The organism is Subtercola vilae (genome assembly GCF_004923255.1).
Classification (GTDB): domain Bacteria; phylum Actinomycetota; class Actinomycetes; order Actinomycetales; family Microbacteriaceae; genus Subtercola; species Subtercola vilae.
In genome coordinates this window covers 1-55,117 of the sequence record NZ_QYRT01000024.1, presented here as the reverse complement: position 1 = coordinate 55,117, position 55,117 = coordinate 1, and the positions used below count along the sequence as shown (strand labels likewise).

Sequence of the window (55,117 nt, the reverse complement as noted above, 5' to 3'; positions counted from 1 at the left end):
CTCAGTCCCAGTGTGGCCGGTCACCCTCTCAGGCCGGCTACCCGTCGTAGGCTTGGTGAGCCATTACCTCACCAACAACCTGATAGGCCGCGAGTCCATCCTTGACCAAAAAATCTTTCCACCCCCACACCATGCGGTAAGAGGTCGTATCCGGTATTAGACGTCGTTTCCAACGCTTATCCCAGAGTCAAGGGCAGGTTACTCACGTGTTACTCACCCGTTCGCCACTAATCCGCTAAGCAAGCTCAGCATCATCGTTCGACTTGCATGTGTTAAGCACGCCGCCAGCGTTCGTCCTGAGCCAGGATCAAACTCTCCGTAAATGCTTACGCGCCACACCAACAACGGGAATCGAAGCCGGCATGACAAGTTTGATGCTGACAGAACAAATCATTACTGACTTGCTTGTCCGTGAAACACCCCAAAAAGATGCCCCACTAATTGTTTTTCCCAAAGGAACCCGAACACCAAAAAAGGTGTCACGGGGATTTGGCATTTGACAATGTGCACGCTGTTGAGTTCTCAAAGATCGGACGCACCCACACCAGAAACCCAGTCACAACAACCAGACCCGACACGAGGCAACTTCACAACCATAAACCATCGCCCACCACACAAAGCCCAAACACAACAAACACCAAACGGCATCCGCGGTTTTCTTCACATGGGAAACGGCCCCACTTGAGGCCAGAAAACAGAACCGCTTTCCGAACCTTTGGGGTGACAAGAAGAAACATTACGGGTATGTTTCGTGGCTGGCAAATAGACCGCGACACCCGGGCGTGTCGCCCCGGAAACGCGCGGAACTAGACGACGACAGCGCCCGCGAGGGTTTTCTTGCCGCGACGCAGAACCACGACGCCACCGGTAAGGGCAACGTCACCTGCGGTGAGCTGGTCGTTGTCGATCTTCACGTTGTTGGCATAGAGGCCACCCTGGGCGAGGGCACGCCGAGCCTCGCTGATCGTTGCGACGAGTTTGGTGTCGACAACGAGCTGCAGCAGTAGAGCATCCGGAGTCGTCTCGACGGTAGGGAGTTCGGCTAGAGCCTGGCGAAGAGCCTGCTCGGGGAGATCGGCGAGATCGCCCTGCCCGAAGAGTGCCGCGGCGGCGGCGATGGCGGCGTCGGTAGCGTCGGTTCCGTGAACGAGGGAGGTGACCTCGTAGGCGAGGGTGCGCTGCGCTTCGCGCCGGAACGGTTCGGTCGCAACGGCCTCCGCGAGCCGGTTCAGCTCGTCGCGAGTCAGGAACGTGAAGATCTTCAACCGTTCGAGGGCATCGGCATCGTCGGTGTTGAGCCAGAACTGGTAGAACGCGTACGGACTGGTGAGGGCGGGGTCGAGCCAGATGGCGTTGCCCTCGCTCTTACCGAACTTGGTGCCGTCGGAGTTCGTGATGAGGGGCGTGCCGATGGCGTGCACGCTCTGTTGCTCTGCGCGACGGATGAGGTCGGTGCCGCTGGTGAGGTTGCCCCACTGGTCGCTGCCACCCGTCTGCAGGCGGCAGCCGTAGGTGCGGTAGAGCTCGAGGTAGTCGAGGCCCTGCAGAATCTGGTAGCTGAACTCGGTGTAGCTGATGCCGGCGTCGGAGTTGAGACGGGCGCTCACCGCGTCTTTCTTCAGCATGGTGCCCACGCGAAAGTACTTGCCGATGTCGCGGAGGAAGTCGATGGCGCTGAGCGGGGCCGTCCAGTCGAGGTTGTTCACGAGCCGTGCTCTGCTGTCACCTTCGAAACTCAGAAACCTCGACACCTGAGCTTGCAGGTACCCAACCCATTCGGCGACGGTGTCGCGCGCGGTCAACGTGCGTTCGGCGGTCGGGCGTGGGTCTCCGATGAGACCGGTCGAGCCGCCCACGAGTGCCAACGGCTTGTGCCCGGCAAGTTGAAGGCGGCGCATAACGAGGATCTGCACAAGATTGCCGAGGTGAAGACTCGGGGCCGTCGGGTCGAACCCGCAGTAGAAGGTGATGGGCGCGCCGTCGAGCAGCGTCTTCAGCTCGGCTTCGTCTGTCGAGACGTGCACCAGGCCGCGCCACTTCAGCTCATCCCACACAGAGGAGAACGACGGGTCATTTTTCTGGGTAGACAGAGCTACCAACACTGGCTGAGGCACGGTTCACAGAGTACCAGTGGCACGCGTGATCAGTTATGATTAATTCTCAACTATGACTAAGGCTGAGCCGCGATGAAACAACACCACCCGTATGCCGTCATTCCCGTGGGGCTGGTCGGGGTGTTGACCGAGGGCGAGAACGAGGGCCAGAACGTGCTGGTGCTCGACGATCAGGAGGTGAGCGGTGGGTTTCTGGTGGAGCAGTGGGGTGGGCAGTGGGGTGGGCAGTCAGGCGGCCGGTCAGGTGGGCGCCGCACGACGTGGCTGTGCTGCCGGGCGCGTCTCGCCGAGTTCTTCGAGCGCGACGAATTCGATTCGCTCGAGTGGGAGACCTGACCCGACATCGAATGGGCGGAGAGCTATGCCGTCGGGGTGAAGGGGGCGAGCTTGGGGTGACGTTTGTAGGGCGAGACGGTGGGGTCGGAGGGGATGAAGAAGCGCCAGGGGTACGCGGGGGTGCCGCCCAGGCCGCCGAGACCCGTGCGGGCAGACGTCTCGAAGCGCGAGGGGTGGTCGGGCATCCGGAGACCGTATGGGGAAGCGAGAAGGGAGGCTCCCCCATCGGAGAGAGGGATGCCGAGGGCGCGGGTGAGGCGAGCGGGGCCGCGGGCGAGGTCACGAAGAGGTATCGCGTGGCCGCGGCGCTCGCGCGCGAGATCGAGGCCGTCGACGATCTCGCCGGCGCGGATCAGAACACCGCTCGCGATGCCGGCTGGCGAGCAGACGATGTTGGCGCAGGTGTGCATGCCGTAGGTGAAGTACGTGTAGAGGTGCAGGGGTTCGCCGAACATGACCGAGTTGGCGGGGGTCTGGCCGCGAAAGGAGTGTGAGCCCGGATCGGCGCCCACGCCGAGGTACGCCTCGACCTCAGTGATGCGGAGGGTCGTGGTGCCCTCAGCTGAGGTACGACTGAGCAGCGCTCCGAGCAGAAGGGGCGCCACCTCGACGGCGGGCCGGAGGAACAGGTCGGGGTCGGGAATCGAGGTGCCCGGCACGACTTCGGCAGACGCCATAGGGTCAGAAGAGCTTGATGCCCAGCGAGATGCAGACGATGACAGCCGCGACGAGAATGGCGACGAGAACGCTGGCGAGGGTCCAGAACATCCACGGCTTCAGCGGCTTGCGCCACCAGGGTGTCTTGTAGAGCGGGTGGTTTCGAATGTCTTGGTCGACTTTGGGCTTCTTGCCGCCCGATGTCTCGGGGCCGAGGCCGTCGGGCGAGCCGGAGCTGCTGCTGAGTGTCATGCTGTCGCCTTCGGGTGGTAGAGGAGGGGTTCATCGAGTGTGGGTGCGCCATCGGCAGCTGTGCCGGCCCCGGCACCGGCCACTGACTTCTGCAGGACGCGCACTTGGGCAGTGAGCGACGCGAGCTGTTCGGCAACACGCACACCGGCCGTGCCGCCGATGCCGTTGCGGCTCGCGATCGAGCCGGTGACGGTGACCACGTCGCGAACGGCGGGAGTGAGATGCACCGACACCGTTGTGAGCTGTTCGTCGGTGGGTTCGTGCAGTTCGAGCCCGTTCTGCTCACAGAACCGCACCAGATCTCCGCTGATCTCGTGCGCGTCACGGAAGGGCACGCCCTGCCTGACAAGCCATTCGGCCACGTCGGTCGCGAGCGAGAACCCCTGCGGTGCAAGCTCGGCCAGCCGGTCGGTGTTGAAGGTGAGCGACGCGACCATGCCGGTGAAAGCGGGCAGCAGCACCTCGAGTTGCTCGACCGAGTCGAAAACGGGCTCTTTGTCTTCCTGCAGATCACGGTTGTACGCCAGCGGCAGGCCCTTGAGGGTGGCGAGCAGGCCGGCGAGGTTGCCGATGAGGCGCCCCGACTTGCCCCGCGCCAACTCGGCGATGTCGGGGTTCTTTTTCTGCGGCATGATCGACGAGCCGGTGGAGTAGCCGTCGTGCAGCTTCACGAAGCCGAACTCGCGGGTGGCCCACACAATGATCTCCTCGGCGAAGCGCGAGAGATTGATGCCGATGAGGCTGGTGATGAAGGCGAACTCGGCGACCACGTCGCGACTCGCGGTGGCATCGATGGAGTTCAGCATGGGGCCGGCGGTGAGGCCGAGCTCTGACGCCACGAGAGCGGGGTCGAGGCCGAGCGAACTACCGGCCAGCGCGCCTGCACCGTAGGGCGAGGCGGATGCCCGGGCACTCCAGTCGCGCAGGCGTTCGAGATCGCGAACCAGCGGCCAGGCGTGCGCGAGCAGGTGGTGCGAGAGAAGCACCGGCTGCGCGTGCTGCAGGTGCGTGCGGCCCGGCATGGGGGCATCCGGATGCGCCGCGGCCTGCGAGGCGATGGCGTCGATGAGCTGAACGACGAGGTGGCCGAGCTCGCGGCCGTGGTCGAGGAGGTACAGCCGGATGAGCGTGGCGATCTGGTCGTTGCGGCTGCGACCCGCGCGCAGTTTGCCACCGAGCTCGGCGCCAGCTTCGGCGATGAGACCGCGTTCGAGGGCCGAGTGCACGTCTTCGTCGGATTCTGCCGCCGTGAAGTCGCCCACTTCGATCGACGCGGCCAGGCGGTCGAGCGCCGCTGTCATAGCCCCCAGCTCGTCGGGCGTCAGGTAGCCGGCCGCCGCCAACGCCGTGGCGTGCGCGCGGGAGCCGCTGATATCGTAGGGCCAGAGCTGCCAGTCGAAGTGGGTCGACTTGCTGAGGGCCAGCAGTTCTGGTGAGGGCCCGCTGGCGAACCGCCCACCCCAGAGGGCGCCCGCTTCACTCGCTCGATTGTCTGCCACGCTGTGCCTCGTGTGTTTCTTCAGTTGATGCAGTTACAGAGAAGTCGTGCCGCGAACCGGCGGGCCTGAAGACCCGTGGGTCTGTTGGCGGCGAAGTCGCGGCGTGGGTCTGAGTTTAGCGCCGCGACCCCGTGGGCCAGGAAGCACGCACGCCGCCGCCGCTCGTGTTGGCGCTGCCGCCAGCGCTACTGCTGGCGCAGGAGCCAGACGAGCAGCGCTTTCTGCGCGTGCAGGCGGTTCTCCGCCTCATCCCACACCACGCTCTGCGGGCCGTCGATGACGTCGGCCGCCACCTCGTACCCGCGGTCGGCCGGCAGGCAGTGCAGAAAGAGCGCATCGCTTTTGGCGTGCGCCATGAGTGCCTGGTCGACCTGGTAGCCACCGAACGTCTTCACGCGGGCGGCCTTCTCGTCTTCTTTGCCCATCGAAACCCAGGTGTCGGTGACCACGATGTCGGCGCCGGTGACGGCTTCGACGGGGTCGATGTAGGTGGCGGCCGAACCTCCGGTTGCCGCGGCGATGGCCTGGGCATCCTGAACCACGGTGGGGTCGGGTGAGTAGTCGACGGGCGCGGCGATGCGCACGTGCATGCCGGCCGTGGCGCAGGCGAGCAGGTACGACTGGCCCATGTTGCTGGCGCCGTCACCGAGGAAGGTCACCGTGAGCCCGGCGAGTTCGCCCCGATGCTCACGGATGGTGAGCAGGTCGGCAAGGAGCTGGCAGGGGTGAAAATCATCTGAGAGCGCATTGACGACCGGAACCGTCGTGCCCCGGGCCATGTCTTCGAGGCCGGCCTGAGCGTAGGTGCGCCACACGATAGCCGCGACCTGGCGTTCGAGAACCCTCGCGGTGTCGGTGGCCGTCTCTTTGCCACTCAATTGACTGTTTGCTGTGCTGATGATGAGGGGGCTGCCCCCCAGATCGGCGATGCCGACGGCGAACGAGACGCGGGTGCGGGTCGACGACTTGTCAAAGATGACGGCGACCGTCTGCGGGCCGGCAAGCGGCTTCTCGCTGAATCGGTCACGCTTCAGCACTGCCGCCAGGTCGAGAATCTCGGCCTGTTCGGCGGGTGAGAGGTCGTCGTCGCGCAGAAAGTGGCGGGTCATCGGGAGCCTTCGGGTCGGGCGGGCAGAAAGGGGCGGGCAGAAAGGGGCGGCCAGAGCGGGTCGGGCAGATCGGGTCAGACAGAAAGAACCAGAGTAGCGGTACCGCTACACCAGCGCGGGCATCGCGGCCAGGGCTCTGCTGAAGCGGGTGATGAAGGCATCCACTTCGAGGTCGCGGATGATCAGCGGCGGGGCCATGCGAATGGTCGACTCGTTGGCGGCGTTGATGATGAGTCCAGCATCCATTGCGGCTGCCACCAGCTGGTTCGCCACCGGCTCGGCCAGGCCGATGCCAATGAGCAGGCCCTGCCCGCGCAACTCGGTGATGAGAGGCGAGTTCAGGGCGGCGATGCGTTCGCGCAGCTGCACGCCGCGGCGCTCGGCGTTGCCGACGAGGTCGACCTCTTCGATGTAGGCGAGCACGGCATTGGCCGCAGCGGTGGCGAGCGGGTTTCCGCCGAACGTGCTGCCGTGCATTCCGCGCTGGTAGAGCTCGGATGCCCAGCCGAAGGTGACCAGGGCGCCGATGGGCACTCCCCCGGCCATGCCCTTTGCGATGGTGACGGCATCGGGTTTGATACCGGCGTGCTCGTAGGCGAACCAGCGACCGGTGCGGCCGACGCCCGTCTGAATCTCGTCGACGATGAGCAGCACGTGGTGCTTCTCGGTGAGCTCGCGTGCCCGGGCGAGGTAGCCCTCTGGCAGGTCGATTACGCCTGCCTCACCCTTGATGGGTTCGACGAAGAGCGCGGCCACGGTGCCGTCGAGGGCAGCTTCGAGCGCCTCGATGGTGGAGTCGATGTGCTCGACGCCACCCGGCATAGGCAGGAACGCTTCCTGCATGGTGGGCTTGCCGGTGAGGGCGAGCGAACCCATCGTGCGGCCGTGGAAGGCGTTCTTCAGCGCGAGAATTTTGGTGCGGCCATCGCGCGAGTTCAGGCGGGCCAGCTTGAAGGCGGCCTCATTCGCTTCGGCGCCCGAGTTGCAGAAGTAGGCCCGACCCTCGGGGCCGGCGCCGGTGATGCGCTTCAGGCGCTCGGCCAGCTCGAGCTGCGGGCGGGTCGAGAAGTAGTTCGAGACGTGCGCGAGGGTACTGACCTGGCGGGTGACGGCGTCGATGAGCACCGGATGCGCGTGGCCGAGCGAGTTGACGGCGATGCCGGCCAGAAAGTCGAGATATTCCTTCTCGTTCTCATCCCACACGAAGGCACCGCGACCGTGCGTGAGCATCGCCAGGGGCGTACCCATGGTGCGCATCATCGAGTTATTGAACGTGTCGATCCACGGGGTGGTCACGGGGTTTCCCTCTCAATTGAAATATGCGGTTCTGAAATGCCTGATTCGAGGCCGCGCACGACCTCGGTGCCGATGCCGCTCTGGGTGAACACCTCGAGCAGGATCGAGTGCGGGGTTCGGCCGTCGATGATCGCGGCCTTCGCCACTCCCCCATCGACCGCCTCGAGGCACGCCGCCATCTTCGGGATCATGCCCGACTCAAGGCTCGGCAGCAGGGCGCGCAGCTCTTCAGAGTCGATGACAGAGAGGAGCGAGTCTCGGTTCGGCCAGTCGGAGTAGAGGCCCGCAACGTCGGTGAGAATCACCAGCTTGGCTGCCCCGAGCGCTACGGCGAGTGCCGCAGCGGCCGCGTCGGCGTTGATGTTCAGCACCTGCCCCGGCTCGTCGCGGTCGGGCGCGATCGAGGAGATGACCGGGATACGGCCGGCCGCGATGTGCTCCAGCACGGCTTCGGGGTTCACTCCGACGACATCGCCCACCAGGCCGAGATCGACGGTCTCACCGTCGAGCTCGATCGTGCGGCGCTGGCCCTCGAACAGCCCGGCGTCTTCGCCCGAGATCGCCGTGGCGAGTGGGGCGTGTTCGTTGATGTGGCTGACGATGTCCCGGCTGATCTGCCCGGTGAGCACCATGCGAACGACATCCATCGCCTCGGGGCTGGTGACACGGTAGCCGCCACGGAACTCGCTCTCGATGCCGAGGCGGGCGAGCATCCGGGAGATCTGAGGGCCCCCGCCGTGCACAACGACCGGTCTGATGCCCGCGTAGCGCAGGTACACCATGTCTTCGGCGAAAGTGCGCTGCAGGTCGGGGTCGACCATCGCATTGCCGCCGAACTTGACGACCATGATCTGGTCGTGAAAGGCCTGCAGCCACGGCAGTGACTCGATGAGCGTTGCCGCCTTCGCGGCGGCGAGTTCGTGGTCGAGGGTCGTCATCAGCTGGCGTACGCGCTGTTCTCGTGCACGTAGTCGTGAGTGAGGTCGTTCGTGTAGATCGACGCGACCGCGTCACCCGAGTGCAGGTCGATGAGCACGGTGACGGCGCGCGGCGTGAGGTCGATGAGGTCGCGGTCTTCGAACGGCTCGCCCGCCTTGCAGATCATCACGCCGTTGATGGTGACGTCGATGTTGTAGGGGTCGAACGTTGCCTCGGCCTCGCTGACGGTGCCCACGGCAGCGAGCACACGGCCCCAGTTCGGGTCGTTACCGAAGATGGCGGCCTTGAACAGGTTGCTGCGCGATACCGAACGACCCACGGTCACGGCCTGGTCTTCGGCTTCGGCGTTGACCACGGTGATGGTGATGTCGTGGCTGGCCCCCTCGGCATCGGCCTGCAACTGCAGCGCGAGGTCGTGGCAGAGCCCGGTGAGGGCGGCCGTGAAGGTGGCTTCGTCGGGTACGACTCCGGATGCCCCACTCGCCATGAGCGTCACGGTGTCGTTGGTCGACATGCAGCCGTCGGAGTCGAGTCGGTCGAACGTCACTCTGGTTGCCGCGCGGAGGGCCCGGTCGAGGGCTGCCGCGGGCAGGTCGGCATCGGTCGTGATGACGACGAGCATGGTGGCGAGGCCGGGAGCGAGCATACCGGCGCCCTTCGCCATACCGCCGATCGACCATCCATCGCCCGCGGCGACCGACTGCTTCGCCTTCGTATCGGTAGTCATGATGGCGAGAGCCGCATCGGTGCCGCCATTCTGGGTGAGGGCGGCGACAACGCCCGGCACTCCCCCGACGACTCTGTCGCGAAAGACCTGGTCGCCGGTTCCGATGAGGCCGGTCGAGCACACGATCACGTCGCCGGCCGACACTGAGAGCGCTTCGGCCACCGCCTCGGCCGTGGCGTGGGTGGTCTGAAAGCCGAAGGTACCCGTGTAGCAGTTCGCTCCGCCCGAATTCAGGATGACCGCCAACACCGAGCCGTCACGAATGACCTGCTCAGACCAGAGAATCGGGTTGGCCTTGCAGCGGTTCGAGGTGAAGACGGCGGCGGCCGCGGTGCTCGGACCGCGATTGACCACCAGCGCGAGGTCGCGGTCTCCCGACGATTTGAGGCCGCGGGCGATGCCGGCCGCTTCGAATCCGGCGGGGGCTGTGACGCTCACGAAGGTACTCCTGGGGGTCTGGGGGCGGGCTGGAACGAAAGTGTGTGAAGCCAAACTGGCCGGGCCGAACGTCGGTGTTCACCGAGTGGGTGGGCCGAATGTGTGCGCACCGAACTCACGGGGCCAGGCCGTTCAGGGGCAGGCCCAGCGTCTCTGGCAGCCCCAGCGCGATGTTCGCCGACTGGATGGCCGCGCCCGCGGTGCCCTTCACGAGGTTGTCGATCGCGGTGACCGTGACCACGCGGTCGGCAGCCTCGTCGACGGCGATGCCGATGAGCGCGGTGTTGGCACCGATCACGTCGGACATGCTCGGAAACTGGCCCTCGGGCAGCACGTGCACAAACGGCTCGTCAGCGTAGGCGTTGACCCAGGCCGAACGCACGTCGTGGGCGCTGATGCCGGCGGCGAGCCGCGCGGTCGAGGTGGCGAGGATGCCACGGGCCGCGGGAATCAGCACCGGGGTAAACGACACCGTGACCTTCGTACCGGCGGCCGCGCTGAGGTTCTGCACGATCTCGGGGTTGTGTCGGTGGGTGCCGCCCACGGCGTACGCGCTGGCCGAGCCGAGAATCTCGCTCGCGAGCAGGTTCGTGCGGAGACTCTTGCCGGCGCCCGACGGCCCCACCGCAAGAACGGCCACGAGATCGACCGGCTGGATGACCCCGGCACGCAGACCCGGCGCGAGCCCGAGGCTGATAGCGGTCACGTTGCAACCGGGCACAGCGATGCGTTTCACACCGACGAGCTGTGAGCGCTGCTGCGCATGGTTCTCGATGAGAAGCTCGGGCAGGCCATAGGGCCACGCGCCGAAGAAGTCGCCGCCGTAGAACTTCGCCCAGTCGGCCTCATTGGTGAGCCGGTGATCGGCCCCGCAATCGACGACAAGGGTTTCAGGGTCGAGCGTTTCGGTGATCACGCCCGATTTACCATGCGGCAGCGCCAGAAACACGATGTCGTGCCCGTTCAGGGCAGCGGTCGTTGTCTCGCTGAGAACGAGGTCGCCGTACGAGCGCAGGTGCGGGTGCACCGCCAGCAACGGCTGGCCGGCATTGGTGTTCGCGGTCACGGTTCGCACCTCGAACTCGGGGTGATTCGCCAGGAGCCTCAAGAGCTCGCCACCCGCATACCCGCTTGCGCCCGCTACAGCAACCGAAAAAGACATGCCTCAAATCTACCGCGCCCACGAACGAGCGAAGCGCGCGGCGGTGATGCCTCCGCGCGCCACTCGCTACTCCCGAACGACCGCCCCGAACTGGCGCACAGCCTCTGCGACACCCGCGAGCCGCGAATCGCTCGCCTCGGCCGCGGTGAGGGTGCGGTCTGACGCGCGAAAACGCAAGGCGAACGTGAGCGACTTGTAGCCCTCGTCGATCCCCGTCGAACGGTAGTCATCAACGAGCCGGATGCTCTCGAGGAGCTCGCCCGCCCCGGCAGCCACCGCACGCTGAACTTCGCCGGCGGCCACCGTCTCGGCCACCACCAGCGAGACATCTTGCGTTGCCGCCGGGTACCCCGCCAGCGGAGTGGCCTCAACACTGCGTGCCGCAAGCTCGATGAGCGCGCTGAGGTCGATTTCGGCGACGGCCACGACGCGCGGCAGATGATACTGCTCAGCAAGAGCCGGCAGAAGTTCGCCCACGTAACCCACGAGCACCTCGTCACCGGTCGGCAGTGCCACGGTCACTTCGGCCGTTCGGCCCGGGTGCATCGCTGCGTGACTGCCCTGACGCACCGAGACGGGCACATCGAGCGCGTCGGCGAGCAGCCGCACGGTATCGAGAGCGTCGGCGACGCCCACGGGAATGGCGTTCTGGCCGGGCTGCTTGTCGACCGAGTTGCCAAGGAACAGCAGGCCAACGTGCCACGGCTGCGGCGGAATACTCGCGTTCAGTTCGGCGAGCGTCTCGGCAGAGGGCAAGCTGGCACCGAGTGGAACCTCGGTCACCCCGTAGGTCACACCTGGTTCGGGAAGGAAGACAGCACCGACCTCGAAGAGAGCGAGGTCGGTGAGACCGCGCGACAGGTTGCGCCGAGCGATGTCGATGAGCCCGGGCAGGGTCGACGTGCGAAGGAACGGCGATTCAGCGTCGAGTGGGTTGGCCAGCTTGATCGCGGTGACGGGGGAACCGTCGGCTGAGCCGAAGACGGTGTTCAGCTCGGCATTCACGAACGGCGAGCCAAGAACCTCGGTCGAACCGCTGGCGGCCAGAGTGTCGCCGGCGAGCCGTCGAAGCTTCTGCTCGCGGGTGAAACCTCGACCAGAGGGAGCCACCGGAATAATGCTCGGAATACGCGCGTACCCCACGATGCGCGCGACCTCTTCGGCCAGCGTCGCCTTGTGGGTGAGGTCGGGGCGCCAGCTCGGGGGCGCGACGAGCAGACCGTCGTGCGCGTACTCGAGCGTGGCACCGATCTCGATGAGCGAGTCGGTGATCTCGGCGTCGGTGTAGTCGACACCAACGAGGCTCGAGATGTACGCATCGGGCAAGAAGATGGGGGTGAGCTGTTCGTGCGCGTGATACCGAGAGCCGAGCGAGTCGGCGTGGCCGCCGGCGAGTTCTTCGATGAGCTGAACGGCTCGTGCCGCAGCAGCAGCAGCGACCTCGGGGTCGACTCCGCGTTCGAAACGTTTTGAGGCTTCGCTCGGCAGTTTGTGGCGCCGAACCGTGCGTGCGATGGTCACCGGGTCGAAGTTGGCCGCTTCGATGAGCACATCGACGGTTTCGTCGGTGATCTCGGTCGAGAGACCGCCCATCACCCCGGCCAGGCCGATCGCGCCACTGGCGTCGGCGATGACCAGGTCTTCACCGTCGAGTGTGCGCACGTGCGAGTCGAGCGTCGTCAGGGTCTCGCCGGGCTCAGCTCGGCGCACGACGATCGGGCCGTCGAGACGGTCGAGGTCGTACCCGTGCAGCGGCTGCCCGAGCTCGATCATGACGTAGTTCGTGATGTCGACCAGCAGCGAGACCGACCGGATGCCGGCGAGTTTCAGCCGCGCGATCATCCATGACGGGGTGGCGGCCGCAGCATCGACGCCGCGCACGACGCGCGTGACGAAAACGCTCGCGCCGACGCGGCCACGGATGGGTGCACGATCATCGATGGTCACCTCGACTCCCGAGTGGGCATCGAGATCGGCGGTGGCGCTCTGCAGCTCGACCGCGGGGTCACGGAACACCACGCCGGTGGCGTGCGCGTACTCGCGCGCGATTCCGCGGATGGAGAAGGCGTACCCGCGGTCAGGGGTGACGTTCACCTCTACTGCGGCGTCGTCGAGGCCGAGCAGGTTGAGCGCATCGGTGCCGACCTCGGGGTCGAGACCGAGGCTCGCGAGTCGCAGAATACCGTCGTGTTCTTCGCCGAGGCCGAGCTCACGCGCCGAGGCGATCATGCCGTCGGAGATGTGGCCGTAGGTCTTGCGGGCGGCGATGGCGAAGCCCCCGGGCAGAACGGCGCCGGGGAGGGTCACCACCACTTTGTCACCCACGAAGAAGTTCGGGGCTCCGCACACGATGCCCCGAACATCCGCCCCGCCGTCGGCAGCAGCGACGCCCGGTGGGGCCACTCGAACGCTGCACCAGCGGATGGTCTTGCCGTTCGTCTGGGGCTCTTCGGAGAATTCGAGCACCTCACCGACCACGACGGGGCCGTCGATGTCGAAGTCGTGGGAGCCCTCTTCTTCGAGCCCGACGCTCACCAGCGCAGCGTGGATGTCGTCGACCGACGTACCGACCGGAAGTTCGACGAACTCTGAGAGCCAACTAATGGGAATACGCATGAACCTAGACCACCATTCCGAACTGCTGGCTGAACCGCACGTCGCCCTCGACCATGTCGCGCATGTCGTTCAGGTTGTTGCGGAACTGCAGAGTTCGTTCAATACCGACACCGAAAGCGAAGCCCGAGTACTCGTCGGGGTCGATTCCGGCAGAACGAAGCACGTTCGGGTTGACCATGCCGCAGCCACCCCACTCGACCCACCGCGCGCCACCCTTCGCGCCTGGCTGCCAGACATCCATCTCGGCACTCGGTTCGGTGAACGGAAAATAGTTGGGGCGCAGGCGAATCTTGGCTTCGTCGCCGAACATCTGGCGCGCGAAGAACTCGAGCGTGCCGCGCAGGTGCGCCATAGTGAGGCCCTTGTCGACGGCGATGCCCTCGATCTGGCTGAAGACAGGGGTGTGCGTCGCGTCGAGTTCGTCGGTTCGGTACGTGCGGCCCGGCGCGATGACGTAGACGGGCAGCTCGCGCGTCAGCAGTGAGCGCACCTGAACCGGTGACGTGTGCGTGCGCAACAAGAGGTGCGATGAAACAGGCTCGACGAAGAATGTGTCTTGCATCGCGCGTGCCGGATGATCGGGGTCGAAGTTCAGCGCATCGAAGTTGAACCACTCGTTCTCGAGTTCGGGGCCCTCCGCCACCTCCCAGCCCATGCCGACGAAGATGTCGCCCACCTTGTCTTGAAGCAGCGACAGCGGATGACGCGCACCCAGCTTTTTGCGCACCGGCAGCGCCGTGACGTCGACCGCCTCCGCCGCGAGCTGCGCTGCACTCTCGAGCGCCACGACGTCGGCCTCTTTCGCCGCGAGAGCCTGGTTCACCCGGCCGCGCGCCTGCCCCATGAGCTTGCCGGCGGCAGCCTTCTGGTCGTTCGGGAGGCTCTTGAGCTGGCCGTTCAGCCGCGACAACGGCGACGCTTCGCCCGTGTGGGCGATGCGCACCGCCTTGAACGTGGCGGTGTCGCTGACGGCGTCGATGGCGGCCAGCGCGCTGGCAACCGCCTCGTTGACGGAATCTTCGGTGAGAACTACGGGAGTGGGATCTGACACGAGACACAAGTTTAGCGGCGATGCCGCGCCACGGCAGGCGCTCGGCACGACCTGTGGAAAGCCGGCCGAGCACGTGCCACTGGGGAGAACGGTCAGCGCGCCTCGTGCTGCGCGAACGCGCTCTCGTAGAGGCATACCGACGCCGCCGTGGCGAGGTTCATCGACTCGGCCTTGCCGTAGATGGGCACAGAGATGGAGCGGTCGGCGAACTTGAGGTCATCGTCGGTGAGCCCACGCGCCTCATTGCCGAACAACCATGCGGTCGGCGCTTCAAGCAACCCGGTTGAGCGGATCTCCAACAGGTTGTCGCCCTTGATATCAGCGGCGAGTACCTGCATACCGGCTTCGAGCGCGCGGCGGCGCACATCGGCAAGAGTCGCCTCGACAGCGACCGGCAGGTGAAAGAGCGAACCCGTCGTCGAACGCACGACCTTGGGGTTGTAGAGATCGACAGAACGACCCGTGAGAATCACGGCATCGGCACCGGCAGCATCCGCGGCCCGGATGATGGTGCCCGCGTTACCCGGGTCGCGCACCTCTTCGAGAATGGCGATGAGCTTCGGTTTCGCCGCGAAGATGTCTTTGATCGCGGTAGGAAACTGGTGGCAGACAGCGATGAAGCCCTGGGGCGTGACCGTGTCAGACATGGCCTCGAGCACCTGCTCAGAGACGAATTCGACATCGACGCCGGCATCCACCGCGGTCTGCGCGATGTCGGTGTACCGCTCGAGGGCGGTGGGGGTGGCGTAGAGCTCTACTACCAGTTGGGGACTGAAGGCAAGCGCCTCGGCAACCGCCTGCGGCCCCTCCAAGAGAAAGAGCCCGGTCTCAGACCGGGCTCCCTTCTTGGCAAGTTTGGCTACGGCCCGAACACGCGGTGAACGCGGATTATCAAGCATGTAACCAAGTCAAGCAGATATTGAGTTGATTTTCGGCCAAGCTGGCTGCCGAAATTTATGCCTGAGCCGGGCGGGGACCGGCTCAGAATTTACTACAGTGCTGCAGCGTCGACCTTGGGGGCTGACGTGTCTTCGGGCAGTGCTGCCTTGGCGCTGGCAACCAGGGCCGCGAAGGTGGCGGGCTCGGTGACGGCGAGGTCGGCGAGAATGCGACGGTCGACCTCGATGCCGGCCAAGGCGAGGCCCTGGATGAGGCGGTTGTACGTGAGGCCGTTCAGGCGGGCAGCGGCGTTGATGCGCTGGATCCACAGGCGACGGAAGTCACCCTTGCGGGCGCGGCGGTCGCGGTACGAGTAGACGAGCGAGTGGGTGACCTGCTCTTTTGCCTTGCGGTACAGACGTGAACGCTGGCCACGGTAGCCCTCGGCGCGTTCGAGAATTACGCGACGCTTCTTGTGGGCGTTTACGGCCCTCTTTACTCTTGCCATTTCTATCTAATCCTTTATCGTCGTCGCGGTATTACAGGCCGAGGAGCTTCTTGATGACCTTGGCGTCTTGCGGTGCAAGAACCTGGTCGGTGTTCAGGCGGCGCTTGCGCTGGCCCGACTTCACTTCCAGGTTGTGGCGCATGCCGGCCTGCTGCTTCATGACCTTGCCGGTTCCGGTGATCTTGAAACGCTTCTTGGCCCCGGAATGGGTCTTCTGCTTGGGCATAGTTGTCTCCTCGTTGGTGTGAAAAAGTTATTCGGCTGCAGCTGCGGGCTCGGCCACCGTGTCGGCCGGGGCCTCACGGGTCTTCGCTGCAGCGCGTTGGGCGTTGGCCTCGGCTTTGGCCTCTGACTTGTTCTTCAGAGGGCCAATCACCATGACCATGTTTCGGCCGTCGATGGTCGGGCTCGATTCGACAGAACCGAACTCCGAAACGTCTTCGGCAAATCTTTGGAGAAGGCGCACACCCTGGTCGGGGCGTGACTGCTCGCGGCCACGGAACAGGATCATTGCTTTGACCTTGTCACCGGCCTTGAGAAAGCCTTCGGCGCGCTTCCGCTTGGTCTCGTAGTCGTGCACATCGATCTTCAGGCGAAAGCGAACCTCTTTGAGGATCGTGTTGGCCTGGTTGCGCCGGGCCTCTTTCGCCTTCTGGGCGGCTTCGTACTTGAACTTTCCGTAGTCCATGATCTTGGCCACGGGCGGCTTCGAGTTCGGCGCCACCTCAACCAGGTCAAGGTCTGCCTCTTGCGCGAGTTTGAGGGCGACGTCGATACTGACGACGCCAACCTGCTCACCGGCCGGACCCACGAGGCGAACCTCGGGTACTCGTATACGGTCGTTTGTACGGGGATCGCTGATGCGTTACTCCTTTATGAAGCGGTGGGATGTTCGGCTGCACCCTCGGCATGAAACCGGGGCACGCGAAAATGAACCTCACCGCGCAATCGCAGAAAAAACCTGCTCACAACGCACCACACCCTGTCTACCGAAACCTCTTGCGAGGAGCCGGCGGAGTGCAATCAACCCGGTAACCTTATTAGTGGTCAAGCGCGGGTGGGAGAATCTCCACTTTCGCTCTGAAACCTGACAGTCTCAGAGCCGCCTACAAGTCTAACAGACTCTCTGGCCAATACGAAAGAACGGAACACGAATTCCCATGAGCGACGTCTACCCCGACACCGAATCAACCGACGCGGCCCGCGACATCGCCGATGTTCAAGCCGTCGAAGTCATCACCACCACGGCCGTGCATCTCATGAGTGCCGCCGCCGTGAAGGTCGGTCTGGCCGACGATCCCGAACACCAGCTCGACCTCGACGAGGCCCGCAAGCTGATTATCGCCCTCGCCGGCCTCGTCACCGCCGGGGCGCCGGAGATCGGCGATATGCACGCCCGCAGCCTCCGCGACGGCCTCCGTTCGCTGCAGCTCGCCTTTCGCGAGGCCTCGCCCTTCCCCGACGCGATCGGGCAGGGCCCGGGCGAGAAGCTGACCGGTCCGGTCAACTAACTGCCGGGCATCCGGGGCCTACACCTACACCTATACACGCGCCTGTATACGCTTATGCGCCCCTCTTCAGGGACCAATGATCGGTACGACCACCTGGCGCCCTTCAGCGATGATCAGGTCGAGCAACCCCGGGAAGCGTGCGTCGAGGTCTGCGCGGCGCAGGCGGTTCAACCGGCGCGTACCCTCGTCGTACTGGTGCATGACTCCCGACTCGCGCAGAACCTTGAAGTGGTGCGACGAGGTTGATTTTGCAACGGGGAGATCGAAGGTTCCGCACGCGACATCACCGTCGTGCGATGCCAGCGCGGCGACGATGCCCAATCGAACCGGCTCGCTGAGGGCGACCAGAATCGACGACAGGTCGATGTTCTCGACAGTCGGCTGCTCGATGGGGTTCGCGTTTCTACTCGGCACCCTTGAATTATGACATCGTGTTCGACGCTGATCGAACATCAGGCTATGTTCGAGACATGACGAACATCAGTGAACGCTCTGTCGATCTGTCGAACGCCCGGGCCCGCCTCGGCCGCGTGGGTGCCTGGCTCGGGGTGCTCGGGTCATTCACCGCCGAACGCGAAAGGGATGCGGTGGCGCACGTCGAGCGCCTCGGCTACTCGACCCTGTGGGTCACCGAGTCGAGCAAGGAGGCGTTCGCCCACGCCTCGCTGGCCCTGGCCGCCAGCAGCACGCTGACCGTCGCCACCGGAATCGCGAATGTCTGGGCTCGCGAGCCCGAGACGGCCGTGTCGGGTGCGAACACGCTCGCCGAGGCATACGACGGCCGCTTCGTTCTGGGCCTCGGCATCGGTCACGCGAAATTCGTCGAACGCTACAACAAGCCTCTGCAGACCATGCGTTCGTACCTCGACCGGATGCACGAGACCGTTGTCTCCGCGCCGGTCGCGGTCGATCCCGTGCCGTGGTTGATCGCGGCCCTCGGCCCCAAGATGCTCGAACTGGCCGGCGCCCGGGCAGAGGGATCGCACCCCTACTTCGTGCCCGTCGAGCACACCGCCCGGGCGCGCGAGACGCTCGGGTCGGCGCCCCTGCTCGCGCCGGAGGTCGCGGTGGTTCTCGACGCGACGCCCTCGAGCGCCCGAGCGACGGCCCGGCGGTACATGGAGCTCTACCTGCAGCTTCCCAACTACACGAACAACCTGCGCACGCTCGGGTTCACCGACGACGACCTCGGCGACGGCGGCAGCGACCGGTTGGTCGACGCTGTGATTCCGTGGGGTTCGGTCGATCAGATCAGCGCCCGCATCGCCGAACACTTCGAGGCCGGGGCCGACCACGTGTGCATCCAGCCGCTCGACTACACCGAGAACGCCGGGCTGGATGCCCTGGCCGAGCTGGCCCCGGCCCTCATGTCCTGATCGTTACCGCACACCGGGCGGGCGTGGGATACGTTGTGATCAGCAGGCGGCGCGGGGCACGCCGGATCGATCGACAGGGGCAGCAGATGATCACGACGACGGGTGCGGCGGAGGCACGTTCTTCGGCGGTTGGCAGGGCTGCGAGTGGCAGGGCTGCTGCCGCTGCACGAAACGTGCGAACCGGGGCCCGTGCCACCGCCCACGGCGGGGCGTTGCGTCGTCTCATCGGCGCGGCGGTCACCGCCGGCGTGCTGCTGGGGGTGTCCGGATGCGCAGGGTTCGGCTCGACGGTTCCGACGGCTGGGCCCACAACGGCGGTTTCAGCGCCCACGTCTGCTGCGAGCAGCCCTGCGCCGACCGCCGACGCTCTGGGCCCGGGGGCGACGCCGTCAGGAACGGGCATCCCGTCACCGACGATCACCGCTGCGACCGAGGCCATCGACCTGACGAAGCCCGGCACCTGGCTGGTCGACTACACGGGCATCGGCCCGGCCCGCATCACCGATACGGTCGGCGAGGCCCGCGCAAGCCTGGCCTCGCTGCCGGAAGAGGCTTACCAAGGCTGCAACGCGCACGTCTTTGAGGCGACCGCCAACGGCAATGTTCGAGTCGCAATCGGTGCGCGCGGCCCCGGCGAGACCGATGATCAACCAGTCTCGATTCTGTTCGCAGGGGGCGGCGGCCAGCCCGAGAGCCGGCAGATCTCTCCGCACACCGCGAAGGGCATCAGTACGGGATCGACCGAGGCCGACGTTCTGGCGGCGTACCCGGGCATCACCGGGCACCCCACGAAATACGAGGGCATGGTCTACGAGATGACCAACGGCGACAACGTGTGGTTGTCGTTCGTCGTCGACCACAGCATCGTCATCGACCTTCAGGTCTCGACCGGAACATGGGACCAGCAGAGCTACTGCGATTGAAGGTGGGCGGCAGTCTGCAGCGGCACGGCGGCGGGGCGATCGAGTCACCGGTCGAGCGGCTGAGGGCGCCAAAGCTGAGCGGGCGAAGTCTGCTACAGATTCGGCCGCAGCAGTAGCCCTTGGTGCCAAGCCGTGTCGTGTCAGCCGCCCACCTCATACTGGGTGAACTGCGGCACGCTGATCGCGGCGAACACAGGAGGCGCAGTGCAGCGAGTGCGATGGATGTTCGCGGGCCAGCTCGGTTCGCAGTTCGACGACGGCGGTCCGGTGCTCCTCATCGAGGCGCGGTCGGTGTTCGAGCGGGCACCGATGCACCGGGCGAAGGCGCATCTGCTGCTCTCGGCGCTGCGACACCGGGCGCAGGAGCTCGGCGACCGGGTGGAGTTTCACCAGGTTCAGACGTACGGCGAGGTGGTCGAGGGGCGGCGTGATCTGCAGGTGGTGGATCCGACGTCGTACAGCGCGCGCCGGTACGTGCGGCGGCTCGGGGCCGAGGTGCTGCCGAGCCGCGGGTTCGTGACGAGCGAGACCGACTTCGCCGAGTGGGCGGCGAGCCGGGGCAAGGGGCGACTGCTGTTGGAAGACTTCTATCGGTGGGTGCGGGGGCGAACGGGCATCCTGATGGAAGGCGATGCGCCGGCAGGTGGGCAGTGGAACTACGACCACGACAACCGCCAGGCACCGCCGAAGAATGCCGTCACACTTGGGCTGCCCGAGCCGTGGTGGCCCGTCGAAGACGACATCGATGCGGGTGTGCGCGACGATCTCGACCGCTGGCAGGCGGAGGGAACCGCGACCTTCGTGGGCTCCGACGGGCCGCGCCGGTTCGCGGCCACCGAGACCGAAGCGCGGGCCGCGCTGGCCGATTTCGTCGAATCGCGCCTCAACGATTTCGGGCCGTTCGAAGACGCCACGCTCACCGGAGACTGGAGCATGGCGCACTCTCTGCTCAGCGCGCCGCTGAACCTCGGGCTGCTCGACCCGCGCGAGGTGGTCGACACCGTCGAAGCCGAGTACCGGGCGGGGCGCGCACCACTCTCGAGCGTCGAAGGGTTCGTGCGCCAGATTGCGGGGTGGCGCGACTATATGTGGCATCTGTACTGGTATTTGGGTGAAGCGTATTCCACTTCGCACAACGCCCTCGCCGCTACGACGCCGCTTCCGCCCGAATTCACGGCGCTCGACGCTGAGGCGATCACGGCGAACTGTCTCAGCCACAGCATCGACGGGCTGCGGCAGCACGGCTGGGCCCACCACATCCAGCGCCTGATGGTGATCGGAAACTGGGCACTGCAGCGCGGGTACGACCCGAAACAGCTCAACGACTGGTTCGTCAACATGTTCGTCGACGGCACTCCGTGGGTCATGCCGGCGAACGTGATCGGCATGTCGCAGCACGCCGACGGGGGCATCGTGGCGACGAAGCCGTACGCCTCCGGCGGCGCGTACATCTCGAAGATGAGCGACTACTGCGGGCCGTGCCGGTACAACCCCAAGGTGCGCCTGGGGCCGGATGCCTGCCCGTTCACCGCCGGCTACTGGGCGTTTCTCGACCGTACCGAACCGGTTCTGCGCACCAACTTTCGCATGGCGCAGCCGCTCGCCGGGCTGCGGAGGCTGTCAGATCGCGCCGCCGTGGTGGCGCAGGAGCGCGAGCGCGAGGGCCTCTGAGGCGGGTGGATCGCCGCGGCTGAACCGACCCCACCCCCTACCCATCCCACCCCTCCCGTCCCCTTGTGGAGTCGTTTTCCGCCCCACAAGCGGCCTGACAGGGCGGAAAACTGCTCCACGTTCGATCGAGAGGCGTGGGGGCGGGGGGCAGACGGGCGGCCGGATGCCCAGGGCGGGTCAGCCCGCGGCGAGAAGCTTGATGGCGAGCGAGTCGACGCGGGCCCCGATGAGCGAGGAGGCCGACCAGCGGGAGTTGAGCCGCGCGAGGAGGGCGTCGAGGGCGGGGCGGTCGAGCCCGGGAACGAGCGACAGCTCGACGACGACCTCGGGTGCGGCGAGGCGGGCGTCGGGGTCGCCGGCGCGGAGGGCCAGCGAGGCGACCGCGGACTCCCCCGCCACCGAGGCGGCGAACTCGGCGACAACCGCCGGATCGTCAAACGGAACATGCCATTCGGTGCCCTGCGCCAGCGCCCAGAGCGCGGGGCGTCGAACGGCGAACTCTGTGGCCGACGTGGGGTCGAGAATCATCAGGTCGGTGCTCTCGCCGGCGGCCGCGAGTGCGACGCGGCGGGCGGCGGTGGGGATGGGGCGGGCCTTCGGGTTCCACGCCGCCATGGCCGCGGTCGAGGTGAAGGCGGGCAGCGCGGTGCGCCCGTCGGGGGCCCGCACCGTGACGATCGAGAGCTCTTGCGTCTTGTCGATCGTGCGGCCGTGCGAGTCGGTGTCGGTCTCGCCGGCGTGAGCCACCAGTGGAACAAGCAGCCGCGCATCCCGAACCGCATCGAGCACGTCGGCCTGCGATGCTTCGCCCGCACGAAAGAGGGTCAGCGCCTCGATGAGCTGCTCGGGCGCCCGCCCGTCATCGCCCGCGAACGAATTGGTGTCGAAGTGCCGCCCGGCCCACGGCTGGCCGGCCGAGTCACCGGCGAAGGCCGCCGCGGGGTCGGTCGACGACCTGTTCGTCGCGTCAGTGGGCGGTGAGGCCGACGGATCGCGCGTCGAGTCGCCCTGCGACGACTCCGGATGCCCGTGTGCCACGACCCCGGCCCGACTCAGTTCGAGGCGACAGCGAGCGCTTCGACCAGCGTGAACGCGCCGGCGTACAAAGCGCGGCCGACGATTGCGCCTTCGAGGCCGTCGCCGACAAGGGATCGCAGTTCAATGAGGTCATCGAGGCTGGAAATACCGCCCGACGCGATGACCGGCTTGTCGGTGCGCTGCATGACCTGCTTCAGCAGGTCGACGTTGGGGCCCTTGAGCGTGCCGTCTTTGGTGACGTCGGTCACAACGTAGCGGGCGCAACCGGCATCTTCGAGGCGGGCGAGCACCTCCCAGAGGTCGCCGCCGTCTTCGGTCCAGCCGCGTGCTGCAAGAGTTGTGCCGCGCACGTCGAGGCCGACAGCGATGGCCTCGCCGTACTTCGCGATGGCCGTCGCCGCCCACTCGGGGTTCTCGAGTGCCGCGGTGCCGAGGTTGATGCGCGTGGCGCCGCTCTCGAGGGCATGTTCGAGCGAGGCGTCGTCGCGGATTCCGCCCGAGAGTTCGATCTTGATGCCCTCGGCCTGAGCGATGACCCGGCGAATGACGTCGACATTGTTGCCACGACCGAAGGCCGCGTCGAGGTCGACGAGGTGAATCCACTCGGCGCCTTGAGCCACCCAATCGGCGGCGGCGTCGGCCGGGTCACCGTGGTTGGTCTCGGTACCGGCCTGGCCCTGGGTGAGGCGCACGGCCTGGCCGTCGGCGATATCGACGGCGGGCAGCAGAACGAGGGCGGGGCTGTCGGTCATGGGAGGTCGGTGATCCTTCGGGTCGTGAGCCGCAGAGCGGGGCGGTGTCGTGCGGTCGAGAGCGAGTGCGCTGCCCTTACAGCGTGCGCAGCCAGTTCGACAGCAGCTGAAGGCCGGCATCGCCGGACTTCTCGGGATGGAACTGGGTTGCGGCCAGAGGACCATTCTCGACGGCGGCTATGAACCCGCCGCCGTGGTCGGCCCAGGTGACCAGTGGGGCGGGCAACGGGTGTTGCACCTCGAGCTCCCAGGTCTGCGCCGCGTTGGAGTGTACGAAGTAGAAGCGCTCGTCGGCGATGCCGGCGAACAGCCTCGACTCGTTGGGAGGGGTGAGGGTGTTCCAGCCCATGTGGGGCAGTACGTCGGCCCTCAGCTCGTCGACCGTTCCGGGCCACTCGCCGAGGCCTTCGGTGTCGACGCCACGCTCGACGCCGCGGCCGAAGAGCACCTGCATACCAACGCAGACCCCGAGTACGGCCCGACCGCCCGCGAGGCGCTTGTCGATGAGGTCGCCTCCACGTACGGTTTCGAGCGCACGCATGACCGCGTCGAACGCACCGACGCCGGGCACGAAGAGCCCGTCGGCCTCGGCGACCGCACGGCGATCAGCCGTGAGTTCGACCGTAGCGCCCACTTTTTCGAGCGCTTTCACGGCCGAGTGCACGTTGCCGCTGCCGTAGTCGAGCACAACCACCCGAGGCGAACTCACAGTGCGCCTTTAGTCGACGGGATGCCCGCCACCTGTGAATCGCGCTGCTTCGCAAACCGGAACGCGCGCGCGAAGGCCTTGAACTCGGCTTCGGCGATGTGGTGGGGATCTCTGCCGCCGAGCACCGTGATGTGAACTGTGAGCCCGGCGTGAAAGGTGATGGCCTCGAACACGTGACGAATCATGGAGCCGGTGAAGTGGCCGCCGATGAGGTGGTATTCGAACCCGGCAGGCTCACCGGTGTGCACGAGGAAGGGGCGACCCGAGATGTCTACGACTGCCTGAACGAGGGCTTCGTCAAGCGGCACGAGTGCATCGCCGAACCGGGAGATACCGCTCTTGTCGCCCAGGGCCTGGCGAATGGCCCGGCCCAGCACGATGCCGATGTCTTCGACCGTGTGGTGCACGTCGATGTCGGTGTCACCGCTCGCCTTGACGGTGAGATCGGTCAGCGAGTGCTTCGCGAACGCCGTCAGCATGTGGTTGAAGAACGGAACGCTCGAGTCGATGTGCGACTCGCCCGTGCCGTCGAGGTTCAGCGAGAGCTCGATGCTCGATTCGCTGGTTTCGCGCTGCAGACGGGCGGTGCGGGGTTCGGTCGACATGACGAAAAGTCTATCGGGCCGTCAGCTCACGCATCGCCTCGAGGAACGTGGTGGTCTCCGCACGCGTGCCCGCGCTGACGCGCAGGTGGTGCGCAATTCCGAGGTCGCGAATGATGATGTCGCGTTCGAGCAGCTGCTCGAACAACCGGTGCGAATCAGGCACGTTGCCGAACAGGATGAAGTTCGACGCACTCGGGTATGGGGTGTAACCGAGCTCGCGAAGAGTCACCTCGATACGGTCGCGCTGGGACTTGATGTCGTCGACCATTGCGAGCATCTCGGGGGTGTGCGCAAGTGCGGCGACCGCAGCCGCCTGCGTCAACGACGAGAGGTGATACGGCAGGCGAACAAGCCTGAGTGCGTCGCTGATGGCCGGGTCGGCCGCAAGGTAACCCAGGCGAGCACCGGCGAAGGCAAAGGCTTTGCTCATCGTGCGGGTGACGATCAGTCGCTCGCGCCCGGGAAGCAGCGACAGCGCAGTTTCTTCGCCCTCGACCCCGAACTCGGCGTAGGCCTCGTCAACGACGACAATGCCGCCGGTTGCGTCGTAGACGGCCTCGATGGTCTCGAGCGAAAGCGCTGTGCCCGTTGGGTTGTTGGGAGCACAGAGGAAGACGAGATCGGGCTCGGTGCGCTTCACCCAGTCGACAGCCGTCGCGGGGCTGATCACGTAGTCGGCATCCCGTTCGCCGGCGAGCCACTCGGTACCCGTTCCGGCGGCGATGATCGAGTGCATCGAATACGTGGGAGGAAACCCGAGTACCGAGCGGCCAGGCCCGCCGAAGGCCTGCAGGATCTGCTGGAGTACCTCGTTCGAACCGTTGGCGGCCCACACATTGTCGCGGGTGAGCCCGTGACCGAGGTAGTTCGCGAGGCTGTCGCGCAGCGCCAGGAACTCGCGGTCGGGATACCGATTCACTGTCAGCAGCTCGTGCGCAACAGCCTCGATGATCGAACGAGCGACGTTCTCGGGGATGGGGTGCGTGTTCTCGTTGACGTTGAGCGCCACGGCCACTTTGAGCTCGGGGGCGCCGTACGGCTTCAGCCCACGGAGGTCATCACGAATAGGTAGGTCGGCTAGTGAACTCACTCGCCCCATGTTACTGGGGGTGGGGTGCCCGAAGTGGAGCACTGCGAGCACGGCACTGCGGCTGGAACGCCTACTTCGCGGTGCTGTACTCGGCCGGGAGCGCGAGACGCTGGCCGGGCTGAACGCTCGACGAGTGCAGCTGGTTGAGGTTCACGATGTCGGCGATCACATCACGCGGGTCGGCCTTCGGATCGATGCTCTGGGCGATGGACCAGAGGCTCTGGCCCGACTGCACCGTGATGTAGGAGAAGTCGGCCGAGCCGGCATCGGCAGTGGCTATGGCTGACGAGGCACCGAAAACAGCGAAAGCGGCAAGCCCCGCGACGAGCGGGACGGCGGCGAGGAACCCGACCACGCGACGCCCGCGACGCGTGAGGCGCAGGCGGATGGTCGGTGTGACGGGTGCGTTTGGTGCCAGTGCGGTCATGGTTGCCTCCTGTGGAGATTTCGTACCCGACTCTCGGCCGGGAGAGCCGAGTACGAAGCTATGTTCCGAATATATATTCGATTGTTCGAATAAACAAGTTCGAATATGGACTTTTTATCGCGACACACTCGAACATGTGTTTGTTGCAGGGTCAGTCTTCGATACAGTTTCGATTGTCGAGATTGAAACCGAATCGGCGACTGATGAAAGTAAAGCGTGAGCCACTGACATTGGGTCGTCATCGAGAAGTGAGAAGCAGATGACCAGTGAACGCGGCGGCACCCGGCGACGAAAGTCGCTGAGCGAGAAGCAGCTGGCCATCCTCGAGATGATCTCCGATGCGGTGAACCAACAGGGCTATCCGCCGAGCATGCGAGAGATCGGCGATGCCGTCGGGCTGGCCTCTCTCTCGAGCGTGACCCACCAGCTGAACCAGCTCGAGCTGAGCGGTTACCTGCGCCGCGATCCCAATCGCCCTCGTGCGCTCGAAGTGCTCATCGACATTCCGAAGAGCGACAGCGTGAGCACCGACTCCCCCACCCCCCACGGCGATGTCGCTCTGGTGCCGATGGTCGGCCGCATCGCGGCCGGTGTTCCCATCACGGCCGAGCAGCAGGTCGAAGAGGTCTACCCGCTGCCCCGGCAGCTCGTGGGCAAGGGTGAGCTCTTCATGCTCAAGGTGGTGGGCGAATCGATGATCGACGCCGCCATCTGCGACGGCGACTGGGTGGTCGTGCGTACCCAGAAGACGGCCGAGAACGGTGACATCGTCGCTGCCATGCTCGACGACGAGGCCACGGTCAAGGTCTTCCGCCAGCGTGACGGTCACACCTGGCTACTGCCGCGCAACTCGAACTTCGAGCCCATCCTCGGCGACTATGCCACGGTGCTCGGCAAAGTCGTGGCGGTGCTCCGCTCCGTCTGACACCGCAGCACAAAAAAAGAGCGAAGGCGCTCAGCGGGGCCTTCGCTCTTTTCGTCTGCAGAAGTCGGCTCGCGCGACCTAGTGCGTGAGCACCTTCGCGCGCACCGCACGCGTCGCCTCGAGCATGTTCGTCAGCGACGCGACAGTCTCGTCGTACCCGCGCGTCTTGAGACCGCAGTCGGGGTTCACCCAGACCTGCCGATCGGGAATCGACGCCAGGGCCGTCTCGATCAGCTCGGTGACCTCGCCCACGCTCGGAACGCGAGGCGAGTGGATGTCATAGACGCCCGGCCCGATGCCCCGCGCGAACCCGCTGCTCTTGATGTCGGTGACGACCTCCATGCGGCTGCGCGCCGCCTCGATGCTCGTCACGTCTGCATCGAGCTGGTCTATCGCATCGATGACAACACCGAACTCGGAGTAGCAGAGGTGCGTGTGAATCTGGGTGCTCGCCTCGACCCCACTCGTGGCGAGCCGGAACGATCCCACCGACCAGTCGAGGTACGCGGCCTGGTCGGCCTTCTTCAGCGGCAGCAGCTCGCGGAGGGCTGGCTCGTCGACCTGCACCACCGTGATGCCCGCAGACTGCAGGTCAGTGATCTCGTCGCGCAGCGCCAGGGCCACCTGACGAGCAGTCTCGCCGAGTGGCTGGTCGTCGCGAACGAATGACCAGGCAAGAATCGTGACGGGCCCGGTGAGCATTCCCTTCACGGGCTTCTCGGTGAGCGTCTGCGTGAAGACCGACCAGTCGACCGTGATGGGCTTCGGGCGTGAGACATCGCCCCACAGCAGCGACGGGCGCGTACAGCGGGTGCCATACGACTGCACCCAACCGTTCTGGGTGACAGCAAAACCGTCGAGGTTCTCGGCGAAGTACTGCACCATGTCATTGCGCTCGGGCTCACCGTGCACGATGACGTCGAGACCGATCTCCTCTTGCAGTTCGACCACGCGGGCGATCTCGGCTCGCATCACCGCTTGGTACTCGTCGTCAGAGAGCACACCCGCCACCAACTGCGCCCGCGCACGACGGATGTCGCCCGTCTGCGGAAACGACCCGATGGTTGTCGTCGGGAGAAACGGCAGGTTCAGTGCTTGTTCTTGGGCTTTGGCGCGCACCGCGTAATCTTCACGCGCGAAGTCGGCCGCTGTCAGCGCAGCCTCGCGAGCACGAACGGCACCGTCACTCACGCCGGGCGCGGCAAGGCGAGCCGCCAGAGCAGCGGTCGAGGCCTCGAGCACCGACCGGATGCCCGCCACCCCCTTCTCGAGCCCCTCTGCCAGCGTGGCGACCTGCTCGACCTTCTGGTCAGCGAACGCCAGCCACGACTTCAACTGATCCCCGAGCAACTGCTCGGGCTCGACCGTGTGCGGCAGGTGCAGCAGTGACGTGGAGGTCGAAACCGAGACCGACGGCGAGAGCGCACGCAACGCTTCGAGCTTCTGCCACGCCTCAGCGAGGTCGCCGCGCCACACATTATGGCCGTCGATGACCCCACCCACCAGTGTCTTCGACGCCAGGGGATCAAGACCCGCGGCACCGGCGGCGGGCACAGTTCCGCGAACGAGGTCGAGACCGATCGCTTCGATGGGCGTGGCCGCGAGCACCGTCAGCGCGTCGCCGAGGCTGTTGTACGGCGCGGCGACGAAGATGGCCGGCCGGGCATCCGGAGCACCCAGATACTCGTAGGCCCGGGCCGCAGCGGCACTCGTGTCAGCGCTCGACACGTCGAGGCTCTCGCTGACGAGGGCGGGCTCGTCGAGCTGCACCCACTCGGCGCCGGCCTCGGCCAGGCGCCGCAGCAGCTCGGCGTAGACCGGCAGGAGGTCGTCGAGTCTGCTGAGCGGCACGAACCCCTCTGGCGCCTCGTCGCTCGGCTTGCTGAGCGCCAGGAAGGTCACCGGCCCGACGATCACGGGGCGCGTCAGGAACCCCTGCTGCAGGCCCTCTGAGAACTGCTGCACGAGCGCATCGCTCGCCAACGAGAACACCGTCTCCGGCCCGATCTCGGGCACGAGGTAGTGGTAGTTCGAGTCGAACCACTTCGTCATCTCGAGCGGCAGGCTGTCGCCCTCACCGCGCGCGATCGTGAAATAGCCGCCGAGGTCGACCCTGCCTTGGGCGTTCACCAGGCCGGTAAAACGCGCGGGCACCGCGCCGAAGGCAACGGCAGCGTCGAGCACGTGGTCGTAGTACGAGAAGCTCTCGGGTATCGACGAGTCGGTACGCCCGAGGCCGAGGCCTACGAGCCGTTCGCGCGTCTGCCGGCGGAGGCCCCGCGCGACCTGCTCGAGTTCTTCGACGCTGCTGCGCCCGCCCCAGAATGCCTCGACGGCCTTCTTCAGCTCACGGTTGGGCCCGATGCGTGGGTAGCCGAGAATGGTGCCGGAGGGGAAGGCCGGGCGACGGGGCGGTGTGGTCATGCTGACTCCTTGTTTCGTGTTCCATACTTCGGGGCCGACGCCGGCACCAGGCCGAGTTCTGCCAGAACTGTGAGAACTGCTTCGTGTCGATTGAATGTGTACAAGTGGATGCCCGGGGCCCCGCCCGCCGTCACAGCCGACGCCAGCGCAACCGCGTTCTCGACCCCGACCGCAAACCGCTGCTCGTCGGTGCCTGCTGCCTCGAGGGCAGCGAGCAGCCGAGGCGGCGGAGTCAACTCGGCCAGCTCGGCGATCCGTCGCAGCCGCGAAGCACTCGTGACCGGCATGACCCCAGGCAGAATCGGAATCGTCACGCCAGCGGCACGCGCCCGGTCGACGAACGCGAGGTAGTGCTCTGCCTCGAAGAAGAGCTGCGTAATGGCGAGCGTGGCACCCGCTGCCTGTTTGGCCAGCAGGGCATCCACATCTTGCCCATCGAACCTCGACCGCGGGTGGCCGTTCGGAAACGCGGCGACGGCGACGGTGACCTTGGCTCGGTGCCGGTCGACCTGCGCCGCGTGCGGAAGCCCGGGGAGCTGCACTTCGGTGTACGGCACGCGTTCGGCCTGCACCCGGTGAATGAGCTGCACCAGCTCACCGGCACTGCCGAGGTCACCCAGCGGGGCGGCGGCGCCGTCGACATCGTGCGGGAGGTCACCGCGCAGAGCGAGAAAACTGGTGATGCCCGCATCGAGAAATCGGCGGATCAGAAGCCCAGCTTCGGCGTGCGACGACCCTACGCAGGTGAGATGCGCCATGGGCTTCACCGCGGTGTTCTCACGAACATAACGCAGCGCCTCGAGCGACGAATCGCGCGACGACCCGCCCGCTCCGAATGTCACCGAGATGAATTCGGGCCCGGCCGCTGCCAGCGCGTCGATGGTCGCCGGCAGTTCCGCGGCGGCAGCAGCCGAGCGGGGCGGGTACACCTCGAACGAGAACGGAATCACAACAGGGCCTTCGATCACACGGGCAAATACGGCAGGCAGGCTGAGAGGCTCAGCATGAAGGGCGTATCGCGGGCGGGTGCCGGGCTCGGCTGTCGCTTTGCGCCCCCAAATGTGTGCGGGGCGACGAACATCAGCGACACTACAGCCGAGCCAGGCTCGCAGCTCGTGTGTGACTCTTTGTGACAGAAGGCGGTCAGTGCGTGCTGAACTCGAGCAGCTGGGCCTCGAATTCGGGTGTGACCAGGGCTCGCACATGGGTGCCGCCCTCTTCGTACTCGGTGCTCAGAACCGTGCTGTGCTGGTGCATCTGCGACACGAGATCGCCACGGTCGTATGGCACCAGAACGTCGACCTCAATCGAGGGCGTCGGCAGCATGCCGTCGAGCGTCGAGAGCAACTCGGCGATACCCTCACCGGTGCGCGCCGACACGAACAGCGAGTGCGGTTCGAGCCCGCGGAGCACGATGCGCTCACTCTCTGAGACCAGGTCGCTCTTGTTGAAGACGACGAGCTCGGGCACGTCACGCGCGCCGGCGTCACCCACCACGAGGCGAACTGTGCTCAACTGGCTGGCCGGGTCGGGGTGTGAACCGTCGACCACGTGCACGATGACGTCGGCGTCGGCGACCTCTTCGAGTGTCGACCGAAATGCCTCGACGAGCTGCGTCGGCAGGCTGCGAACGAAGCCCACGGTGTCGACGAAGGTGAACTCGCGGCCGTCTTTCGTCTGTGTGCGGCGCACCGTCGCATCCAGCGTGGCGAACAGCGAGTTCTCAACCAGCAGACCTGCACCGGTGATGCGGTTCAGCAGTGATGATTTGCCGGCGTTCGTGTACCCTGCGATGGCCACCGACGGCACGGTGTTGCGCTTGCGGTTGGCCCGCTTTGCCTCGCGTGCCGGCTTCATGGCCGCGATCTGCTTGCGCAGCCGCGACATGCGTGTGTGGATGCGGCGCCGATCGAGCTCGATCTTCGTCTCACCCGGCCCGCGCGACCCCATGCCTGCTCCCGCGCCGCCGACCTGGCCACCGGCCTGGCGCGACATCGAGTCACCCCAGCCGCGGAGCCTCGGCAGCAGGTACTCGAGCTGCGCGAGCTCGACCTGGGCCTTGCCCTCGCGGCTCTTGGCGTGCTGGCTGAAGATGTCGAGAATGACCGCCGTTCGGTCGATGACCTTCACCTTCACGATGTCTTCGAGCGCGCGCCGCTGGCTCGGTGCCAGCTCGCTGTCGGCGATCACCGTGTCGGCGCCCAGCGCCTTCACTACGCTGGCGAGCTCTTCGGCCTTGCCCTTGCCGAAATAGGTGCTGGGGTCGGGGGTCGGGCGACGCTGCAGCAGACCATCGAGCACCGCGGCACCCGCGGTCTCTGCGAGCGCTGCAAGTTCGTGCAGCGAGTTCTCGGCATCGGTCAGCGTGCCCTGCGTGTACACGCCGATGAGCACCACATTCTCGAGCCGCAGCTGCCGGTACTCGACCTCGGTGACGTCTTCGAGCTCGGTTGAGAGCCCCGCCACCCGGCGCAGTGCCTGTCGGTCGGCACGGTCGAACTGGTCGCCGTCGTGGTTCTGCTGGCCGGCGCTCGTGCTATCGCGCTGAAGCGCCTGTGCGCTACCGGGGGCGAACAGTGCGTAACCGGATGCCCGGGCATCTGCCCTGGCCAGAACGCGGTCGACGGAGTCTTGTGACCCGTCGCTTTGCGTGTCCGTTCCTGTCGAAGTTGAATCGTTTTCAGTCATTGAATGCAAGACTAGCCCTCTCGTTTGCTAAGTTCCCTCTATGGCTACTGACAATGGGCACTACTTCTCGAGCCAGCCCACGACCCCTCTGCGGTTGAAGGAAATTCCCGTGACCATCGCCGGTCACTCGTTCGCAGCCACCACAGCAGGAGGGGTCTTCAGCCCTGATCGTGTCGATGTCGGAACCCAGGTTCTGCTCGCGAACACGCCCGCACCGCCCCCGGGCGGCAATCTGCTCGACGTGGGGTGCGGCTGGGGCCCGATCTCGCTGGCTCTGGCACTGTTGTCACCCCACGCCACCGTGTGGGCTGTTGACGTCAACGAACGTGCGCTCGACCTGGTGAGGGCCAATGCAGCCACGCTGGGCCTCGAGAACATCAACGCTGTGACGCCCGCGGATGTTCCCGCCGACATCGCCTTCATGACCATCTGGTCGAACCCGCCCATCCGGGTGGGAAAAGACGAACTGCACAACCTCATGCTGACGTGGCTGCCGCGCCTCGACCCCGGCTCAGACGCGTGGCTCGTCGTTCAGCGCAACCTCGGTTCTGACTCGCTGCACCACTGGCTCGAAGGTGCTCTGCGACCCGCGTTCTCGGTCACCCGCACCGCAACCCACAAGGGTTACCGTGTGCTGCGGGCCCGGCTTCGCGAGTAGAGTCTGCGCTCAGGCGAGGGTGACGTCGCCCTCGAACACCAGCTCAGCCGGGCCCGACAGCGCGACGTGTTCGCCGTCTTCTGTGGCGTACATGCGCACGCCGACGGCGCCGCCCGCAACCTCGACGCGCCACTGGTTGGGTGCGCCCGCGCCGGCCCAGTATCGAATGGCGAGGGCTGCAGCGACCGCGCCCGTTCCACACGACAGGGTCTCGCCGCTACCGCGCTCGTGCACCCGCATGCGGATATGGCCGACCCCGTTGCGAACCATCGGCTCGAGCGGCACGACGAACTCCACGTTCGCGCCGTCGGCCGGCTCGGGGTCGATTTGCGGAATGAACGTCAGATCTAGCGACTCGAGCTCAGCTTCGTCGAGCAGTGCCACCACCACATGCGGGTTACCCACGTTGATACCGAGGCCGGGCCTGGCAACCTGCAGGCCCCTGGCGCGAACGAGCGGCTCGCCGCCATCAAGCCTCCACCGACCGAGGTCGGCCTGAAAACCGGTGAGGTTGCGCTGCACGTCGACAACCCCCGAGCGCGTACCCACCACGAGGGTGTCGCCCGCCTCGAGTGTGGCCATGCCGTTCTCGAGCAGAAACTTCGAGAACACCCGGATGCCGTTGCCGCACATCTCTGCCACGCTACCGTCGGCATTGCGATAGTCCATGAACCACTCGGCGGCCTCGTCTTCGGCGAGTGACGCGGCGCCGGCATCGATGTTGACCGACCGCACCGCGCGAATGAGGCCGTCGGCACCGATACCGAAATGCCGGTCGCAGAGCGAGGCGATCTGGGTCGGCGTGAGCGACACCTCGCCGTCGGGGTCGGAGAACAGAACAAAGTCGTTGCCGGTGCCCTGGCCCTTGGTGAAGTGCAGCTCGATTGCCATGGCTCAAGCCTAGAGGAGCGCGTAGGCCTGCTCTCCCAGGTCGTCGGCCGCGGCATCCAGCCACACCGCCTCGCGATAGCGACGAAACCAGCTCACCTGACGGCGGGCATAGCGCCTGGTCAACGCCTGCGCCTCGGCGATGGCCTGAGCCTCGGTGAGGGTCTCGTGCAGCTCCCCCAGCGCCTGCGCGTAGCCGATGGCCCGGCTCGCCGTCACCCCGCGCTCGAGCCCCAGCGGAATGAGTGCGCGCACCTCGTCGAGAAGGCCCGCCGCCCACATGCCCACCACTCGCTGGTCGAGCCGTTGTACGAGCAAGTCACGTGGGTGCTGCAGTGCCAGCACCGTCGCCGAACGCCACGGCACCGGCTTCTCGGGAAGCTGGCCGCTCACCGGAACACCGGTCAGCTCGATCACCTCTAGCGCACGCACGATGCGCCTGCCATTGTGTGGGCCGATGGATGCTGCAGCCTCTGCATCACGCTCCACCAGCCTCCGAAACAGCAGCCCAACACCGCTCTCAGCCACCTCTGCCTCGAGCCGGCCACGCACCTCGGCGTCGCGCACCGGAAACTGAAAATCGTAGATCACCGACGACACGTACAGCCCCGAGCCGCCGACGAGAATCGGCACCGCTCCCCTGGCGATGATGGCGTCGATCGCCTGTCGCGCATCGGCCTGGTATGCGGCCACCGAGACGTCGGCTGTGACGTCGTAGACGTCGAGCATGTGGTGCGTGATTCCGCGGCGCTCGGGCGGCGCGAGCTTGGCCGTGCCGATGTTCATTCCGCGGTACAGCTGCATGGCATCGGCGTTGACGATCTCCGCCGGTCTTCCCGCACGGGCCAAGCGTTCGGCAATGCTGAGGGAGAGGTCTGATTTGCCGGTACCGGTGGCGCCGACGATCACAATGATTTCTGCGCTCATCTGGCCCATCTGTGATTGGTGGCTCTCGCTGGCAGCGTCAGACGCGGCGACAGCGCCGCTGCCTGACGATGCATCGATCAGCGCAGGTCGTCGGCGAGGTCGTAGATGGGGCTGGTGGCCACCCGCAGGGTGGGCAGCCCGAGCGAAACGCGACCGGGAGTCGACGACGAACCGTGACCGTGGCCATCGTCGGTGCTCGCGGGCACAGCGCAGGAGTCGGACTGGTCTCTCTCCCACGCGTCACCCGCCCGTGTGCGGCGAACGCGGAGCGGCTCACCATCGACGGAGTCGGCGATGAGGTAGTACGGTTTTGCCCCACTCACGGTCACCGTGACGACGTCGCCCGGACGCGGCAGCGGCGACCCCTCCGGCACGTCGAAGTGCACCAGGCGGCTGTCTTCGGCACGGCCACTCATGCGGTGCGTGTCGGCGTCTTTGCGACCCTCGCCGTTGGCTACGAGCAACTCGACCTGACGGCCGATGACCTTCTCGTTCTCTTCCCACGAAATGCGGTCTTGCAGCGCCATGAGGCGCTCGTACCGCTCTTGCACGACGGCCTTCGGCACCTGGTCGGGCATCGTGGCGGCCGGGGTGCCCGGGCGAATGGAGTACTGGAACGTGAACGCCGTGGCGAACCGAGCCGCTGCAACCACGCGCAGGGTCTCCTGAAAGTCTTCTTCGGTCTCGCCGGGGAAGCCCACGATGATGTCGGTACTGATGGCCGCGTGGGGCATGCGGGCGCGCACCCTGTCGAGAATGCCGAGGAACTTCTCTGACCGGTACGAACGCTTCATTGCGCGGAGAATACGATCGGAGCCTGACTGTAGCGGCATGTGCAGCTGCGGCATGACCGCGGGCGTCTCGGCCATCGCGTCGATGACGTCGTCGGTGAACGCAGCAGGATGCGGGCTCGTGAACCGGATGCGTTCGAGACCCTCTATCTGGCCGGCCGCCCGGAGCAGCTTGCTGAACGCCTCCCGATCGCCGAACTCGACACCGTAGGAGTTGACGTTCTGGCCGAGCAGAGTGACCTCGATGGCGCCGTCGTCGACGAGAGACTGAACCTCGCGCAGCACCTCACCCGGGCGACGGTCTTTCTCTTTGCCGCGAAGCGACGGAACGATGCAGAACGTGCAGGTGTTGTTGCAGCCGACCGAGATGGAGACCCACCCGCTGTAGCTGGAGTCGCGCTTCGTGGGCAGCGTTGACGGAAAGGTCTCGAGCGAGTCGAGAATCTCAAGCTGCGCTTCACCGTTGTGACGAGCACGCTCGAGCAGGCTGGGCAGCGCACCCATGTTGTGCGTGCCGAACACGACATCGACCCACGGGGCCTTCGACAGGATGACCGACTTGTCTTTCTGGGCCAGGCAACCGCCGACGGCGATCTGCATGCCCGCGTGACGCCGCTTGACCGAGGCGAGGTACCCGAGGTTGCCGTAGAGCTTGTTGTCGGCGTTCTCGCGCACGGCGCAGGTGTTGATGACCACCACGTCGGCCTCGCCCGATTCGTCGCGCACGTAACCGGCTGCTTCGAGCGACCCACTCAACCGTTCTGAGTCGTGCACGTTCATCTGGCAACCGAAGGTACGAACCTCGTAGGTGCGGATGCGCCCCGACGATTCCACTGCGGCCGCCGACGGCACGATGATGGTGGGGGCTTCGCTGACGCTGGTCATAGTTGTCTCAGTCTACGTTCGTCTCGCCAACCGAGCCGAATCTCACCATTCCTCGGTGAGACCGGCCCGGCCGAAGCTGACTTAGTTGAAGCGCACTTTGCGCGGGCCCGGCGTGAGCGCCGCCGCCACAGCCGAACGGATGACCGCCGACGGGTAGCCCTTACGCATCAGGAACGAGGTCAGCCGCCTCTCGGCGGTCTGGGCGTCGAGCCGGGCGAGCGACGGGGCGCGCTTCTCGGCCAGCTCGATGGCCCGCCGCAGTTCGTCGTCGTCATCGAGCGCCTCGAGGGCAGCAGAGATGATCTCCGGCTGCACGTGACGCGTCGACAACTCGTTCTTGATCTGCGAACGGCCATAGCCCTTGCGGCGATGAAGCGTCTCGACGAGATTCTCGGCCAGGTCGAAGTCGTCGACGTACTTGTTGGCGCGATAGCGGTCGAGAAAGAGCTCGAACTCGCTCTCGTCGACACCATTCGCCGCCAGGAGCTTCGTGACCTCCCACTCGGAGAGTGCCTTGCGGGCGAGAGCGCGCACGACGACGTTCTCAAGGAACGCCTCGCGCTCGCCCTCACTCATAGCGTCTTCGACTTCGCTCTCACCGTAGCCATCGCCATCGAATTCGCCCTCACCGATCTCCTCCGGCACCGCGATCACACCGGGAAGATACGTGACCTTTGCGACCACGACTAGGCACCCTTACGTGCAGCAACCTTCGGAGCAATGGACTCGACCTTCGCCGTGTCAGTCGCTGCCGTCACCGCGACGACCTTCGGCGCGTTCGGGTCTTCGAGCAGGCCGAGCTTCATCTTGATCTTGTTCTCGATCTCGAGAGCCACATCGGGGTTCTCTTTCAAGAACCGACGCGAGTTCTCTTTGCCCTGGCCGAGCTGCTCGCCGTCGTACGTATACCAGGCACCCGACTTGCGCACGATCTCGTTCTCGACGCCGAAGTCGATGAGGCTGCCCTCACGCGAGATTCCGATGCCGTAGATGATGTCGAACTCCGCCTGCTTGAAGGGCGGCGCCATCTTGTTCTTGACGACCTTCACCCGCGTGCGGTTACCCACGGCCTCGGTGCCCTCTTTGAGAGTCTCGATGCGGCGGATGTCGAGGCGGATCGACGCGTAGAACTTCAGCGCCTTACCGCCCGCGGTGGTCTCGGGGCTGCCGAAGAACACACCGATCTTCTCGCGCAGCTGGTTGATGAAGATCATGGTCGTGTTGGTCTGGTTGAGCCCACCGGTGAGCTTTCGGAGCGCCTGAGACATCAGACGGGCCTGGAGCCCCACGTGCGAGTCACCCATCTCGCCTTCGATCTCGGCGCGCGGTACGAGGGCTGCAACGGAGTCGATGACGATGAGGTCGATGGAGCCCGAGCGCACGAGCATGTCGGCGATCTCGAGGGCCTGCTCGCCCGTGTCGGGCTGCGACACCAGCAGGGCATCGATGTCGACGCCCAGCTTCTTCGCGTATTCGGGGTCGAGGGCGTGCTCGGCGTCGATGAAGGCGGCGATACCGCCGCCACACTGCGCGTTCGCGATGGCGTGCAGGGTGAGCGTGGTCTTACCCGACGATTCAGGCCCGTAGATCTCAACGATGCGGCCGCGGGGAAGCCCGCCTATGCCGAGCGCGACGTCGAGCGCGATGGAACCGGTGGGGATGACCTCGACGGGGGCGCGGTCATCACTGCCGAGGCGCATGATCGACCCCTTGCCGAACTGGCGGTCGATCTGTGCGAGTGCTGTTTCGAGAGCTTTCTCACGAGTGGCATCTGAGGGCATGTGGTGTCTCCTTCAATAGGCGTGAGGTCGGGTCTCGAAGAAACCCGGCACCCGCAATGTGGTGTGCCTATAGGCTGTCGCGCCCCGCCACGAGTGATTCGCGGAAGATTGGCGACAAGGCATAAACGCGCACGTTCTGAACGGTTTTCACACTACGCACGACCACCGACACTGCGTGCCGGAGACCCGTGAACTGTGGAGAACAGCCCAAAACGTCTCGCTGTGAAGGAGACTAGCAATACCCGAACATATATTCGAGTGAATGCCTCGGCGTGTTGCCGCACTCGAACATAGAAACGAGCCGGACAGAGGGGTGAGCTACGACCGGGGCAGTGGGAGCCCAGCACCGTGCCAACGGCTCGTCGGCACATCGGCGGCACGGCAGAGTGCCATCCACACCTCTCGGGCATCTTCACCGGCGCCGATGGCCTGGTCGGCCGTGCGACCGCCGAACTCGGTCAGAACGAGGTCGCTGGTGACGACGCGACCGAAGCCTGACCCGAACTCGTCGAGCACGGCCTGCCGAAATTCGCTGACACGCACCGGTTAGCGGGTCACCAGACCGGCATCGAAGCCCGCGACGAACTCGTCGGGCACAGTGTCGGGAATGGTGTCGATACCCTCGATGACGGCCAGACGGTCGCCCACCTCGCGCATGATGACCGAGATAGGAGTGTCGAGAGCGTCGGCAACCGAAGCGAGAATCTCGCTGGAGGCTTCTTTCTGACCGCGTTCGACCTCGCTGAGGTAACCAAGTGCAACACTGGCCTTGCTTGCGACCTGCCGAAGGGTTCTGCCCTTCTGAAGACGGAAGTCCCGCAGTACGTCGCCGATTTCTTGACGAACTAAAATCATCGGAGCCTCCTTAGCGTGTCTATCTCAGTCGAGCCGTTCGAATCTGTACCACAAACTCTAAACGACGGAGACTGGACTTTCGTTGTTAATGACGTCAGGTGTAACGAGATCGAAACCTGAGTCATTCCCGCGCAACCTGCTTCATATCTGCGCTCTCAGGATTCGCACGGCTTCGCTGACGGCCGCAGCCCTGATCTGGTCACGGCTCCCCGCGAGGTGCAAGGCGAAACTCGACGTCTTGTCGCCGACCGCCAGCCCCACGTAGACAGTTCCTTCTGCATGGCCGTCTTGCGGGCCCGGGCCCGCCACTCCCGTTGTCGAGATGCCGATCGAAGCGGGTGACCCATCGACCGACAGCGCGAACCGAACCCCTTCGGCCATCTGCTCGGCGACTTCCGGATGCACGGGCCCCTGTGACCGCAACAGAGTGGCATCCACCCCCAGCACCGTGGCCTTGATACTCGTATTGTAGGCCACGACTGCCCCGAACACCACACTCGATGCCCCCGCCGGCCTGATCAGCTCAGCCACCAGCAGACCGCCGGTCAGTGACTCGGCGACGGCCACGGTCTCGCCGCGCCGTGCGAGGTCGGCTATCAGTCGCGCGGTGAGGTCTTCGCCCTCGTCGTGTGACCCGTCGGTCACTGCTTCTTGGCCTTGTTGAGCTTGAAGTCCTGGTACAGGTAGTCAAGACCGGTGATGACCGTGAGCACGAATGCGATGCTCATGAAGATGGCGTTGACCACGAACATCCAGTCACCCAAGGGCACCCAGAGCGGCAGCAGGGCCAGCGAGATGGCGATCGACTGGGCAAGTGTCTTGATCTTGCCGCCGCGCGAAGCGGGAATGACCCGCTGGCTCAGCACGGCGAACCGGTAGACGGTGATGCCCACCTCGCGGATGAGGATGATGATGGTGACCCACCACGGCAGCTCGCCGAGAATCGAGAGGCCCACCAGTGCGCCGCCCGTCAGCACCTTGTCGGCGATCGGGTCGAGAATCTTGCCGAGGTCGGTGACCTGGTTGTTGCGGCGCGCGAGGTGCCCGTCGATGCCGTCGGTCGCGATGGCGAGAATGAACAGGATGGCCGCCGCGTACCGGAGGCCACCGTCGGCGCCATTGTCGGCCAGCAGCATCCAGAAGAAGATCGGGGCCAGCAGAATGCGGATGACGGTGATCGCATTCGGCAGGTTCCAGTTGCTGGGCTTCGCGGGCACGCTCTGTGCCGAAGTCGGGCTGGTCATTTTGCTACTCTCTGCCGGTGTAGCCCCAGGCGTCTTCATCGTCTGTGACTTCAACCTCAGGATAGCCGTCGCCGGGCTCGCTCAGAGGGTCGACGTCGTAGCGGTTGTCAGAGGCCGACGGCACGAGAGAGGTGGGCAGGGGTGCGGTGGCGGGCAGGGCGGCCGGGGCAGCGGCGTACGACGCCGAGCCGCCGACAGAAGCTGGGGCAGACGCACCCACAGACCCACCCGGGCCCGCAGCCGAGCCGTGAGCCGCGACATCCGACCCCCGCAGCATGGCCAGCACCTCGGGCAGTTGTTCGGCCGTCACGAGCACGTCGCGTGCCTTCGAACCCTCTGAGGGCCCGACGATCTCACGCGACTCGAGCAGATCCATCAAACGACCCGCCTTCGCGAAGCCCACCTTGAGCTTGCGTTGCAGCATCGAGGTCGAACCGAACTGCGTGTTCACGATGAGCTCGGCGGCCTGCAGCAGCACTTCGAGGTCATCACCGATATCAGAATCGATCTGCTTGGTGACGGCGGCGACCGTGACGTCGTTGCGGTACTCGGGCCGCGCCTGCAGCGTGACGTGCTTGACGACCTTCTCGATCTCGCTCTCGCTGACCCACGCACCCTGCACACGAACCGACTTCGAGGCCCCCATGGGGAGAAAGAGCGCGTCGCCCTGCCCGATGAGCTTGTCGGCACCGGGCTGGTCGAGAATGACCCGCGAGTCGGTGACGCTGGTCACTGCGAACGCCAGCCGCGACGGAACGTTGGCCTTGATCAGGCCCGTCACCACATCGACGCTGGGGCGCTGGGTCGCCAGCACGAGGTGGATTCCGGATGCCCGGGCCAACTGCGTGATGCGAACGATCGAGTCTTCGACATCTCTCGGTGCCACCATCATGAGGTCGGCGAGCTCGTCGACCACGATCAGCAGGTACGGGTACGGCTTCAGCACCCTGTGGCTGCCGGCCGGCAGAATGAGCTCGCCGTTGACCACCGCCCGGTTGAAGTCGTCGATGTGCCGAAACCCGAAGCTCTCGAGATCGTCGTAACGCATATCCATCTCCTTCACGACCCAGGCCAGCGCTTCGGCGGCCTTCTTCGGGTTCGTGATGATGGGCGTGATGAGGTGTGGAACACCCTGGTAGGCGGTCAGCTCGACGCGCTTGGGGTCGATGAGCACCATGCGCACCTCGGCGGGCGTGGCGCGCATCAGGATGCTCGTGACCATCGAGTTGACGAAGCTCGACTTGCCCGAGCCCGTCGACCCAGCCACGAGGAGGTGAGGCATCTTGGCGAGGTTCGCGATGACGAATTTGCCCTCGACGTCTTTACCCACGCCGATGGTCATCGGGTGCGTGTCGTTCGTGGCCTTCGCCGAACGCAGCACATCGCCGAGCGACACGATCTCGCGGTCGGTGTTCGGAATCTCGACCCCGATGGCGCTCCGGCCGGGAATCGGCGAGAGAATACGCACTTCGTTGCTCGCGACCGCATACGAGAGGTTCTTGCTGAGCGCGGTGACACGCTCGACCTTCACGCCCGGGCCGAGTTCGATCTCGTACCGGGTGACGGTCGGGCCGCGCGAGAAACCAGTGACTTTCGCGTCGACCTGAAACTGGGTGAGTACTTCGGTGAGGGCACGCACGATGTCGTCGTTCGCGGCCGAACGGGCCTTCGACGGCTCGCCGAGCACGAGGCTGGTGGCGGGCGGAAGCGAGTAGTTTCGCTCCTCAGCCTCTTTCACCTCGGCCAACGGAATGAAGCCAGCGTCATTGCCCATCCCCGGCAGAACCGCGGGCTTCGCTTCGCCCGGGAACAGCACGCCCGTGAACGAGGCCTCGTCGGTGCCGGCATCGTCGCGGATGCCCGTGGCCGACTTCGAGCCGGGCAGAATCTCGCCCGTGAAACGCTTGACGGCCTGCTCGGCCGCTTCCATGTCGCCGAGCACGGCTGCCCCGAAGGCCATGGTGTCTGCGGCGTCAGCGCTGCCGGCGCTCTCGTCGACGGTGCGGTCGACAACGGCGCTCAAGACCTCGGTGCGGTCGGAGTTCGAGGCCCGGGCATCCGGAACCCGACCGAGAACCTCGGTGGGCGGGGTGCGGTCTTCGACGGTCGTGATGGGGCTGTCGAACGCGGGATCTTCTTCGCGGCCACTCTTGTTTCGGCGCCACCACGGCAGGGAATCGACGTCGACCTCATCGAAGTCGAGCTGCAGGTCGCCGGTCTGGTTGGCGTCGCCCGCACCCTTGCCCGCCTTGTTCTTGGGATCGCGCGGTTCGGGCGCCTCGCCGAACGCCGCGCCGAAGAGGTAGTTGTAGAGCTCGCGAAGCCGAATGCCGACCTTGTTGGGCGGGGTCTTCGTGATGATGAACAGCGAGAGCAGAAGCAGGAGCGACACGATGATCGTCGCGCCCACCGAGGTTGTGACGGCGATGAGGGGCGCGGCAATAACCCAGCCGAACACTCCCCCGGCCTTCGCCAGCGACTCCATGCCGGCGGCGGGTGAGGGCTGCGGGCTGAACACGTGGCAGAGGCCCGAAACGGTGAGCAGCAGGATGCCCAGGCCGATGCCGATGCGCCCGTTGTCGTTCACCGAGTTCGGGTGCCGAAAGAGCCAGATGGCCAGGAGCAGCATCACGACGGGCAGCGCGTACGCCACCCGACCGAAGAGGCCGCCGAACGTATAGGCGTCGAGCAGATTCGCGACGGGGTTGGCCACGAGGAACCACTCGATGACCGCGCCGGCCACCGCGAGCACGAACAGCAGGAAGGGGAAGCCGTCGCGCCGCTCGTCTTTGGCCAGCTTCTCGTGGCCGAAGGCGCGAGCGGCGCCGCCCGTGAGGTGGGCGAGGCCGAGGTACATCTTCGCGAAGGGGCCGGGGCCACCGTCGTCGATCGGGTAGCGCACGGTCTTCTGAACGCCGGTCTGGCCCGTGGGCTTGGCGGCGGTTGTTCTGCGGGGGGTCGGCGTTTTCGCCCCGGAGCCACCCGCACCGCGGGCGCGGGAGTTCGACCTGGTACTCGTAGCCATGCGTCAACGCTACTGTTCTGCGCTCAAAACGGTCGGTAGCCGCTCCGAGCGCGTCTCAATTTCGGTCAGTGTCTCTGGCGTCACAGCCCGCCGGTGGTGCTGCTCGAGCCGACCCGGCCGGCGAGGCTCATACTCAGCTCGCCCTGTAGCGAAATCCAGCCGCGCGTGCTGAACACCAGCGTGCGGTGCGCCGGCGCGGTGGCCTGCAGGCGGCACGAGTGCCCCTGCTCGAGCGCCGGCAGGTCGAACAAAAACACTGCACCACCCGAACCGTCTGGATACTTCGTCACGGTGTCGCGGCTCAGGATGGTCGTGTAGGTGTTGAGGTCGTCGCAGGTGATGAACGCGCCGAAGCCGCCCACCGCGTCGCTCGCGCGAAGGCCGCTCAGGGCGCCCGTCACCAGCAGGTCGTGCGCCGCCGGATTGCCGCTGAGCGGCACCACGAAGTTGAGTACTGACGCAGAACCGGCCGCCGGAGCGACCGTAACGACCTGGGAGGCTCTGGCAGCAACCGGGGCGGGCGTGGCGAATGCAGCCGATGACACTCCGAGCGCGGTCACGCCCGCAGCGCACGCCGTAATTGCGGCAATCGCCGCTATGCGTGCCGCCTGAGCCATGCGGGCGGCCTGAATTGTTCGAGTCATTCTGTCTCCTTCGTCGTGAACAGGGTTCACAACAAGAGAGTCAGAAAGTCCTCGACGCTTACGGGAGAACTGGTTACACGCAGCTTCCGGCCTGGTTGTCGGTGCCGGCCGTCGCGAACGCCGGGTCGATGCCCGCGGCGAGAACACGCACACCAGAGACTCGGTTGGCTTTGTCGGCATCCCAATACGAACCGCCCGACCGATCCTTGGCCACCTCGAAGACGAGCGTGCCGGGGGTGTCGGCGAGAGCCCACACGTCTGACACCGAGCCCGAGTAGACCATCCAGAGACGGTCTCCGTACTTCTGAGTGAGATCAGCCTCTGCGGTTCCGACGCCCGCCCCTTCGGCGGTCACGAGAGCCGGATCACGTACGTCGATACGCGAGACGACATCAGCCGCAGCGACCATGAACCCGGAACCCCCGAAATCGGGGTATGTCGAGAGCCACCGATCACTTACCGCACCCGGGTAGCCTCCCGAGCTGGCGTAAAGCGGGTCGGCGTCGCAGTGGTTCGCCGAGAACCGGATCATCGACGAGAGCGCTGGCGCAGCACCCACCTGCAATGAACCGATTCCCTGCGGCGAGACCACCAAGCTGGCATACGCCGGAGCGGAGCTCTCCGCCACCGCCGACGACGGCACGGCCGGTGTCGTTGCTGCAGTCGTCCCTGAAGAAGGCGCCACTGAGGCACTGGACGAGCCTTGCGCACCCGCTGATGCGGGCGCGCGCTCAGTACCCGCGCACCCCGTAATCAAGCCGAGCATTACGACGAATGCGGCCGTCGCAATTGAGGTGCGTCGTACGTGAACGAGTGTTTCTGAGTGCATACACAGAAAGTAGCAGTTCAGCTCTCGCTCGGCAGTCCGCAAATTTGCGGACGCGAGTCACAATCAAATAATGAAGCGCCGAAACCAGCGCACGACATGTTGTGCGTGGCGCTGTACTCGCAGCACGGGCCGAGATCAGCCCAGGGCGCCTGTTCGCGCGACCGGGATCGTTGTGCCGGAGAAGACAAGCCGCGTCTGCCCATATTCGCCGCATGACGGGCACGACGCGGCCATCATCACAGCCGACGGTTACACTGAACGCTCGTGCATCGGAGACACCAATCCAGCGGATCCGTTACGCGAGTTTCGCGAGCAAACGGAAGTTACGCCTCGATGACGACCGGCACGATCATGGGGCGACGACGGTACGAGGTGTTCACCCAGCGACCGACCGTGCGACGCACGACCTGCTGCAGGGCGTGGGTGTCGCGAGTGCCGTTCTGCGCGGCATCGGCGAGGGCAGCAGCGATCTTCGGCTTGACCTTGTCGAAGACCGATTCGTCTTCGGCGAAACCCTTGGCGTGAATCTCTGGCCCGACCACGATGCGGCCGGTGCCGGCCTCGATGACGACGATGATCGAGATGAAGCCCTCTTCGCCGAGAACACGACGGTCTTTGAGATCGTCGTCGGTGATCTCGCCGACACTGTTGCCGTCGACGTAGACGAAGCCGAGGTCATACTGGCCCACCACGCGGGCGACGCCGTCTTTCAGGTCGATGACGGTGCCGTCGTCAGCCAGGATGGTGTTCTCGACCGGCACACCGGTCTCGATGGCCAGCTGCGCGTTCGCCACAAGGTGGCGATACTCGCCGTGAACCGGCATGACGTTCTTCGGCTTCAGGATGTTGTAGCAGTACAGCAACTCGCCCGCCGCAGCGTGGCCAGAGACATGCACCTTGGCGTTGCCCTTGTGAACGACGGTCGCACCGAGCTTGGTGAGGCCGTTGATGACGCGGTAGACGGCGTTCTCATTGCCGGGGATGAGTGAGGACGCGAGGATGACCGTGTCACCGGGCCCGACCTCAATCTGGTGCTCGAGGTTGGCCATGCGCGAGAGCACCGCCATCGGCTCGCCCTGCGAACCGGTCGACATGTAGACGATCTTGTCGTCGGGGATGTCGCCGGCCTTCTTGAAGTCGACGAGCACGCCTTCGGGAACCTTGAGGTATCCGAGCTCTTCTGCGATACCCATGTTGCGCACCATGGAACGGCCGAGCAGCGCCACCCTTCGCCCATTGGCGTGTGCGGCATCCAGAACCTGCTGCACACGGTGAACGTGCGAGGAGAAGCTGGCCACGATGACCCGGCGGGGAGCACGAGCGATGACCGAATCGAGCACGGGGCCGATGGTGCGCTCAGAGGGGGTGAACCCGGGAACATCGGCATTGGTCGAGTCGACCAGGAAGAGGTCGACGCCGGCTTCACCGAGGCGGGCAAAGGCACGCAGGTCGGTGATGCGGTTGTCGAGGGGCAGCTGATCCATCTTGAAGTCGCCGGTGTGCAGCACCACGCCCGCGACGGTCTTGATGGCCACGGCCAGCGCGTCGGGAATGGAGTGGTTCACCGCGACGAACTCGAGCTCGAACGGGCCCATCTGCTCGATCTGGCCCTCTTCGACCTGAAAGGTGTAGGGCTTGATGCGGTGCTCTTTGAGCTTCGCCTCGACGAGTGCCAGCGTGAGGCCGGAGCCGATGAGGGGAATGTCGTTCTTCAAGCGCAAGAGGTACGGCACAGCGCCGATGTGGTCTTCGTGGCCGTGGGTGAGCACGATGCCGACGACGTCTTTCAGACGGTCACGCACCAGCGAGAAGTCGGGAAGAATGAGGTCGACGCCGGGCTGGGTCTCTTCGGGGAACAGCACGCCGCAGTCGACGATCAGCAGCTTGCCATTGATTTCGAACACGGTCATGTTTCGGCCGATTTCGCCGAGGCCGCCGATGGGGATGACCCGCAGCGTGTCGGGCTTCAGGGGCTGGGGTGCGAATGTGGGATTGGGCATATGCCCTCCTAGATGTCTGTGATTGAGTTGTGTCTGCCGCGTTTTAGCGGGTCGTACCAGGGATTTTGGGCAGCGCGCCACCGGCGGCTGCGTTACGGTCGGGCCGGAAGTTTGTGAAGCTGACGCCCGGAATGCTGCGAACGAGATCGATTTCGTCTTCGATCTTCGCCGCCTCCCACTCTTCGGGGCCGACGAGGGGCAGGCGCACGCGCGGGCTCGCAATGCGGCCGAGCCCGTGCAGGATGTACTTCGCTGCAACGGTGCCGGGCACGTGCGTCATGGTGGCGCGCACGAGCGGCTCGAGCGCCTTGTGCATCAGTGTGGCCGTGGCCAGGTCGCCCGCGTTCACCGCGTCGATCATGATGCGGTACGGGCGCGCAGCGATGTTGTTGGTGACGCCGATGAGGCCGGTTGCGCCCACGGCGAGGTGCGGCAGCACGTTCGAATCGTCGCCCGAGAAGTACATCAGGTCGGTCTGGTTCAGCACGCGGCTGACCTCACTGAAGTCGCCCTTGGCGTCTTTGATAGCGAGGATGTTCGGGTGCTTCGCCGCCCGCAGAATGGTGTCGTACGCGATGGGCACACCCGTGCGCCCCGGAATGTCGTACAGAATAACCGGCAGATCGGTGGCGTCGGCGATCATGCGGAAGTGCGTGAGGATACCGGCCTGGGTGGGCTTGTTGTAGTACGGCGTCACGACGAGGTTGGCGTCGGCACCCGCCTTCTCGCTCTGCTTCGCGAGTTGCATGGCGTGCGCGGTCTCGTTGGAGCCGCCGCCGGTGATGATCTTCGCGCGGCCGTTGGCGACCGACTTGGCCACCTCGACGAGCCTGATCTTCTCGGCGTCGGTGAGGGTGGACGTCTCGCCCGTCGTTCCTGACACCACGATGCCGTCGGCACCGTCGCTGATCACCGTGTCGATGTGCTTCTCGACACTCACCCAGTCGACTTCACCGTCTGCGGTGAAGGGGGTCACCAGGGCGACGAGCACCTGGCCGAACGGGTTCGCCCGGCTCAGCGGAGCAGATGGTGCGGAGGAAGAAATATCAGACACGTCTACAGGGTAGCGGGGAATCAGAACCCGAGCCTGCCCAACTGCTTCGCATCACGCTGCCAGTCTTTGGCCACTTTGACCCGGATGCTCAGAAACACCTGTTTGCCGACGAGCGGCTCTATGGCGGCACGAGCCCGCGCACCCACGTCGCCCAGGCGAACGCCGCCCTTGCCGATGATGATGCCCTTCTGGCTGTCACGTTCGACGAACAGGTTCGCATAGATCTCGACGAGGTCGCGGTCGTCACGCTCGATCATGTCGTCGATGGTGACGGCGATGGAGTGCGGCAATTCGTCTTCGACCCCTTCGAGTGCGGCCTCACGGATGAGCTCGGAGATGCGAGCCTCGAGACCCTCGTCGGTGGTCTGATCGTCGGGGTAGAGCTTCTCCGAACGCGGCAGTAGCTTGATGAGCTCGGCCGTCAGAATGTCGAGCTGCAGGTTGCTGGTCGACGAGATCGGGATGATCGCCTCCCAGTTGCGCATCTCCGAGATGGCGAGCAACTGCTCGGCCACAGCGGGCCTCGACGCGGCGTCGATCTTCGTGACGATGGCCACCTTCTTGGCACGCGGGAAGGCGTCGAGCTGTTCGTTGATGAACTTGTCGCCCGGGCCGATCTTCTCATCGGCGGGCACGCAGAAACCGATGACGTCGACATCGCCGAGCGTCGACTGAACCACCGAGTTGAGCCGCTCGCCGAGCAGCGTGCGGGGCCGATGCATACCGGGAGTGTCGACCAGGATGAGCTGGCCGTCTGGGCGGTGCACGATTCCGCGGATGGCCCGCCTGGTGGTCTGCGGTTTCGAACTGGTGATGGCGATCTTCTCGCCCACCAGGGCATTGGTGAGTGTGGACTTGCCCACGTTCGGGCGCCCCACGAACGAGACGAAGCCCGCTCGAAAGTCTGGGTCGGAGACGATATCTGAGCCGATCATGCTTACCCCTTTTCGGGCGTGTGTGGAGCTGCGAGTGAAATGGTGCTGCCTGCTGCCGAAGCAACAGTGAAGTTCTCGGGGTCGTCGCGTTGCACGACGATCGTGGTGATGCGCCGGCGACGGCCGTCGGTGCGTTCGGCCGTGAGTGAGAGACCGGCCACGTGGGCGACAGAACCCTGCGCGGGCAACCGCCCGAGCACCTTGCCGAGCAGCCCGCCCACCGAGTCGACGTCGTCATCGCCCAGTTCCATTCCGAACAGTTCGCCGAGTTCGTCGACCGCCAGCCGTGCACTGACGCGGAAGACGCCGGTGGAGAGTTCTTCGACCTCGACGACCTCACGGTCGTACTCGTCGGAGATGTCGCCGACGAGTTCTTCGATCAAGTCTTCCATGGTGACGAGCCCGGCGATTCCGCCGTACTCGTCGACGACCATGGCGAGGTGGTTCGACTCGAGCTGCATCTGACGCAGGGTGTCGTCGACCTTCTTCGATTCGGGGATGAACAGGGCCGGCTTCGCGAGCTCAGCCACGGTCACCACGTCGACCTTCTTGGGCTTTTCGTGCGAGAGTCGCGCGGCATCGCGGAGGTACAGGATGCCCGTGATCTCGTCGACCGAATCGGCTACCACGGGCATCCGGGAGACCCCACGGCTGAGAAAGAGGCCCATGCTCTGCCCCACGGTAGAGCTCTGCTCGATGGTGACCATGTCGGTGCGCGGAATCATGACCTCGCGAACGACGGTGTCGTTGAATTCGAGGATGGAGTGGATGAGCTCGCGGTCGTCTTCTTCGAGCACATCGAGCTCTGTGGCCTCGTCGACCATGCTGAGAAGCTGCTCTTCTGACGAGAAAGTTGCCGTGGCGGCGCGACCGGGCGTGACCCTGTTGCCGAGTGCCACCAGGGCATTCGCGACGGGCCCGAGCAGCACCCGCAGCAGGTGCACGAGCACCGCGGTGAGCTGCAGCACCACCTTGGCGTGGGCCCGGCCCACACTGCGTGGGCTCGAACCGACGAGCACGAATGACACCCCGGTCATGATGAGGATCGACAGCACGAGCGCGAGCCACACATTGTCGAGGCTGAACGCCAACGAGATGGTGACGAGCACCGCGGCCGAGGTCTCGACCACGACCCGCATGAAGTTGACCACGTTGACGTGGGCACCCGTGTCTTCGGCGATCGCCCGCAGCGACCGCTTGGCGCGTGAGTGCTCGCTGAGCTCCAGAATGTCGGCTCGCGACAGCGACGCCATTGCCGAATCGGTGGCGGCAAAGAGGCCGCCAAGGGCTACGAGAACAAAGGCGACCGCGATGAAGGGGCCGACGAGAGGAAGGGAGCTCATGTGCGTCGGCGGCGCTCCTTCATGGAGAAGCCAACCAGAATGTCGCCCTGGATGCCGAACATCTCTTTCTCTTCGGCCGGTTCAGCGTGGTCGAACCCGAGCAGGTGCAGCAGCCCGTGCGTGGTGAGCAGCAGCAGCTCTTCGAGCGTGGAGTGCCCGGCCGCCTCGGCCTGGCCCTCGGCGACCTGCGGGCAGAGCACGATGTCGCCGAGCAGCCCGGCGGGCGTAGGGGCGTCTTCGGTGCCGGGGCGCAGCTCGTCCATGGGAAAGCTGAGTACGTCGGTGGGGCCCGGCTCGTCCATCCACTGCACGTGCAGTTGCTCCATGGCGGCCTCGTCGACCAGAACGATGGCGAGCTCGGCATCGGGATGCACGTGCATCTGCTCGAGCGCGTACGTGGCCAGGCGCAGCAACGTGGGCTCGTCGACCGGGATCGACGACTCGTTGTTGACTTCGATGCTCATGCGCGGTCTCCTCGACGGGCGGCAGCACTGTTGCGGTGCGCCAGCTGAATCTGGTCGTACTTGGTATAGGCGTCGACGATCTTGCCGACGAGGGTGTGACGAACAACATCGTCACTGGTCAGAGTAGCGAAGTGGATGTCGTCGAGCCCGTCGAGCACGCCGCGAACGACCTGCAGACCGCTTGTTCCCACGGGGAGGTCGATCTGGGTGATGTCGCCGGTGATGACCATGCGCGAGCCGAACCCGAGGCGGGTGAGAAACATCTTCATCTGCTCGGGCGTGGTGTTCTGGGCTTCGTCGAGCACGATGAAGGAGTCATTCAGGGTACGGCCGCGCATGTACGCGAGCGGCGCGACTTCGATGGCGCCGGTGGCCATGAGCTTCGGAACGATCTCGGGGTCGAGCATCTCGTTGAGCGCGTCGAACAGCGGGCGCAGGTACGGGTCGATCTTGTCGGTCAGCGAGCCCGGCAGATAGCCCAACCGCTCCCCTGCCTCGACAGCCGGCCGGGTGAGGATGATGCGGTTGACCTCTTTGCGCTGCAGCGCCTGCACGGCTTTGGCCATGGCGAGGTAGGTCTTGCCGGTTCCCGCCGGGCCGATGCCGAACACGATGGTGTTCTCATCGATCGCGTCGACGTACTTCTTCTGGCCGAGCGTCTTTGCGCGCACGGTTCTGCCGCGCGTGGAGATGATGGGTTCGCCGAGCGCGACCGACGGGCTCGTGGGGTTGCCGGAGTCGAGCATGCGGGCCGAAGCCGTGACCTCGATGTCGGTGAGTTCTTCGTTGCCGTTCTTCACCATGAGCACCAGTTCTTCGACGAGCCGGCGCGCCGACTCCACGTCGGCGGTGGGCCCCAGCAGCGTGATCTCGTTGCCGCGAACATGGATGCTGACGCTGGGGTACTGCTTCTCGACGAGGGTGACCAGCCGGTCTTGCGGCCCGAGCAGGCGCACCATGGCGAGCCCGTCGACGTGGATGACGGCGTCGCTGGTGCTGCCGCTGGTGCCGCCGCGGGAGCTGGCAGTGCCGCTGCCGCTGCCTTCGTTAGAACGTGCCAAGTGAACCTTCTTTGAGATCGCCCGCGAGAACGTGGGCGTGAACGTGGAATACGGTCTGCCCGGCACCTGCGCCGGTGTTGAAGATGAGACGGAAGTCACCATCGGAGTGCTCGGCCGCCAGGGTGTCGGCGAGCGCCACCAACTCGGCCAGCAACGCCGGGTCACCCGCCGCCAGCTCGACGACGTTCGCGTACTGCTCGGTCTTCGGCACAACCAGAATGTGAACGGGTGCCTTCGGAGCGATATCGGCGAAGGCGATCAGCGTCTCGGTCTCAGCGAAGATGGTGGCCGGAATCTCGCGCGCCACTATGCGGCTGAAGAGCGTTGGCCCTGGTGTGTCTGACATGCCTCCATCGTAATCGGCGCGTCTGACACCCGCCCCGGTGGCGGCTGGTCTCACCAGCGCCCTAGGCGAACATTGAGCGCTGAGAGCGCGGCCGGGCCGGCTGTGGAGGTGCGCAGGATGCTCGTTCCGAGTTTCACCGTGGTCGCTCCCGCGGCCACGAGCTGGTGCAGTTCGTTCGGGCTGATGCCGCCTTCGGGGCCCACCACGAGTACGAGGTCGGGCTGACCATCGGTGCGGGCAGCATCGGTGCGGGCAGCATCGAAGTCAGCAGCGTCGAACCCGGGCAGCGCGGCTGCGGTGAGCGCCTCTGTGGCGGAGGGCTCGAGCACGAGCATCCGGCTGACCGAAGCCAGTTCGATGAGCTGCTTGATGCCAGCCAACTCGCCCACCGTCGGCACAAACGCGCGAATGGACTGCTTGCTGGCCTCACGAACGATGGTGCGCCAGCGCTCGACGCCCTTCGCCACTTTCGGGCCCACCCAGCGCGACACCGAGCGCTCGGCAGCCCACGGCAGCACGCCGTCGATTCCAAGCTCGGTGGCGGCCTGCACGGCCATCTCGTCGCGGTCGCCCTTGGCGAGGGCCTGAACCAGCCAGATGGTCGCGGCCGGTCGCCGCTCGACCCGCACACTCGTCACCGCGATGCTGAGCACGCTCGACGACACCGCAATGACTGGCCCGCTCACGATCAGCCCGCGACCGTCACCGATGGAGGTGTCTTCGCCCACCTTGATGCGGTTTACCGTCACGGCGTGCTTCTGCTCTTCGCCGTGCAGCGACACGACATCGCGCACCTCGTGCGGAATGTCGTTCAGGTCTTCACGAATGAACAGCGAACTCATGTCTCAGGCTCTCAGACGTTCAGAAACCGGTCGCGCAGCTTGGCGAACAGGCCCTGCTGAAAGTGCCCGAGCGTGGGGGCGGGGTATTTGTGCGCCGCGGCGAGCTGTTTCACGAGTTCACGCTGCTTGTGGTCGAGTTTCGTGGGCGTCACCACCTGAATGCCGATCTTCAGGTCACCGCGACCGCCACCGCGGAGCTTTGTCACGCCACGCGACTTGATCGTCACCACTTCAGAGCTCTGGATGCCCGGCTTCAGTTCGACCTCAACGTCGCCGTCGAGCGCGCCCAGCGTCGTCGTCGTGCCCAGCACTGCATCCCACATCTGCACTTCGAGCGTGCACAGCAGGTCATCGCCGTTGCGGCTGAAGATGTCGTGGTGGGTCACCTTGACCTCGAGGTACAGGTCGCCCTGCGGGCCGCCGGCGGGGCCGACCTCACCCTGCGAGGGCATCTGCAGGCGAAGGCCGGTGTCGACGCCGGCCGGAATGTCGACGGGAATGATGCGACGGGCGCGAACACGGCCCTGGCCCTGGCAGGTGACGCAGGGTGCGGGGATGACCGTGCCGTAGCCGCGGCAGGTGCCACAGGGCGAACTCGTCATCACGTTGCCGAGCAGCGAGCGCACCGTGCGGGAGATCTGGCCGCTGCCGTGGCAGATGTCACAGGTCACTTCGTGGGTGCCCGGTTGGGCGCAGCTGCCGTTGCAGGTCTCGCAGAGCACGGCGGTGTCGACCTCGAGGTCGCGGTGGGTGCCGAAGATGACCTCGCTGAGGTCGACTTCGACGCGCAGCAGAGCGTCTTGGCCGCGCTCGGCGCGCGAGCGGGGGCCGCGCTGGCCACCCTGCTGGCCGCCGAAGAAGGTCTCGAAGATGTCTCCGAAACCGCCGAAGCCCTGGGCTCCGCCGCCAGCGCCACCGAAACCGGCCTGCGGGCCGCGATCGTAGTTCTGGCGCTGCCCGGGATCGCTCAGCACGTCGTACGCGTGCGTCACCGACTTGAACCTCTCTTGGGCATCCGGGCTCGGATTCACATCGGGGTGCAGTTCTCGGGCGAGCTTGCGGTACGCCTTCTTGATCTCGTCGGTGCTAGCGGTTCGCTCGACGCCGAGCACGTCGTAATGGTCAGCCACGAAGGGCTTCTCCTTTGTTCGGGAATTGCATCAGAAAGTTCACGATTCGCCTGTTTATGACTCGCCCAGGCTCTTCGAGAGGTAACGCGCCACGGCACGAACGGCCGCGATGTTGGTGGAGTAGTCCATGCGGGTGGGGCCGAGCACGCCGAGCCGCGCCACCTGGCCACCGACCGAGCTGTAGCCGCTCGCCAGCACGGAGGTCTCGGCGAGCCCGAACGACGCATTCTCGCGGCCGATGCTCACCGACATGCCGTGCTGGTCTGCCTGCATCTCGCTGAACAGGCGGAGCAGCACCACCTGCTCTTCGACAGCTTCGAGAACGGGCAGGATGCTGCCGGCGAAGTCTCCCTCGGTGCGCACCAGGTTCGCAGCCCCCGCGATGATGAGCTTCTCCTGCCGGTTCGCCGTGACCTGTTCGACGAGTGCGGCCACGATCACGTCGACCGAGAGGCGCTCTGGCGGCGTGAACTGCAAGGCGAAGGCAAGCAGGCCTGCAGCCGCTTCGTCGAGGCCGAACCCCGCGACAGCGTGATTCACCCGCGAACGCAGCGTGACCAGGAACTCGTCGTCGATGCCGGTCGGCAGTTCGACGATGCGCTGCTCGACGTGGCCCGTGTCGGTGATGACCACCGTGAGCAGGCGCACGGGCGTGAGAGCCACGAGCTCGATGTGCCGCACCTTCGCCTGCGAGAGAGAGGGGTACTGCACGAGCGCCACCTGCTGGGTGAGCTGCGAGAGTAGTCGAACGGTGCGGGCAAGCACATCGTCGATGTCGACGGAGGACCCCAAGAACGTCTCGATTGCCTGGCGTTGCGCGGGTGTGAGCGGCTTCAGGCCAGACAGATGATCGACGAAGAGCCGGTAGCCCTTGTCGGTGGGAATGCGGCCAGACGATGTGTGCGGCGCGACGATGAGCTCTTCTTCTTCGAGAAGCGCCATGTCGTTGCGAATGGTGGCGGCCGACACACCGAACGAATGGCGGTCGACGATCGACTTCGAACCAACCGGTTCGCGAGAGGCCACGTAGTCGTGCACGATCACTCTGAGCACTTCGAGGCTGCGTTCAGAGACCACTGTGTTGCCGCCTTCCGCCTAGCACTCAGGTATCTAGAGTGCCAATTATATATCGCGACACGCTGAGTAAAAATCATTGCTCAACCCGGTTGACGAGCAGTATCTTGTGCTTATGTCGAACTCCAACGGTACCCCGCCATATCAGCCGGCTGCCGGCCAGCCCGCACTCTCGTCTGCCGACGACAAGCTCTGGGCCTCCCTCTCTCATTTCGGCAACATCATTCCGCTCATCCCGGCCCTCATCATCTACCTGGTCTTCAAAGACCGCGGCACGCTGGTGCGGCAGGAGAGTACCGAAGCCCTGAACTGGACCATCAACGTCACCGGCATCATCGTGGTCGGCAACATCGTGGCCGGCGTGCTCGGCCTCATACCCGTCTTCGGCTGGATCATCGGCCTGCTGATCGGCCTCATCATCTGGGCGGTCGTGATCGTGAACCTGGTTTTCGCCATTGTCGGCGGCGTTCGGGTGAACGGTGGCGGCAGCTATCGGTATCCCGTCAATTTTCGCTGGATCAAGTAGCCCGGCCCACTTCTCGTAAGATCGTCGCAACCAACGAAAGGCGTCACAATGTCGAGCGAAGTTCCCCCTCCCGTCGGGCCTCCGGCTCCCCCG

The 55,117-nt window shown here is 65.5% G+C and carries 55 protein-coding genes and 1 rRNA gene; 8 read left to right on the top strand and 48 right to left on the bottom strand.

What is annotated here, in order from left to right; translation table 11 throughout:
- Both D4765_RS12520 and tyrS read right to left on the bottom strand, forming a co-directional pair.
- Positions 1–323, bottom strand: a 16S ribosomal RNA gene (locus D4765_RS12520); the annotation flags it as partial.
- A 483-nt stretch (positions 324–806) separates the two neighbouring features.
- Entirely contained in the window at positions 807–2,114 is a 1,308-nt protein-coding gene (gene tyrS / locus D4765_RS12515) for a tyrosine--tRNA ligase (protein WP_237280408.1), read from the bottom strand.
- Positions 2,115–2,186: 72 nt separating this feature from the next.
- Between tyrS and D4765_RS12510 the strand changes: the two genes are divergently transcribed.
- The gene (locus tag D4765_RS12510; protein WP_136642638.1) at positions 2,187–2,450 is read left to right on the top strand and encodes a hypothetical protein; all 264 of its coding nucleotides are present in this window, start codon (positions 2,187–2,189) and stop codon (positions 2,448–2,450) included.
- Positions 2,451–2,473: 23 nt separating this feature from the next.
- Here the strand turns inward: D4765_RS12510 and D4765_RS12505 are convergent, their stop codons facing one another.
- The 14 genes from D4765_RS12505 to infC all read right to left on the bottom strand — a co-directional run bounded on the left by D4765_RS12505 (position 2,474) and on the right by infC (position 16,445).
- Positions 2,474–3,127 carry a DNA-3-methyladenine glycosylase gene (locus D4765_RS12505; protein ID WP_136642637.1) on the bottom strand — a complete coding sequence of 218 codons (654 nt, stop codon included), beginning with the start codon at positions 3,125–3,127 and terminating at the stop codon, positions 2,474–2,476.
- A gap of 4 nt (positions 3,128–3,131) precedes the next feature.
- Positions 3,132–3,359: a hypothetical protein gene (locus D4765_RS12500; protein WP_136642636.1), complete on the bottom strand. Its 228-nt coding sequence runs from the start codon at positions 3,357–3,359 to the stop codon at positions 3,132–3,134.
- Positions 3,356–4,858, bottom strand: coding sequence for an argininosuccinate lyase (gene argH, locus D4765_RS12495; RefSeq protein WP_136642635.1), 1,503 nt, complete (start codon positions 4,856–4,858; stop codon positions 3,356–3,358). The genes D4765_RS12500 and argH overlap by 4 nt, the downstream gene beginning before the upstream one ends.
- 185 nt (positions 4,859–5,043) lie before the next feature.
- The gene (gene argF / locus D4765_RS12490; protein ID WP_136642634.1) at positions 5,044–5,967 is read right to left on the bottom strand and encodes an ornithine carbamoyltransferase; all 924 of its coding nucleotides are present in this window, start codon (positions 5,965–5,967) and stop codon (positions 5,044–5,046) included.
- Between the two features lie 105 nt (positions 5,968–6,072).
- Positions 6,073–7,263, bottom strand: coding sequence for an acetylornithine transaminase (locus D4765_RS12485; protein WP_272898623.1), 1,191 nt, complete (start codon positions 7,261–7,263; stop codon positions 6,073–6,075).
- Complete coding sequence (gene argB / locus D4765_RS12480; RefSeq protein ID WP_136642633.1) at positions 7,260–8,201, bottom strand: acetylglutamate kinase; 942 nt, start codon at positions 8,199–8,201, stop codon at positions 7,260–7,262. The genes D4765_RS12485 and argB overlap by 4 nt, the downstream gene beginning before the upstream one ends.
- Positions 8,201–9,367: a bifunctional glutamate N-acetyltransferase/amino-acid acetyltransferase ArgJ gene (gene argJ, locus D4765_RS12475; RefSeq protein ID WP_136642632.1), complete on the bottom strand. Its 1,167-nt coding sequence runs from the start codon at positions 9,365–9,367 to the stop codon at positions 8,201–8,203. Before argJ ends, argB begins: the two co-directional genes overlap by 1 nt.
- A gap of 115 nt (positions 9,368–9,482) precedes the next feature.
- Positions 9,483–10,529, bottom strand: a complete 1,047-nt coding sequence (gene argC, locus D4765_RS12470; protein ID WP_136642631.1) for an N-acetyl-gamma-glutamyl-phosphate reductase — start codon at positions 10,527–10,529, stop codon at positions 9,483–9,485.
- 66 nt (positions 10,530–10,595) lie between these two features.
- Complete coding sequence (pheT, locus tag D4765_RS12465; RefSeq protein WP_136642630.1) at positions 10,596–13,145, bottom strand: phenylalanine--tRNA ligase subunit beta; 2,550 nt, start codon at positions 13,143–13,145, stop codon at positions 10,596–10,598.
- Between the two features lie 4 nt (positions 13,146–13,149).
- Positions 13,150–14,196, bottom strand: coding sequence for a phenylalanine--tRNA ligase subunit alpha (gene pheS / locus D4765_RS12460; RefSeq protein ID WP_237280407.1), 1,047 nt, complete (start codon positions 14,194–14,196; stop codon positions 13,150–13,152).
- 92 nt (positions 14,197–14,288) lie between these two features.
- A complete protein-coding gene (locus D4765_RS12455; RefSeq protein WP_136642628.1) occupies positions 14,289–15,095 on the bottom strand; it encodes a TrmH family RNA methyltransferase in 807 nt (268 codons plus the stop codon).
- Positions 15,096–15,187: 92 nt separating this feature from the next.
- Positions 15,188–15,583, bottom strand: coding sequence for a 50S ribosomal protein L20 (rplT, locus tag D4765_RS12450; RefSeq protein WP_136642627.1), 396 nt, complete (start codon positions 15,581–15,583; stop codon positions 15,188–15,190).
- Positions 15,584–15,614: 31 nt separating this feature from the next.
- On the bottom strand, positions 15,615–15,809 hold the full coding sequence (gene rpmI / locus D4765_RS12445; RefSeq protein WP_136642626.1) for a 50S ribosomal protein L35: 195 nt from the start codon (positions 15,807–15,809) through the stop codon (positions 15,615–15,617).
- 27 nt (positions 15,810–15,836) lie between these two features.
- Positions 15,837–16,445, bottom strand: a complete 609-nt coding sequence (infC, locus tag D4765_RS12440) for a translation initiation factor IF-3 (protein ID WP_201799310.1) — start codon at positions 16,443–16,445, stop codon at positions 15,837–15,839.
- 298 nt (positions 16,446–16,743) lie between these two features.
- Here infC and D4765_RS12435 point away from each other — a divergent pair, with 298 nt between their 5' ends.
- Positions 16,744–17,094, top strand: coding sequence for a DUF1844 domain-containing protein (locus D4765_RS12435; RefSeq protein ID WP_136642625.1), 351 nt, complete (start codon positions 16,744–16,746; stop codon positions 17,092–17,094).
- A 66-nt stretch (positions 17,095–17,160) separates the two neighbouring features.
- On the opposite strand, the gene D4765_RS12430 is transcribed toward D4765_RS12435, so the two are convergent.
- Positions 17,161–17,508, bottom strand: a complete 348-nt coding sequence (locus tag D4765_RS12430; protein WP_237280405.1) for an ArsR/SmtB family transcription factor — start codon at positions 17,506–17,508, stop codon at positions 17,161–17,163.
- 56 nt (positions 17,509–17,564) lie between these two features.
- On the opposite strand from D4765_RS12430, the gene D4765_RS12425 reads away from it, so the two are divergent.
- From D4765_RS12425 to D4765_RS12415, 3 genes are all read left to right on the top strand, one after another.
- Positions 17,565–18,470 (top strand): TIGR03620 family F420-dependent LLM class oxidoreductase, encoded by a 906-nt coding sequence (locus tag D4765_RS12425; RefSeq protein WP_136642623.1) that lies wholly within the window; start codon positions 17,565–17,567, stop codon positions 18,468–18,470.
- Between the two features lie 86 nt (positions 18,471–18,556).
- On the top strand, positions 18,557–19,393 hold the full coding sequence (locus D4765_RS12420; protein WP_136642622.1) for a hypothetical protein: 837 nt from the start codon (positions 18,557–18,559) through the stop codon (positions 19,391–19,393).
- Between the two features lie 204 nt (positions 19,394–19,597).
- Positions 19,598–21,064 carry a cryptochrome/photolyase family protein gene (locus D4765_RS12415; protein ID WP_136642621.1) on the top strand — a complete coding sequence of 489 codons (1,467 nt, stop codon included), beginning with the start codon at positions 19,598–19,600 and terminating at the stop codon, positions 21,062–21,064.
- A 177-nt stretch (positions 21,065–21,241) separates the two neighbouring features.
- Here D4765_RS12415 and D4765_RS12410 read toward each other — a convergent pair whose 3' ends face one another.
- The 6 genes from D4765_RS12410 to D4765_RS12385 all read right to left on the bottom strand — a co-directional run bounded on the left by D4765_RS12410 (position 21,242) and on the right by D4765_RS12385 (position 25,685).
- Entirely contained in the window at positions 21,242–22,102 is an 861-nt protein-coding gene (locus D4765_RS12410; protein WP_136642620.1) for an SseB family protein, read from the bottom strand.
- 14 nt (positions 22,103–22,116) lie between these two features.
- Complete coding sequence (priA, locus tag D4765_RS12405; RefSeq protein WP_136642619.1) at positions 22,117–22,854, bottom strand: bifunctional 1-(5-phosphoribosyl)-5-((5-phosphoribosylamino)methylideneamino)imidazole-4-carboxamide isomerase/phosphoribosylanthranilate isomerase PriA; 738 nt, start codon at positions 22,852–22,854, stop codon at positions 22,117–22,119.
- A 76-nt stretch (positions 22,855–22,930) separates the two neighbouring features.
- A complete protein-coding gene (gene hisH / locus D4765_RS12400; protein ID WP_136642618.1) occupies positions 22,931–23,563 on the bottom strand; it encodes an imidazole glycerol phosphate synthase subunit HisH in 633 nt (210 codons plus the stop codon).
- Positions 23,560–24,168, bottom strand: coding sequence for an imidazoleglycerol-phosphate dehydratase HisB (gene hisB / locus D4765_RS12395; RefSeq protein WP_136642617.1), 609 nt, complete (start codon positions 24,166–24,168; stop codon positions 23,560–23,562). Before hisB ends, hisH begins: the two co-directional genes overlap by 4 nt.
- A gap of 10 nt (positions 24,169–24,178) precedes the next feature.
- The gene (locus D4765_RS12390) at positions 24,179–25,267 is read right to left on the bottom strand and encodes a histidinol-phosphate transaminase (RefSeq protein ID WP_136642641.1); all 1,089 of its coding nucleotides are present in this window, start codon (positions 25,265–25,267) and stop codon (positions 24,179–24,181) included.
- 61 nt (positions 25,268–25,328) lie between these two features.
- Positions 25,329–25,685 (bottom strand): LysM peptidoglycan-binding domain-containing protein, encoded by a 357-nt coding sequence (locus D4765_RS12385; protein ID WP_136642616.1) that lies wholly within the window; start codon positions 25,683–25,685, stop codon positions 25,329–25,331.
- 259 nt (positions 25,686–25,944) lie between these two features.
- Here D4765_RS12385 and lexA point away from each other — a divergent pair, with 259 nt between their 5' ends.
- Positions 25,945–26,610, top strand: a complete 666-nt coding sequence (gene lexA, locus D4765_RS12380; RefSeq protein WP_136642615.1) for a transcriptional repressor LexA — start codon at positions 25,945–25,947, stop codon at positions 26,608–26,610.
- A gap of 78 nt (positions 26,611–26,688) precedes the next feature.
- Here lexA and metE read toward each other — a convergent pair whose 3' ends face one another.
- From metE to hflX, 3 genes are all read right to left on the bottom strand, one after another.
- A complete protein-coding gene (gene metE, locus D4765_RS12375; RefSeq protein WP_136642614.1) occupies positions 26,689–29,034 on the bottom strand; it encodes a 5-methyltetrahydropteroyltriglutamate--homocysteine S-methyltransferase in 2,346 nt (781 codons plus the stop codon).
- Positions 29,031–30,002: a methylenetetrahydrofolate reductase gene (locus D4765_RS12370; protein ID WP_237280404.1), complete on the bottom strand. Its 972-nt coding sequence runs from the start codon at positions 30,000–30,002 to the stop codon at positions 29,031–29,033. The genes metE and D4765_RS12370 overlap by 4 nt, the downstream gene beginning before the upstream one ends.
- A 175-nt stretch (positions 30,003–30,177) precedes the next feature.
- Positions 30,178–31,722 carry a GTPase HflX gene (hflX, locus tag D4765_RS12365; RefSeq protein WP_136642612.1) on the bottom strand — a complete coding sequence of 515 codons (1,545 nt, stop codon included), beginning with the start codon at positions 31,720–31,722 and terminating at the stop codon, positions 30,178–30,180.
- 40 nt (positions 31,723–31,762) lie between these two features.
- On the opposite strand from hflX, the gene D4765_RS12360 reads away from it, so the two are divergent.
- On the top strand, positions 31,763–32,380 hold the full coding sequence (locus D4765_RS12360) for a class I SAM-dependent methyltransferase (RefSeq protein ID WP_136642611.1): 618 nt from the start codon (positions 31,763–31,765) through the stop codon (positions 32,378–32,380).
- Positions 32,381–32,389: 9 nt separating this feature from the next.
- Here the strand turns inward: D4765_RS12360 and dapF are convergent, their stop codons facing one another.
- The 22 genes from dapF to hrcA all read right to left on the bottom strand — a co-directional run bounded on the left by dapF (position 32,390) and on the right by hrcA (position 54,501).
- Positions 32,390–33,271: a diaminopimelate epimerase gene (gene dapF, locus D4765_RS12355; protein WP_136642610.1), complete on the bottom strand. Its 882-nt coding sequence runs from the start codon at positions 33,269–33,271 to the stop codon at positions 32,390–32,392.
- A 9-nt stretch (positions 33,272–33,280) separates the two neighbouring features.
- Positions 33,281–34,195, bottom strand: coding sequence for a tRNA (adenosine(37)-N6)-dimethylallyltransferase MiaA (gene miaA / locus D4765_RS12350; protein WP_136642609.1), 915 nt, complete (start codon positions 34,193–34,195; stop codon positions 33,281–33,283).
- A gap of 77 nt (positions 34,196–34,272) precedes the next feature.
- Positions 34,273–35,871 carry a tRNA (N6-isopentenyl adenosine(37)-C2)-methylthiotransferase MiaB gene (gene miaB, locus D4765_RS12345; protein WP_136642608.1) on the bottom strand — a complete coding sequence of 533 codons (1,599 nt, stop codon included), beginning with the start codon at positions 35,869–35,871 and terminating at the stop codon, positions 34,273–34,275.
- 81 nt (positions 35,872–35,952) lie between these two features.
- Complete coding sequence (locus tag D4765_RS12340; protein ID WP_136642607.1) at positions 35,953–36,555, bottom strand: regulatory protein RecX; 603 nt, start codon at positions 36,553–36,555, stop codon at positions 35,953–35,955.
- A 2-nt stretch (positions 36,556–36,557) separates the two neighbouring features.
- Positions 36,558–37,652: a recombinase RecA gene (recA, locus tag D4765_RS12335; protein ID WP_136642606.1), complete on the bottom strand. Its 1,095-nt coding sequence runs from the start codon at positions 37,650–37,652 to the stop codon at positions 36,558–36,560.
- A 318-nt stretch (positions 37,653–37,970) separates the two neighbouring features.
- The gene (locus tag D4765_RS12330; RefSeq protein ID WP_136642605.1) at positions 37,971–38,195 is read right to left on the bottom strand and encodes a DUF3046 domain-containing protein; all 225 of its coding nucleotides are present in this window, start codon (positions 38,193–38,195) and stop codon (positions 37,971–37,973) included.
- Positions 38,196–38,198: 3 nt separating this feature from the next.
- On the bottom strand, positions 38,199–38,507 hold the full coding sequence (locus D4765_RS12325) for a helix-turn-helix domain-containing protein (RefSeq protein WP_136642604.1): 309 nt from the start codon (positions 38,505–38,507) through the stop codon (positions 38,199–38,201).
- 141 nt (positions 38,508–38,648) lie between these two features.
- On the bottom strand, positions 38,649–39,152 hold the full coding sequence (locus D4765_RS12320) for a CinA family protein (protein WP_136642603.1): 504 nt from the start codon (positions 39,150–39,152) through the stop codon (positions 38,649–38,651).
- The gene (pgsA, locus tag D4765_RS12315) at positions 39,149–39,751 is read right to left on the bottom strand and encodes a CDP-diacylglycerol--glycerol-3-phosphate 3-phosphatidyltransferase (protein WP_136642602.1); all 603 of its coding nucleotides are present in this window, start codon (positions 39,749–39,751) and stop codon (positions 39,149–39,151) included. The genes D4765_RS12320 and pgsA overlap by 4 nt, the downstream gene beginning before the upstream one ends.
- Positions 39,752–39,755: 4 nt before the next feature.
- Positions 39,756–42,776: a DNA translocase FtsK gene (locus D4765_RS12310; RefSeq protein WP_136642601.1), complete on the bottom strand. Its 3,021-nt coding sequence runs from the start codon at positions 42,774–42,776 to the stop codon at positions 39,756–39,758.
- An 80-nt stretch (positions 42,777–42,856) separates the two neighbouring features.
- Positions 42,857–43,420 (bottom strand): hypothetical protein, encoded by a 564-nt coding sequence (locus D4765_RS12305; RefSeq protein ID WP_136642600.1) that lies wholly within the window; start codon positions 43,418–43,420, stop codon positions 42,857–42,859.
- A gap of 73 nt (positions 43,421–43,493) precedes the next feature.
- Complete coding sequence (locus tag D4765_RS12300; protein WP_136642599.1) at positions 43,494–44,105, bottom strand: hypothetical protein; 612 nt, start codon at positions 44,103–44,105, stop codon at positions 43,494–43,496.
- Positions 44,106–44,572: 467 nt separating this feature from the next.
- Entirely contained in the window at positions 44,573–46,249 is a 1,677-nt protein-coding gene (locus tag D4765_RS12295) for a ribonuclease J (RefSeq protein WP_136642598.1), read from the bottom strand.
- Positions 46,250–46,292: 43 nt separating this feature from the next.
- The gene (dapA, locus tag D4765_RS12290; RefSeq protein ID WP_136642640.1) at positions 46,293–47,267 is read right to left on the bottom strand and encodes a 4-hydroxy-tetrahydrodipicolinate synthase; all 975 of its coding nucleotides are present in this window, start codon (positions 47,265–47,267) and stop codon (positions 46,293–46,295) included.
- A 56-nt stretch (positions 47,268–47,323) separates the two neighbouring features.
- A complete protein-coding gene (gene era / locus D4765_RS12285) occupies positions 47,324–48,238 on the bottom strand; it encodes a GTPase Era (RefSeq protein ID WP_136642597.1) in 915 nt (304 codons plus the stop codon).
- 2 nt (positions 48,239–48,240) lie between these two features.
- Entirely contained in the window at positions 48,241–49,581 is a 1,341-nt protein-coding gene (locus D4765_RS12280) for a hemolysin family protein (protein ID WP_136642596.1), read from the bottom strand.
- On the bottom strand, positions 49,578–50,045 hold the full coding sequence (gene ybeY, locus D4765_RS12275) for an rRNA maturation RNase YbeY (RefSeq protein WP_136642595.1): 468 nt from the start codon (positions 50,043–50,045) through the stop codon (positions 49,578–49,580). Before ybeY ends, D4765_RS12280 begins: the two co-directional genes overlap by 4 nt.
- Complete coding sequence (locus D4765_RS12270) at positions 50,042–51,004, bottom strand: PhoH family protein (RefSeq protein ID WP_136642639.1); 963 nt, start codon at positions 51,002–51,004, stop codon at positions 50,042–50,044. Before D4765_RS12270 ends, ybeY begins: the two co-directional genes overlap by 4 nt.
- An 88-nt stretch (positions 51,005–51,092) precedes the next feature.
- Positions 51,093–51,452, bottom strand: coding sequence for an HIT domain-containing protein (locus D4765_RS12265; RefSeq protein ID WP_136642594.1), 360 nt, complete (start codon positions 51,450–51,452; stop codon positions 51,093–51,095).
- Positions 51,453–51,502: 50 nt separating this feature from the next.
- Positions 51,503–52,294: a 16S rRNA (uracil(1498)-N(3))-methyltransferase gene (locus tag D4765_RS12260; protein WP_136642593.1), complete on the bottom strand. Its 792-nt coding sequence runs from the start codon at positions 52,292–52,294 to the stop codon at positions 51,503–51,505.
- 11 nt (positions 52,295–52,305) lie between these two features.
- Positions 52,306–53,424 carry a molecular chaperone DnaJ gene (dnaJ, locus tag D4765_RS12255; RefSeq protein ID WP_136642592.1) on the bottom strand — a complete coding sequence of 373 codons (1,119 nt, stop codon included), beginning with the start codon at positions 53,422–53,424 and terminating at the stop codon, positions 52,306–52,308.
- 54 nt (positions 53,425–53,478) lie between these two features.
- A complete protein-coding gene (gene hrcA / locus D4765_RS12250; protein ID WP_136642591.1) occupies positions 53,479–54,501 on the bottom strand; it encodes a heat-inducible transcriptional repressor HrcA in 1,023 nt (340 codons plus the stop codon).
- Positions 54,502–54,613: 112 nt separating this feature from the next.
- On the opposite strand from hrcA, the gene D4765_RS12245 reads away from it, so the two are divergent.
- Complete coding sequence (locus tag D4765_RS12245) at positions 54,614–55,024, top strand: DUF4870 domain-containing protein (RefSeq protein WP_136642590.1); 411 nt, start codon at positions 54,614–54,616, stop codon at positions 55,022–55,024.
- Positions 55,025–55,117: the final 93 nt, after the last annotated feature.

What these genes read in the sequence shown, in the direction of transcription:
- D4765_RS12245 (WP_136642590.1), top strand. Translation starts at nt 54,614, where the DNA reads ATGTCGAACTCCAACGGTACCCCGCCATATCAGCCGGCTGCCGGCCAG.
- D4765_RS12390 (WP_136642641.1), bottom strand. Translation starts at nt 25,267, where the DNA reads ATGGGGCGAGTGAGTTCACTAGCCGACCTACCTATTCGTGATGACCTC.
- hisB (WP_136642617.1), bottom strand. Translation starts at nt 24,168, where the DNA reads ATGTCGACCGAACCCCGCACCGCCCGTCTGCAGCGCGAAACCAGCGAA.
- rplT (WP_136642627.1), bottom strand. Translation starts at nt 15,583, where the DNA reads ATGGCAAGAGTAAAGAGGGCCGTAAACGCCCACAAGAAGCGTCGCGTA.
- D4765_RS12455 (WP_136642628.1), bottom strand. Translation starts at nt 15,095, where the DNA reads ATGCTTGATAATCCGCGTTCACCGCGTGTTCGGGCCGTAGCCAAACTT.
- lexA (WP_136642615.1), top strand. Translation starts at nt 25,945, where the DNA reads ATGACCAGTGAACGCGGCGGCACCCGGCGACGAAAGTCGCTGAGCGAG.
- D4765_RS12385 (WP_136642616.1), bottom strand. Translation starts at nt 25,685, where the DNA reads ATGACCGCACTGGCACCAAACGCACCCGTCACACCGACCATCCGCCTG.
- D4765_RS12425 (WP_136642623.1), top strand. Translation starts at nt 17,565, where the DNA reads ATGACGAACATCAGTGAACGCTCTGTCGATCTGTCGAACGCCCGGGCC.
- D4765_RS12510 (WP_136642638.1), top strand. Translation starts at nt 2,187, where the DNA reads ATGAAACAACACCACCCGTATGCCGTCATTCCCGTGGGGCTGGTCGGG.
- ybeY (WP_136642595.1), bottom strand. Translation starts at nt 50,045, where the DNA reads ATGAGCATCGAAGTCAACAACGAGTCGTCGATCCCGGTCGACGAGCCC.
- argC (WP_136642631.1), bottom strand. Translation starts at nt 10,529, where the DNA reads ATGTCTTTTTCGGTTGCTGTAGCGGGCGCAAGCGGGTATGCGGGTGGC.
- dapF (WP_136642610.1), bottom strand. Translation starts at nt 33,271, where the DNA reads ATGGCAATCGAGCTGCACTTCACCAAGGGCCAGGGCACCGGCAACGAC.
- D4765_RS12325 (WP_136642604.1), bottom strand. Translation starts at nt 38,507, where the DNA reads ATGATTTTAGTTCGTCAAGAAATCGGCGACGTACTGCGGGACTTCCGT.
- era (WP_136642597.1), bottom strand. Translation starts at nt 48,238, where the DNA reads ATGATCGGCTCAGATATCGTCTCCGACCCAGACTTTCGAGCGGGCTTC.
- argF (WP_136642634.1), bottom strand. Translation starts at nt 5,967, where the DNA reads ATGACCCGCCACTTTCTGCGCGACGACGACCTCTCACCCGCCGAACAG.
- D4765_RS12270 (WP_136642639.1), bottom strand. Translation starts at nt 51,004, where the DNA reads ATGGTGCGCCTGCTCGGGCCGCAAGACCGGCTGGTCACCCTCGTCGAG.
- D4765_RS12260 (WP_136642593.1), bottom strand. Translation starts at nt 52,294, where the DNA reads ATGAGTTCGCTGTTCATTCGTGAAGACCTGAACGACATTCCGCACGAG.
- D4765_RS12500 (WP_136642636.1), bottom strand. Translation starts at nt 3,359, where the DNA reads ATGACACTCAGCAGCAGCTCCGGCTCGCCCGACGGCCTCGGCCCCGAG.
- priA (WP_136642619.1), bottom strand. Translation starts at nt 22,854, where the DNA reads ATGACCGACAGCCCCGCCCTCGTTCTGCTGCCCGCCGTCGATATCGCC.
- metE (WP_136642614.1), bottom strand. Translation starts at nt 29,034, where the DNA reads ATGACCACACCGCCCCGTCGCCCGGCCTTCCCCTCCGGCACCATTCTC.
- D4765_RS12360 (WP_136642611.1), top strand. Translation starts at nt 31,763, where the DNA reads ATGGCTACTGACAATGGGCACTACTTCTCGAGCCAGCCCACGACCCCT.
- miaB (WP_136642608.1), bottom strand. Translation starts at nt 35,871, where the DNA reads ATGACCAGCGTCAGCGAAGCCCCCACCATCATCGTGCCGTCGGCGGCC.
- D4765_RS12310 (WP_136642601.1), bottom strand. Translation starts at nt 42,776, where the DNA reads ATGGCTACGAGTACCAGGTCGAACTCCCGCGCCCGCGGTGCGGGTGGC.
- argB (WP_136642633.1), bottom strand. Translation starts at nt 8,201, where the DNA reads ATGACGACCCTCGACCACGAACTCGCCGCCGCGAAGGCGGCAACGCTC.
- recA (WP_136642606.1), bottom strand. Translation starts at nt 37,652, where the DNA reads ATGCCCTCAGATGCCACTCGTGAGAAAGCTCTCGAAACAGCACTCGCA.
- pgsA (WP_136642602.1), bottom strand. Translation starts at nt 39,751, where the DNA reads ATGACCAGCCCGACTTCGGCACAGAGCGTGCCCGCGAAGCCCAGCAAC.
- hflX (WP_136642612.1), bottom strand. Translation starts at nt 31,722, where the DNA reads ATGACTGAAAACGATTCAACTTCGACAGGAACGGACACGCAAAGCGAC.
- pheT (WP_136642630.1), bottom strand. Translation starts at nt 13,145, where the DNA reads ATGCGTATTCCCATTAGTTGGCTCTCAGAGTTCGTCGAACTTCCGGTC.
- D4765_RS12420 (WP_136642622.1), top strand. Translation starts at nt 18,557, where the DNA reads ATGATCACGACGACGGGTGCGGCGGAGGCACGTTCTTCGGCGGTTGGC.
- D4765_RS12265 (WP_136642594.1), bottom strand. Translation starts at nt 51,452, where the DNA reads ATGTCAGACACACCAGGGCCAACGCTCTTCAGCCGCATAGTGGCGCGC.
- D4765_RS12305 (WP_136642600.1), bottom strand. Translation starts at nt 43,420, where the DNA reads ATGACTCGAACAATTCAGGCCGCCCGCATGGCTCAGGCGGCACGCATA.
- D4765_RS12435 (WP_136642625.1), top strand. Translation starts at nt 16,744, where the DNA reads ATGAGCGACGTCTACCCCGACACCGAATCAACCGACGCGGCCCGCGAC.
- miaA (WP_136642609.1), bottom strand. Translation starts at nt 34,195, where the DNA reads ATGAGCGCAGAAATCATTGTGATCGTCGGCGCCACCGGTACCGGCAAA.
- D4765_RS12295 (WP_136642598.1), bottom strand. Translation starts at nt 46,249, where the DNA reads ATGCCCAATCCCACATTCGCACCCCAGCCCCTGAAGCCCGACACGCTG.
- D4765_RS12280 (WP_136642596.1), bottom strand. Translation starts at nt 49,581, where the DNA reads ATGAGCTCCCTTCCTCTCGTCGGCCCCTTCATCGCGGTCGCCTTTGTT.
- rpmI (WP_136642626.1), bottom strand. Translation starts at nt 15,809, where the DNA reads ATGCCCAAGCAGAAGACCCATTCCGGGGCCAAGAAGCGTTTCAAGATC.
- D4765_RS12505 (WP_136642637.1), bottom strand. Translation starts at nt 3,127, where the DNA reads ATGGCGTCTGCCGAAGTCGTGCCGGGCACCTCGATTCCCGACCCCGAC.